This is a genomic window from Pseudomonas sp. OST1909, from assembly GCF_015277575.1.
GTDB lineage: Bacteria > Pseudomonadota > Gammaproteobacteria > Pseudomonadales > Pseudomonadaceae > Aquipseudomonas > Aquipseudomonas synxantha_A.
On sequence record NZ_CP063780.1, the window covers coordinates 3970658 to 4028328 of the forward strand.

Genomic DNA, 57671 nt, shown 5'->3' on the forward strand with positions numbered 1-57671 from the left:
TGGAAAGCCAGCATTCACTGGTGCAGACCACGCACCAGGAAGTACTGCCCTACTATGAAAACATCCTCAGCAACTCCAACTGCCTGATCATGCTGGCTGACAATCAGGGCCAGGTGCTGACGTCGTGGGGCACCCAGCGGTTTATCGAACCCAAGCTGGCCCGTGGCTTCAGCCCCGGCGCCAGCTGGATGGAACGTGCCAGCGGCACCAATGCCATCGGCACCGCGCTGGCCTGCGCCCAGGCCGTGCATATCGAGCACGATGAGCACTTCCTCAAGGCCAACCGTTTCATGACCGGTTCGGCGGCGCCTATCTTCGACGCCCAGCGCGAAATCATCGCGGTGCTGGATGTATCCAGCGACAGCTACCTGCCGCCCTCCCATACCCTGGGCATGGTCAAAATGATGAGTCAGACCGTGGAAAACCGGCTGATCCTCAACCTGTTCCGCGGCGAACATTTCCAACTGACCTTCAACACCGGCTTGAGCAACCTCGACAGCCAGTGGGCCGGCCTGCTGATCTTTGATGAAAGTGGCCAGGTACTATCAGCCAATCGACGTGCGGATAACCTGCTGGGCATCAGCCTGTCTCGGGTGATGATCGACAGTCTGTTCAAGGTGTCTTTACTGGAGTTGCTCAACCAGCCCGAAGGGTTGCCCTTTGCGTTGCAGGCGGCTGGGCGCAACCGCTTCCAGTGCCTGTTGAAGCGCCCCAGGCAAATGCCGGTGCAGGCCCGGGTGTTCAGCCAACCGCCGCCAGCGCCGACCTCGATCAACCTCAAGACCCTGCATTTTGGCGATGTGCGCATGGAGAAAGCGGTGCGCCAGGCCGAACGTCTGCTGGAAAAGGACATTCCATTGCTGATTCACGGCGAGACCGGGGTGGGCAAAGAGGTGTTCGTCAAAGCCCTGCATCAGGCCAGCTCGCGCAGCCGACAGGCATTGATCGCTGTGAACTGTGCGGCGATTCCGGCTGAGCTGGTGGAATCGGAACTGTTCGGCTACGAAAAAGGCGCCTTCACCGGCGCCAATCAGAAAGGCAGCATTGGCCTGATTCGCAAGGCGGACAAGGGCACGCTGTTTCTCGACGAGATCGGTGATATGCCCTTGCCGACCCAGGCCCGCCTGTTGCGGGTGTTGCAGGAGCGCTGTGTGCAACCGGTGGGCAGCAGTGAGGTGTTCCCGGTGGATTTGCGCATCATCTCGGCGACCAACCGCGCACTGCGCGAGTTGGTGCAGGCCGGGCGCTTTCGCGAGGATTTGTACTACCGCATCGGTGGCCTGACCCTGGAGTTGCCGCCATTGCGCGAGCGCACCGACAAGCAAGCGTTGTTCCAGCAACTGTGGCAGCAACATCGCGAGCCGAACCAGTGGGCCGGGCTGAGTGCCGAGGTGCTGGGGTTATTCGAGCAACATCCGTGGCCGGGCAATTTGCGTCAGGTGAGCAGCGTGTTGCAGGTGGCGCTGGCGATGGCCGAGGAGCAGCCGATCCGCGCAGAACATCTGCCCGATGATTTTTTTACCGATTTGAAGCAAACGGCGCCGCTGCCCACTTGCGAGCGCCTGGATGAAAACCTTGACCTCAACCAACGCCTGCAAGCCGTGGGCGGCAATATTTCCCACCTTGCGCGGGAGTTGGGAGTGAGCCGCAACACCCTGTACAAGCGCCTGCGCCAACACGAAGGTTGATTTAACGCCAGCTCCACGACACGCCGGTGTAGATACCACGCCCATCGGCAGGGGTAGAACGTGCTGCGTCCACGCCTTTGTCGTCGTACCCCGGCGTAACGGTATTGGCATAGCGACGGTTGGTCAGGTTGCGCAGATCGACCCAGGCTTGCCAGTCTTGCTTGGGCGCGTCATAGCCGAACGTGGCGCCGAGGGTGGTGTAGGCCGCGGCGTAGTAGGAATTGGCGTAGTCCACCGCTACCCGCGAGGCATGTTCGGTGTTGAGGCTGGTGTAGAAACCCGTCGGGTGGCTGTAGCGCACCTGCGCCTGATAGTAATGCTTGGGGATGCCGGGCAAAGTGTTGTCGCCGAAACGGTCATCGTCACGGTAGTGGAAATCGCTGAAGGTATAGGCCTGGCGCAGGTCGAGCTTGCCGTTGCGGCCGCCGTCCCATAGCGGGCTGAGCAGGCTCAGTTCCACGCCCTGGTGCACGGTGGGGCTGGCGTTGGATTCGGCGATGATCGCGCTGCTGTTGGCAGTCTGGGCCTGGGTTTCCACGGAAAGCAGTTCGTGGCGTACTTCAGAGCGGTAGAGGGCCAGGTCCCACTGGCCGAGCCACGCTTCGCCGCGCCCGCCGATTTCCAGGGTGGTGGCGGTCTGATTGCGTAACTTCACACCTTCGCGCTGTAGCCCCGTGGCCGCGCCGTTGCCCGGACCGAAGTATTTGTTGGAACCCCAGATCATCGACCAGGCGTGCGGCGGCTCTACCGAGCGGCTCAGGTTGGCGTATACCTGCAATTGCGGGGTGAAGTCGTAACGCAGGCCGATGCGCGGTGCGTAGTCCCAGTCATGTTGACTGAGCGGCGCCTGGCCATCGGGGTAAGTCACCTGGGTTTCGCGGCGGGTGTAGATCGCGGCAAGGCCGGTGGTGAGCCACAGATCCTCCAGCAGTTCCAGCTCATTGCCGACATGCAGCACGGTGTCGGAGCCCAGGTAGCTGTAGTCGCGGGTTTTGGTCCCGGGCGCGTAGATTGCGGTGTTGCCTGCGGGGATGCGTACATATTCCGACGCGCCATTATTGGGCATCGCCTGGGTGGTACGCAGGCCGACGGTGGTTTTGCTGGCATGGCCGAACAGGCTGTCCTGACGGATGTAGTTCAGGGTGCCGCTGATATCGGTGTAGGCGACCTTGAGGCGGTTGGTGCCCTCGCGCAGATCCATCGGGTAGTCGTGATAGGCCAGCCCGACTTCCACTCGGGCGTTGTCGTCCAGTTGCAAGGTGGTCTTGTTGGCGATCCAGGTAGAGCCCGGTTGCAGGCGTTTTGAATCGCGGGCGGCGTTGAGGCTGTTGGCGGCACGCGGGTCATGGCTGATCTGGTAGCGCGTGAGCTTGCCGGGGGAATCGTTGGTGGTTTCGCGGTAGCGCAGGTAGAAGCGCGTTTCCAGATCCGGGTTGAAGCGGTAGCCAAAGTTGGCGGCGATGCCCTTGCCGGTTCCGGCGCTCTGGTGCTGGTAGCCGTCGGACTCGGAGTCGGTGAGGCTGATGTAGTAATCGGCATCGCCCAACACCTGGCCGGAACTGACCTCCCGCTGGGCATAGCCGCGGCTACCGACCTCATAGCGCACTTGCAGCTTGGGCGCGTCGTAGCCGGTGTGGGTCACGTAATTGACCGAACCACCCAGGGCCAACGCGCCCTGATCGAAGCCATTGGCGCCCCGCAGCACTTCCACGCGGCTTTGCCACAACGGGTCCTTGAGCTCATAAGGTGTACCGCCCGGGCCCGTGAGCGGCAGACCGTCGAACATTTCATACAGGCCGGACGCGTGGGCACCCGGGCTGCGATTCAGGCCCGAACCGCGAATGGACAGCTTCACGCCTTCGTTATTCGCCGCCTTGGCGTACACCCCGGCCTGGTACTTGAACACATCTTCGTTACTGCTCACCCGCCCCTGTTGCACGCTGCTCATATCGATGTAATTGCTGCCGCCGGGCACGCGTTGTAGCTGTGCCTGGGCGATTTCGCCGGCACTGGCTTCAGTGGTGGTGACTTCAACTGGCGCCAGTTGCAGGCCTTCGGCCTGTACCAGCGAGCTGAGAGTCAGGGCGGCAAAAAGAAAGGGCGGGTGGCGCAGCAGCATTGGGGCGGGTCCTTGGAATTACGGAACGTGGCAGGCCAGGCCCACCACGCGAACAGTGATGGGAAGGCAGGCACGCCCGTCAGGTCACGCCTTATTGACGAACCATGGCACCGGCAAAACAGTACCGGGCAGGTTTCAGCCGTCCGGCTCCGCCAATTCCCGCATCAGATCATCCGCATCGGAACCCGGCGCAAAGCGGAAACCGTACATTTCATCGGTAGCCAGAATCTCGCCCAGGGCATCCAGTAACTGGGCTTGCGAGGGTGAGTTGCGCAGCAGCGTGTGCGCCGGCAACAGCAACTCGGCAGAGACGCCTTGAGCAGTCGCGGCGTCGATCACCGCGAACAGGATAAACCGCAAACGTATTTCGCGATCCGTGGGCCAAACCGTTTTTCGTTTACCCAAGGGAGGGCCTCGTGTTTAAGAAAAATCCGAGGCTATTGCTCGCAGGCAAGGGTTTCAAGCAGCGAGAGGCAAGATAGGCACCTTCCTACAGCAGAAAGGGAAACACCCCACTGATTGTTCGATGGATGCGCCTCACTGCACCGGCAGGAAGTTCATCAGCAATAAACTTTGCGCGTAATTGAGGCCAATGCGTCGGTAACGCTCATCAAGGATTTGGGTAAGCAAGTCCAGGCGCGCAACGATCTTGCCAAACTCAACGGCAAAACTGAGGTTACTGCCCTCCTCCGATATTTCATTGGAGAACAACAGCAATACACCGTTGGCATCCTGGCGCTGGCTGAGCAGCCAGGTGGCCTTTTCGATATTGCGCGCCGCATTGCTGACAAACTGGGGGTTAATCGAGTCGGTCACATAAAACTGCGTACGCCCGCCGTGGGCGGTCACGAGCATGCTGCCAATCGCATAGATGAACGCGCCGACGCGGTCGCCGCGAAAGTCGGGGCTCAGGGAGTAGCTCAGGGCGGCCAGATCACGCCGGTCTCCCAGTGCGGGCAAGGGTTGACGGTTTTCGATGGCCTGGCGAATGACCCGAGCGGCGCTCACCGCATCCGGATAGCCCGACTGACGCCACTGGCTGGGGTTGCGCAGGTAAAGCTTGCTCATCAGCAGGTAGAGGCTTTGCAGGTTGTCGCGCATCCCCAGGGTGGCCATGCGATCGACACTGGTCTGGAAGAACTCATCGGGCTTGCCATCGCTGAATTGCCTGGCGATATCGCGGCCTTGTTGCTGGCTGCAACCCACTGCGCAGAGCGCGAGCAGCGTAGCCAGCAACAGCGGCCATAGAGAGGTAAAAACAGTTGACGTTCGATCCATCGGCACCGGGTCTGATTCTGTGGGCCACGTGCGGGAGTCGAGTGGCCGGGACAGGGGTAGATCAGCAAAATGGAAAAAAGTGCAGCGGTGCGGGTCAGATAAGCATAGGACTACAGGCGCTGATCTGACCCGGCACTTGATGGCCGGATGCGCTAAAGCACTATCGTGGCAAGCATCCCCAAGGCGCCCAGGCAAAACCCGACCAACGCGCCGCGCCCAGGCGCTTCATGAAACAGCGACCAAACCACCACAGGCTCAAGCAGCAACAAGGACGTGACCGAAACCACGGTGACAATCCAGATATCACCCACCGCCCTGTGACGCTGGCAAACAAAAGTTGCGTCAGCGGCAACTACAATCCCCCAGGCGCAGGTGGATACCAACAACCAGCACCAACAGAACGTGAACAAGGCTGCGGATGCGATCAATGCGATTGGCGGCCTGTTCAAATAACCCGAGACAAAGCCCCGGATTTACGGGGCTTTTGGCGCCTTGCTGCAAAGGTCTGCCGCACGCACACGGCCCATGCTAACTAAGCGCCGTGTCCAGAAATATCATCACCGCAAGGCCCAATATCAACCAGCGTACGGGCGGCATTCATATCATCACTGGAAGTTCAACTCTGTGCAAACCACAGGCGTAGTGCGAAGTGTACGCAGCCCCAAAAGCACAACCACAACCATGAGCAAGCCCGCGACAATCGCCACACCAAATCCTGCCTGTGCGCCATAGATGTCAATTACCAACCCCGCCAACACGCCACCGAGCGCGACACCGATACTGATGCCTGTAGTCATCCATGTAAGCCCCTCAGTGATCCGGGATGGTGGAACAATGATCGTACCAAGATTCATGACAACTACCATTGTTGGCGCGAAGGACATTCCGGCCACAAACAGCATTGCACTAAGGATGTAGACGTTCGGTGAAAGAATAGGCAACACGGAAGTGACCGCCGTTATCAACACTCCGATGAAAAATTGCTTTTCAATCGGCAAAGAGATTCTCAGTGCACCGAATGTGAGGCCCGCGATCATTGAACCAAGCGCATAGGCCGCCAGGATGAAGCTGGCGGAGGCAGGCCAGCCCTGCGCGTTGGCGAAGGCAACAACCGCCACGTCGACCGATCCGCCGATTACACCCATTGCCAAAAGTGCCAGCACAATGGTGCGGACGCCGGGGATAAGCAGAGTCGAGCTTGCGTTACGCCTGATGCCCACGACTACTTTCGGTTCAGTCTGGCGCTGCATGAGAAAAGCGGTAACGCCGACGATCAGCAACAGCACCGCGACAAGCGGTCCGGCTTCGGCAAAAAAACTCACGCTCAAACCAATGGCAAGGGGCGGGCCGACGATAAAGGCAAGTTCGGTCAGAACCGTGTCTAGAGAGAAGGCCGTATGTAACTGCGGCTTGCCACGGAAAAGCTGTGTCCAGCGGGCTCTGATCATCGCAGGCATGCTCGGCATCGTGCCTGCCAACGCTGCCAGAACGAATAGCAGTGAGGCTGGGGCACTCATGTAGACGGCGAGTATCAACGCCAATAACATACCAATACTGAAAGCCGTCACGTAGGGTAGAACCCGACGTTGGCCGCGCTGATCCACAAGTTTCGAGATTTGCGGACCAATCAGGGCATTCGCCAGAGTGAATGTACCGGCCACCGAACCCGCCAGCCAGTAAAGCCCTGTCTGCTGCACCAGCATGGTAATGATGCCGATGCCGATCATTGCCTGCGGCAGGCGGGCAATGGAGCTCGCTACGACTAATCCCATGACGCCCGGGGTAGTCAAAAGTTCGCGATAGGGATTCGCCATGATTGCTCCTTTTCATAAGGTAATGCTGATGAACGCGCCGCCGCATGTGACACATGCGGATTCGGCCTTCATCAACACTGATGGGTTATTTGCTCGTGCATGCAAGTGGGCAGCGGCGCGCCCACTCGCGTGTAGAGGGGCGAAAAGCGCTACAACAGCGCTCGATTCAAGGCGGCGGCCAAATGCGTGCGATTATTGAAGTCCTCCATCATCGAGACGTGCCCGCCTGGAATCGCAACCGAACTGATCGCCCAGTCAGGCAACAGCTCGCGCCACCCGCCCACCCTGCCAACCTGCGATAAAGCACCGGCCTCTGGTTCAGTCGCGAAAAAATGATGGAGATTGACCGGTAACGGCGCGGGTTTGTAGGCACGGGCAATCTGCGAAAAATGATAAATGCCGTGCCATTTGGCTGTTTCCAGCGCAACGTCTGCATTGACATCATAGCCACCCAAATCCTGGGCCTTTGTGATCAGCTCGGATATCTCCTGCCCTTCATCCAGCACATCGAACTTGTATCGCTCCGATTCCGAGGCAACCGCTTTCACATGCTCAATAAAGTAGCGTCTGATGCCATGGTTTTTATAGGGCAACTTATGCGGAGCAGGAACATCGATGAAACCTAGAAACTCAATGCTGGCCCCCTTTGCTGTCAGCGCTTGGGCGATGGCATAGGCGAGAATCCCACCAGAAGAATACCCGGCAATGCGATACGGCCCTTCAGGCTGTATCGCCTGCATAAGCGGAATCATCCTTTCGGCCATATTTTCCAATGAGTGCGGCAAAGGATCACCGATAGCAGCCCACGGCAATGCGTAGACCGGACAGCTGGAGCGGATTTGCTGGGCAAGCGAAACAGCATACGAATAATCGGCTAACCCCGAGGGCACGAAAAACACCGGGCACTCAGCCCCGCCCGCGCGCACGGTAATTACCCCGACCTGCGGAACGGGCACAGGAGACTGTGCGATCTGAACGGCAAGGTTGGCCAATCGAGGGTGTTGAAAAATATCGCCAAGCGAGCATTCCAAACCATAATTTCTGATCTTCTGCATCATCTGAACAGCCATGAGCGAATGACCGCCGAGTGCGAAGAAGTTGTCCTGTCGACCGATGCGCTCAAGTCCAAGCAAGCCTGACCAAAGTGCTGCCAGGATAGTCTCCGTCTCACCTCGCGGCGACTCATACGCCGCGTGGGCAAAGGCCTCATCTCCAGGAGCAGGCAAGGCCCGCCGGTCAAGCTTGCCATTGGGGGTCAGCGGCAAACATTCAATCAACACAAAGGCTGACGGCACCATGTAGTCGGGTAGGCGCTCACTTAAATAATCTCTCAGTCGTCCTGCTATCGGCAGATTCGCGTCCGTGGCGGCATCAGGGATGCAGATATCATCTTTGGAGACCGCCGGCTGCGTCACTACATATGCGATCAGGCGTTTGTCCAGGTCCACACCTTGCACGTCCACCACCGCCTCGCGGATGGAAGGGTGCGTGGCCAGCCTGGCAGCGATTTCACCCGGCTCGATCCGCAAGCCGCGAATCTTGACCTGGTCGTCATTACGTCCCAAAAACACCAGATTTCCATTGGCCTGGTAACGAGCCAAGTCACCTGTCCTATACATACGCGCGTCGGGAGTAGCGGAAAAAGGATCAGGCAAGAAACGCTCATTCGTCAGTTCGACCAGGTTCAGATACCCACGCGCAACTCCCCTACCTCCAATGTAAATCTCACCGACCGCTCCCAGTGGAACAGGCGTGCCGTCGCCATCCAGAAGGTAAATGCAGGCGTTAGAAATCGAGCGGCCTATAGGAACCGGATCAACGTCATCCAAGGAACAATGATGGACCGCCGCCCAGACCGTCGCCTCAGTCGGGCCATATTCATTGAACAACTCAACCGCCGGAAAGGCTGAAGCCACCTCCTGGACCAACTGCCCAGGACAGGCTTCACCCGCCACTATCACCTGACGCAATTGTGCATATCCACTTTGGGCGACTTGTGCAAGGACCAGTCTTGCCAGTGACGGCACCAGCAGCAAGGACGTGACTTCATTTTCAATCAAAACGCGGCTGATGATGCGGGGATCTACGACCGCATCGCTACCGGGCACACACAAGGCACCTCCGGTTGTTAACGTTCCGAAAATGCCTGCTACCGAACTGTCGAACGCCATGGATGACAGCAGTAAGAACACATCGCCAATGCCTGACTTATAGAACGTAGTCCTTGCCAGTGTGGATGAGACCAACCCACGATGCTCGATCATGACGCCCTTGGGGTTACCGGTCGAACCCGAGGTATAAATCAGATACGCCAGATGGCGGGATGTGAGGCCGCGGATCTGCAGATTGGCATCCGCTCGTGCCGGTATTTCATTGGGATCAAGCACGGTGTAAGACATTAAAGCCTCACCTAGCGCTTGCCGCCCGGCCGTATCGGCCAGCACCAATAGAGGTGCCGTGTCGTCAAGAATGTATGCCAGACGATCTGCCGGATAAGCCGGATCAAGCGGCACATAGGCGCCGCCCGACTTCAGGATCGCCATGAGCCCCACAATCATGGCCATGGAACGCTCGACACAAATAGCCACTCGCTGGTCTGGCCCCACACCCAGTTCAACCAGCCGCAGTGCAAGCTGATTAGCTCTGGTATTGAGTTGCGCGTAACTGAGCGTCTTGCCTTCACAGATCAGCGCTGTCGCCTGCGGGGTGCGGGCAACCTGCGCCTCGAACACATGATGAATACACAGCTTTTGCAGGGAAGATGCGGGCGTCGGGTTCCACGTCTGGAGCAGCAATGTCTGTTCAGCCGCTGGCAGAATATTCAGCTGTCGAACCGGGCGCTGCGGCGAGTGCTCCAGGCTCTGAGCCAAGCTGTCCAATGCCTGCTCCATATAGGCACATACACGAACGGAATCGAATGGCGCCACCACTTGCGTCGTCAACCCCAACGAGTGACCGAAATCTTCGACAGACAACGTAAACGGGTAATTGGTCCGCTCCTGCTCACTCAAGAACTCAGCGCCCTTGATTTGCCCCATGGTCTGAACAATGTTGTCCGAGCCCGCCAGGTCATTGTGCCGGTAATTGAGCAAGGCGCTGAACAACGGCGTGCCCGTGGCGACCCCACTGCACCGTTGCGCCAGCGCCAGCGAGGCATGTTCGTGGGCGAGCAAAGCTGCCAGGCGGGCATGTGCCTGCTGGACGCTTTGGGCGGTACCCATGCCACCTGAGTCAAATCGGATCGGCAGCGTGTTGATGAACATGCCCATAGCTCGATCTGAGCCATGACCGGCTTGCATGCGCCCAAACAGCACCGTACCAAACACAACCTTTTCCTGGCCGCTGGTGCGCGCCAGTACTTGGGCAAAGGCCACGTGACACAGGCTGGCCAGACTCACGTTCAACCGCTTCGCCTGAGCCCGCAACCGTTCATTGAGATCGGCAGACACCCTGCGATAGGTCTGGCTCACCTGTGCGCCGTCCAGATGCACCTGTGCCAGCCCAAAGGGCAGCGTCGGCGCCTCTATGTCAGTCAGCATGGACCTGAAGAAAGCTTCATGCTCGGCCACGCTTTTACCTGACCGTACCTGACCTATCAGGTTGCGGAACGGTTGAGGCGAAGGTAATTGCTCACTACGTTCAGCGAGGAAAGCCTGTACCTCGTGATAAAAAAACTGCAATGACGAAGCGTCGTCGATTAAGTGATGCTGCAGTTGCACCAGGATGAACCGGTCTGCGCCAGGGTCATGCGCAACGATAAAGCGCAGTACGGGCGCCTGCGTCAGGTTGATCCGATGCCGGCAGGAATCAAAACGTTGCGAAAGCTGATCGGTAACAGAACCATTTGCCGGATCGAGCACCACATCGACGACCGAGAGAGGAGCCTGGCGCCATACAACTTGCGCTGCACGGGACAACCCGTCCCAAACAAAGGCTGTGCGCAGAATGTCGTGACGGTCTACAACCTGCTGAACCGCGCACAGATACCACTCCAGTGTTTCACGATCAGCAAAGGCCATCTGGGCAACCAGCAAGTAGGGGTCACCCTCCTTCGCCAACAGGTGATGAAAGAGGATGCCATCCTGCATGGGTGAGAGCGCATAGATATCCTGGATATTGGCCACACCCCCAGGAACCTGTGAAACGATCAGGTCGATGTCCACTTGGCTGAGATCTATCAGCGGCAACAGGTCGGGCGTGATAATACGTGTTTCAGGCCTGATTAGATTGGGTGGCACCACCTCCTCGCAGTGTTGACCAAGCTTTCCAGCCAGTACTGACAATACCGGCGTCTGAAACAAATCCCGCACAGCCAGGCTCAAGTTCTCACGGCGTAACCGCTCGATCAATCGCACCGCCAAGAGTGAATGCCCGCCAAGGGCAAAGAAATTGTCATGACGACCGACTTTTTCGACCCCAAGCAACTCTGACCAAATCCAGGCAAGTGTGACCTCAATCGCACCCAACGGCGCCTCGTAGCGTGCATGCGCAAAGGCGTCGTCCTCTGGAGCCGGCAACGCTCGCCGGTCCAGCTTGCCGTTGCCCGTCAGCGGCAAACTGTCCATTCGCACGAAGGCGGACGGCACCATGTAATCGGGCAAACGGTCGCTCAGGTAATCACGCAGCGTGCCCGCCAAAGCCAAGCCGGCCTCGCCAGTAACTTGCAGAGGCTGGATGTCTGAATTCGCGACGACGTAGGCGACCAACCTCTTGTCGGCAGCCTCACCTTGCGCGACCACCGCCGCTTCGCGAAGGGCCGGATGCTCAGCCAATCGGGCGGCAATTTCACCCAATTCAATCCGGAAACCGCGAATCTTGACCTGATCATCATTGCGCCCCAGGAACACCAGGTTCCCGTTCGCAAGATAACGAGCCAAATCCCCCGACCTGTACATCCTCGCAGCGGACTCCTCCGTAAAAGGGTCGCGCAGGAAGCGTTCAGCCGTCAGTTCGGGGCGGTTTAGATAACCACGCGCGACGCCGGCACCGCCGATGTACATTTCACCCGTAGCGCCCATCGGAACAGGCTGGCCAAAGGCGTCGAGAAGATAGAGTTTCAAGTCCGGAAGACGCTGGCCGATCACGCTTTCGTCTTGTCGCGCATCGGCTGAGGTCAGAGGGTAGTAAGAGACATGGACCGTGGTTTCCGTAATCCCATACATGTTCACCAGTTGCGGGCCAGAGTCGCCACGTTGGCCATACCATTCGCGCAGAGTCGAGGGCTGCAGCGCTTCGCCGCCAAATATGACATAGCGCAGCCGGTCCGACGATGGCTGTGCATACTTCATCAAAGCAGTAAATGCGCTCGGGGTCTGGTTAAGAACGGTGATGCCCTGCTCGCAAATCAACTGGTAGAACGCTTGCGCGGAGCGGGTTGTCGCATGTGGCACCAACACCAGTATGCCTCCATGACGGAGGGCGCCCCACAGTTCCCACACCGAGAAGTCGAAAGCAAAAGAGTGGAAGAGGCACCAGACATCACTGGCCTCGAAAGCAAAATCGGCGCGTGTCGTGTCAAACAGGCGTACCACCTGAGCATGTTCGATCATCACCCCTTTGGGTTGCCCGGTTGAACCCGACGTGTAGATGATGTAGGCGAGGTTCTCGGGGGTAAGGCCAGCAACCCTTGGGTCAGCATCCGCTTCGACTGCCCCTTGTGCATGAACCTCGTTGGGATCGAGTACGGTTCGGCCCTGCAACGCGTCACCGAGTGCCTGGCACCCGGCCGCATCGGCCAGCACCAGCACCGGAGCGGTATCACCTAGAATGAACGACAGTCTCTCGCCCGAATATTCCGGGTCGAGCGGCACGTAGGCGCCCCCGGCCTTCAGAATCGCCAGCAGGCCGACAACCATTGCCACAGAGCGCTCGACACAGATCGCCACACGCTGGTCAGGCCCTACGCCCAAGGCAATCAGCCGGTGCGCCAACCGATTGGCCCTGACATTGAGGTCACCGTAGCTGACCGACTTGCCCTCAAAGACCAGCGCCGTAGCTTCAAAATTGAGCGCAGCCTGCTCCTCGAACAGCTGGTGAATACACTGATGCGCAGGGTGGACTTCATCCATCGAATTCCATGTCTTGAGCAACAAGGTGCGCTCAGATGGGTCAAGCAGGTCTATTTTTGCGACGGTCTGGCTCGCATCCTGTGTCATCGCCCCAAGGACATTCTTCAGATATCCAACGTGACGTTCAATTGTGGCCGCGTCGAACAATGCCGTCGCATAGCCAAGAGCACCCACGATTTGGTCGCCGATCTCGGCAAGGTTCAACTCCAGATCGAACCGGGCTACTGCGTAGGAAGAACCCACCGGGCTGGCTTCCAGGCCGGGCAAAGCCCATTGGCCTGCATCGTAGTTCTGCCAGGCGAACACCACTTGAAACAATGGCGTATGACTCAATCGTCTAGGCGGCTGGATTATCTCCACCACTTGTTCGAACGGCAGGTCCTGATGGTCCTGGGCCTGGTGTGCTCGCTCGCGCACTCGCGCAGTCAACTCGGCAACGCTCGGGGCGCCGCCAAGATCAACCCGCAGCGCCAATGTGTTGACAAAGAGACCGATCAGCGACTCGATGTCACTATGGCCCCGGTTGGCACTTGGCACACCAATCACAATATCTTCCTGCCCTGACAGACGTGACAGCACGGCCGACCAAGCCACCAGCACTGCCATAAATAGCGTTACGCCTTGCTCCTGGCAGAAATGCTTAAGGGCAATTGTGAGCTCTGCGCTGAACTCGATCGGCACCGAGGCGCCGACAAGGGATTGTTGCTCGGGCCGACCCCGGTCCGTTGGCAGGTCGAGTAGGGTTGGCGCATCGGCCAGCGTCTTTTTCCAGTACGTGGCCTGTTGGTTCAAGCGCTCACCGGTCAGCCATTGCCGCTGCCAGGCGGCATAGTCCGGATACTGGATAGGCAGCGCCAGCAACGGATTGGTCTGATGTTTGCTGAAGGCCGTGTAGAGTGCGCTCAGTTCAGGCAACAGGATACCGAGCGACCAGCCATCCGAAACGATGTGATGTTGCGTAAGCAGCAATACGTGCTCTTCACCGCAGGCGGTGCCAGGCACATGGATCAGGCAAGCCCTGATCAAAGGGCCTGCAGCGAGATCAAAGGGTTCACAAGCCTCTTGGGTACAAAGCTCTGCAAGCTTTGCTTCCTGGTCGGGCCCGACCAGTTCAATCGTGCGTAATGGCAGACCGTCGCCGCTGCCCAGCAGGCGCACCTCGACCTCGCCCGCTTGGGTGACGAAGACCGACCGCAATGCATCATGACGCGACCACAGTGTATTAAGGGCTTGCTGCAGAACCTTCACATCCAACTGGCCGCGCAATCTCAGCGCCAGGGGGATGTGATAGGCGTCGCTGATGTTACTGTCCAGTTGCGCCAGAAACCACAACCGCTGCTGCGCGAAAGACAACGGCAGGGGCTGCGTACGATGCAGGGGCTGAATCGCTGCGCACGCCCCGGCACCTGCGTCTCGTCGGGCGTCGACAGCCGATGCCACAGCCTGGAGCGTTGGCGAGGTAAACAAGGATGCAAGGGGCAGTTCCGCCCCGGCGGCGGCAATACGATTGACCAGCCGCACGGCCATGAGCGAATGGCCTCCGAGGGCAAAAAAGTTGTCCTGACGACCGACTTGCTCAACGCCCAGCAGCTGCGACCAGATTCCGGCAAGGAGGATCTCTGTCGCGCCAAGTGGCGCCTCGTAGGTTTCACGCGCATAAGCGCTCTCCTGCGGGGCAGGCAAGGCCTTACGATCAAGCTTGCCATTGGCCGTCAACGGGAAGCTGTCCATCCGCACAAAGGCAGACGGCACCATATACTCGGGTAAACGGTTGTTCAGGTATTCACGTAGCACGCCCGCCAACGCCAGGCCGGAGTCCGAAACCTCGGACTGCGTCAACACATAAGCGACCAGGCGCTTGTCGACCTCCTCGCCTCGCGCCACCACCACCGCCTCACGGACGCCAGGGTGCTCGGCCAACTTAGCTGCAATTTCACCCAGTTCGATGCGAAAGCCGCGGATCTTCACCTGATCGTCGTTACGTCCCAGGAACGCCAGATTGCCGTCTGGCAGATAACGCGCCAGATCCCCCGACCGGTACATCCGCGCCTTGGGTTCGCCCGAGAAGCGATCATGCAGGAAGCGTTCTGCCGTCAGCTCTGGCCGGTTCAGATAGCCGCGTGCCACACCAGCGCCAGCGACATAGATTTCTCCCACTTCCCCTGCGGGTACGGGCTGGCCGTGCGCATCCAGAAGGTAGAGGCTCAGATCCGGCAGACATTGACCGATCACGCTGTGGGCTTGTTGCGCATCCAAAGGTGTCAGCGGATAAAAAGTGACGTGAACCGTGGTTTCAGTGATTCCATACATGTTTATCAGTTGCGGGCCAGACGCTCCCCGCGCGCCGTACCAGTCGCGCAAGATCCCCGGCTGCAAAGCTTCGCCGCCGAAAATGACATAACGCAATCGGTCCGATGACGGTTGCGTGTATTCCATCAAGGCGCTGAAGGCGCTCGGGGTCTGATTCAGGACGGTGACACCCTGCTCACAAATAAGCTGGTAAAACGCTTTCGGTGTACGAGTGACAGCATGCGAAACCAGCACCAACGTGCCACCATAACGAAGGGCGCCCCACAGTTCCCAGACCGAGAAGTCAAAAGCGAATGAGTGGAAAAGGCACCAGATATCACGGTCGTCAAAACCGAAGGATCGATGTGTGGTGTCGAACAGACGCACCACCTGAGCATGTTCGACCATGACGCCCTTGGGCTGTCCGGTTGAGCCAGAGGTGTAGATGATATAGGCAAGGTTGTGGGGGGTGAGGCCGACCACTTGAGGGTTGGCGTGCGCTTCAACAAAGCTATCGCCAGGATCGAGGACGGTATACGCCTGTAAAGCGTCCCCGAGCGCATGGCAACCGGCCGCGTCAGCGAGCACCAGAACCGGCGCCGTATCACCCAGAATGAACGCTAGCCGCTCCCCCGAACTTTCGGGATCAAGAGGCACATAGGCGCCGCCCGCCTTCAGGATCGCCATCAGGCCTACAACCATCGCCGGGGAACGCTCAACACAGATCGCCACACGCTGGTCAGGCCCGACGCCCGATCCGATCAGTCGATGCGCCAACCGATTAGCCCTGACGTTAAGTTCGTCATAGCTAAGCACTTCGCCCTCAAAGACCAGCGCCCTTGTCTCGGGACAGCGCGCAACGTTTGCCTCAAATAGCGTGTGAATACATACATGAACAGAATCTTCAGACGTAACCAGGTCGTGCATCCTTGCCTCCAGAAGTGAACTAACTCACTTCTAACGATTGATTGCACCTCCATCAGGTAAGTGCAAGTCCATGAAAAAGCTTCGCCCGCCCCTAGCGGCCAATTGCCTCAATCCATTCAAGGCAACGTACTGATCATTTGAACTAACCAGGGTCTTTCGTATAAGTCAGGCTCGGCAGCAGCCCAAGATTTGCAGGCTTCTCATGCAGACCGCAGGTAAAAATCAGATTATTTTACCACCATGACAAAAAGGTCCATGGACTGATAAATCTGGACATTCATGTGTCTGCGTTAGAGATAAAAAGCAATCCTTCAGCAAGATGATTGAGGCAGATTTTAAGCTGCGAAGCCCTGCAAGGCTCAGAGTCTACCCCTGATACTTCGAAGTCAACATCGATCTAAAACCGATCCTTCATACCCCGCCTCAGCGTTTTGGCCTTGCTCGCCAACGAGGTGATGCTGGCCGTTTACCCCCCTGAAAGCCCCAAAAAATCAATGCAAAAAACGCAGACAAAAAAAATCCCGCGGGCGTTAACTCGCGGGATTTTTCTCGTGTTTGGCGGGAAACCAGGGATTCGAACCCTGGGAACGCTATTAACGTTCGCCGGTTTTCAAGACCGGTGCATTCAACCACTCTGCCAATTTCCCTTGTGCATCACAGGATTATAGTAGCTCATCCCGTGTCAGCGGGCGCCATAATACCCGAATGAAACACACTGTCAAACTCTCTGCATCGCTTGTTACAGAGCGTCTGTTATGATCTTTGCGACTGAACGTTTCAAAACTGAAGGAGTGTCGCCATGCGCGAACAGAATTACGCAGTGAATGGCAACGCGCAGGCTGAGCAGCTTGAAGTCAGCCGCGTGTTGCGCAATACGTACGGCTTGCTCGCCTTGACGCTCGCATTCAGCGGCGTGATGGCGTATGTGGCCCAACAGATGCGCGTTGGTTATCCGAATATCTTTGTCGTGCTGATCGGCTTCTATGGTCTGTTCTTCCTGACCAACAAGCTGCGCGATTCGGCCTGGGGCCTGGTGTCGGCGTTTGTCTTGACCGGTTTCATGGGCTTTATCCTCGGCCCGATCCTCAACCGTTACCTCGGCATGGCCGGCGGTGCGGAAGTGGTCAGTTCGGCGTTTGCCATGACGGCGCTGGTATTTGGTGGCCTGTCGGCCTACGTGCTGATCAGCCGTAAGGACATGAGCTTCCTGGGTGGTTTCATCACCGCAGGCTTCTTCGTGTTGCTGGCGGCGGTGGTGGCCAGCATGTTCTTCCAGATCAGCGGTCTGCAACTGGCGATCAGCGCAGGTTTTGTGCTGTTTTCCTCGGTGTGCATCCTGTTCCAGACCAGCGCCATCATCCACGGTGGTGAGCGTAACTACATCATGGCCACCATCAGCCTGTATGTATCGATCTACAACCTGTTCATCAGCCTGTTGCAGATCTTCGGCATCATGAGCCGCGACGACTGATCAGCCAGCGCAATAAAAAATGCCCCGTATCGCAAGATACGGGGCATTTTCATTTCCAGGCCTGAAAGATCAGTACTGGTTGGGTTCCATCTCCAGCTCGACCTTGAAACGCTTGAAGATATCCTGCTGGATACGTAGCGCCAGGTTGGCAATCTCGCGCCCTGTGGCTGCGCCGTAGTTGACCAGCACCAGGGCCTGCAGCTTATGCACGCCCGCATCGCCGTCACGAAAGCCCTTCCAGCCTGCCTTGTCGATCAGCCAGCCGGCGGCGAGTTTCATTTGCCCGTCGGCCTGAGGGTATGCGACCAAGTCCGGGTATTGGCTTTGCAGTTCGGCAGCGAGGGCCTGGGACACCAGTGGGTTCTTGAAGAAGCTGCCGGCATTGCCCAACTCTGCCGGGTCCGGCAGTTTCTCGCGGCGAATGCTGCAAATCGCCCGGCTCACATCGCTTGGTGTAGCGTGGGTGATGCCCTGCGCGGTCAGGCGCTGTTGCACCGGGCCGTAGTCGAGTTTCAGGTGAGTGGTGCGGCTGAGGGCAAAGCGTACCCGCAGGATCAACCACCGCCCGACTTCATGCTTGAACAGGCTGTCACGGTAAGCAAAGTTGCACTCGTCCAGGCTGAAATCCCGCAGTTCGCCTGTCTGGCGATCCAGGGCGGTGAGGCCGGCGAAGACATCCTTGATCTCCACGCCATAGGCCCCGATGTTCTGCATGGGTGCGGCGCCGACGGTGCCGGGGATCAGGCTGAGGTTTTCCAGGCCGCAGAAGCCGTGCTCAAGGGTCCACAGGACGAACGGGTGCCAAGCTTCGCCCGCTTCGGCTTCGACCACCACGTGCACGCCATCGTCGTGCAGCACGCGAATGCCTTCTGTTGCCATGCGCAACACCAGCGCCGGGACATCCTGGGTCAACAGCAAATTGCTGCCGCCACCGATCACCAGCAACGGTACCGCGTGTGCAGCGGCATAGGCGATGGCCTCGCGAACCTCGGCATCGCTGTGGGCCTCGGCAAATAATTGAGCGCGCACATCAATGCCAAAGCTGTTGAATGGCTTGAGCGATACCTGCGCAAGCACTTGCAAGGTCATAACCGCCCCTTCAATTCGATCACCAATAAATCACAGGCGCGCTCGATCAGGTCCAGGACCCGCTCGAAACCTTGTTCACCTTCGTAGTAAGGGTCTGGCACTTCGTCCACTTCGCCGTCAAAGCGGCGCAGGAACAAGTCCAGTTCCGCCTTGCCCTGCCCCGGCTGCATGGCCTTGAGGTTGCGCAGGTTGCTGTGGTCCATGGCCAGGATCAGGTCATAGCGCGCAAAGTCGGCGCGGGAAACCTGCTGGGCACGCTGGAATGACAGGTCGTAACCACGCCCCAGTGCCGCACGCTGGCTGCGCTGGTCCGGCGGGTTGCCGATATGCCATTCACCGGTGCCGGCAGACGCCACCTCGATCTGGCCGGCCAAGCCCGCCTCGCGCAATTTATGGCGCAGGACGCCTTCAGCGGTTGGCGAGCGGCAGATATTGCCCAGGCATACAAACAGAACTTCCATCAGGCGCCCAGCAGGCGACGGACGCGTTCGAGATCTTCCTGAGTGTCGACGCCCGCCGGCGGCGCTTCCAACGCATCGCCCACATGGATGCGCACGCCGTGCCACAGGGCGCGCAGTTGCTCCAGGGATTCGGTGTTTTCCAGCCAGCACGGGCCCCAGCTGACAAAATCATGCAGGAAACCGGCGCGGTAGGCGTAGATGCCGATATGGCGGCGATACGGCACGCCTTCCGGCAACACGTCGCGACTCCTGGCAAAGGCATCCCGCGCCCACGGCAAGGTGGAGCGACTGAAGGTCAGTGCCAGGCCGTTGATGTCGCTGACCACTTTCACCACGTTCGGGTTGAACAGCGTCTCGATATCTTCGATCGGTTCGGCCAAGGTCGCCATACGCGCCTCGCCATGGGCCGCGAGGTTGGCGGCGACCTGGTCGATGACACCCGGCGGTATCAATGGCTCGTCACCTTGCACGTTGACCACGATGGCGTCGGGCGCCAGGCCAAGCTTGGTCGCCACCTCGGCCAGACGATCAGTGCCGGAGTTATGGTCTTCGCGGGTCAGGACCGCTTCGGCACCGAACCCTTTGCACGCCTCGATGATACGCGGGTCATCGGTGGCCACCACTACCCGCTCGGCGCTGCTCTTGCACGCTTGTTCCCACACCAGCTGGATCATCGGCTTGGCGCCGATCAGTTGCAGCGGTTTGCCCGGCAGGCGCGTCGAGGCATAGCGCGAGGGGATGACGACGGTAAAGGCGGTGGTCATTTATCCAGGCGCTCATCGGTGGTCAGGGTACGGGCTTCGCTTTCAAGCATCACCGGGATGCCGTCACGGATCGGGTAAGCCAGGCCGGCACCTTTGCTGATCAGCTCGGTTTTGTCGGCGCTGAGCTTGAGCGGGCCTTTGCAGATCGGGCAAGCGAGGATGTCGAGCAGTTTGGTGTCCATGAGTGATTCCTGGAAAGAAGCGTTAAGGCAATAGACGGTTGGGCAGCAGACGCATCAACTGCGTGTCGAACCAGGCGACGAACGCTGGCGACGGCACCGCATCCACCGCAAGGTACCACCAGTCGGGCTGGGCAAAGGCGCGGCACTTCACCGCGTCCTTTTCGGTCATGACCAGCGGCAATGACGGGGTAAAATTCAAGACCTCGGCGCTGTAGGGCGCATGGTCGGCAAAAGCATGGGGCAGCGGCTGCCAGTGTAGCGTTTCAAGGGTATTGAAGAAACGTTGCGGATTGCCGATACCGGCGACCGCATGCACCTGTTGGCCCGGCGCAAAGTGCGTGACGGGCTGGCGCTCGCCGCTGCGCAGGTTGACCAGCGCGGTGGGCTGCAGTCGGAACGCAAAACCATCCTCACGGTCCGAACCGGCACCGTTATAGAGCAACGCATCTACACTTTGCAGGCGCTCCACCGGCTCGCGCAACGGCCCGGCCGGCAGGCAGCGACGATTGCCGAGGCCACGGGCAGCGTCGATCAGCACCAGTTCGAGATCGCGGGCCAGGCGGTAATGCTGCAGGCCGTCGTCGGAGAGGATCAGGTCCAGCGGTTCACTGGCCAAGAGGGCCTTTACCGCGCGGCTGCGGTCGGGGTCGATCATCAGCGCTACGCCGCTGCGCTGCACGATCAGCAAGGGCTCGTCGCCGGCCACCTCGGCACTGTGGCTGGCCTCGACCCGCCACGGCAACTGCGGCGGCTGGGCACCGTAGCCACGGCTGACCACGCCCACGCGCAAACCGCTACGACGGCAATGCTCGATCAACCACAGGATCAGCGGCGTCTTGCCGGTGCCTCCCACGGTGATATTGCCGACCACCACCACCGGCACCGGCGATTGATAAATCTCGCCCTCGCCTGCCACGAAGCGCGCACGCTTGCGTTGCACCACGCGGCGATACAGTGACTCCAGCGGCCGCAACAGCACCAATGCCGGATGGCCCTCGTACCAGGCCTTGAGCAAACGATCGGACATGGCCATCAGGGCGGGCTCGCCGCCTCGACGGTGGTCATGCGCAAATGGCTGAAGCCGAGCTTGCCGGCCGCGTCCATGGCGGTGATCACCGCTTGGTGCTGGGTCTTGCCATCAGCACTGATCGACAGCGGTAGCTGGGTGTCGCCACCGGACTCCTTCTGCAAGGCCTCCATCAGGCCGGCGAGGTCGTTTTTCTGCAGCAATTGGTTATTCACTGAAAATACGCCTTCTGCGCTGATGGCGATATCCAGTTGCTTGACCTGCTGGTCTTCGGCAGGTGAACCGCTCACCGCCTCCGGCAAGTCGACACGCAGCTGGGTTTCCCGGGTGAAGGTGGTGGTCACGACAAAGAACAGCAGCAGGATGAACACCACGTCGATCAATGACGCTAGGTTGATATCGACATTTTCCCGTTGCTTGCGGCGAAATTTCACGCTTTGCCCTCGACCAGGTCTACGTCACGATCGCCCTGCACCACTTCCACCAGCTTGATGGCCTCCTGTTCCATGCCAACCACCAGTTCGTCGATGCGACGCTGCAGGAAGCGGTGGAAGAACACCGAAGGAATCCCCACCATCAGGCCGGCGGCGGTGGTGATCAATGCCTTGGAAATCCCCCCGGCCAATACTGCCGCGTTGGTGGTCATGCCCGAGCCCATGAACGAGCTGAAGATATCGATCATGCCCAGCACCGTGCCGAGCAAACCGAGCAGCGGCGCCATGGCGGCAATGGTGCCGAGGGCATTGATGTAGCGCTCCAGTTCATGGATAACCCGGGCAGCCGCTTCTTCGATGCACTCTTTCATGATCTCGCGACCATGCTTGGAGTTGGCCAGGCCGGCGGCGAGGATTTCACCCAGCGGCGAATTGGCGCGCAGCTCCTTGAGTTTTTGCTTGTCGAGCTGTTTGTTCTTGATCCAGCCCCAGACCTGCCCCAGCAGGTGTTCAGGGGTCACGCGACTGGCGCGCAGGGTCCACAGGCGTTCGGCGACGATGCCGAGTGCGGCGATGGAGCTCAGAATGATCGGCAACATCATCCAGCCGCCGGATTTGACCAATTCCCACACAGTGAATGTCCCCTCGAAAAAGTGCGCCACTTTACCATATAGGTTCGGCAGCGGGGTTCGTCGGCAACAGGCCCGCCTGTCGCGACCCTGAGTCTTTGGTAACGCTGGGTTACGGTAACGGTTCGCGCCAGAAACGACGTTGACTGCGCGCAACCGTTGGTGGCGTGTATGCCCCCAGGCGCAGCCGTACAGCGCCTTGCTCGGCACTGTCATATACCCGGCTACCCAGCGCCTGATAGCGCTTCAGCACCTGCGGATGCGGATGGCCGAACGCGTTGCCGCGCCCCCGGGAAATCAGCACCGCGGTTGGCGCCAGCCGCTGCAGGAAAGCCCAGGACGAAGAACTACGGCTGCCATGGTGCGGGGCTTGCAGCCAGTCGGTCGGAACCGCCAGCGGCGAGGCCAGAAATGCTTGCTCGGCGGCGCGATCGATATCACCGGTGAGCAGCAGGCGTTCGCCGTTGGCCTGGACCTGCAATACACAGGATTTCGGATTGCCCTCGATAGCACCAGGCCATTGCCACAGTTCGAATGCCACGCCGTCCCACTTCCAATGTTCACCACTCCTGCAGGGTTGCGTAGCGAGAAACGCTGGCAGCCCTTCGGTTTCACCGCCCACCACACGCTTGACGGGCAGGCCACGGGCCACCGCCGCGGCACCGCCGGCATGATCGGCATCGGCATGACTGAGCAGCATCATGTCCAACTGCCCTACCCCGAGCTTCTGCAACGACGGCAAGACCACGCGCGCGCCCAGATCGACAGGCCCCGAGCGCGGCCCGGCATCGTAGAGCAAGGTGTGATGGCGGGTACGCAGGATCAGTGCCTGGCCCTGGCCGACATCCAGTTGCAACACCTCCATCTGGCCATGGGGCACCCCATCTCTGGGTGGAAACACTGCCACCAATAGCATGGGCCAACCCAGAACTCGGAATGGCAGCCCCTTGGGCAACAACACAATCACTGCGCCCGCCAGGCTCACCAGCCAATACCTCAAAGGCACCTCAGCCGGTACCCAGGCCGGCAGTTGTGCAGCGAGCAGCGCCAGGCCCTTGAACAATCCGTCCAGTGCGCCACCGGCCAGCCACAACACGCCCTCGCCGACCAACGGCACCCACAGCAGCGCCGTGCCCAGCAGCGCCAAAGGCAGTACTACCAGGCTGATCCAGGGCACGGCGAACAGATTGGCCGCTGGGGCACTAAGGCTGATGGGCAACCCCAACACCAGCAGGACCGGAAACAAGCCAATTGCGATCAACCACTGGGGACGGGTCCAGATTTGCCAGACGCTCCACGGCCCCAGGCGCCCGCTGAATGCCAGCACCAACACCGCGACCGCCGCAAACGACAACCAGAACCCCGGCTGTAGACTGGCCAGGGGTTCGATGAGCAACACGCCATTCAACGCCAGCAACAACGGCCACCACACCCCCAAATGGCGAAAACGCAAACGCCACAGCAGCACCAGGCCCACCATCACACAAGCCCGCTGCACCGGCACGCCGAACCCTGCCAGCAGGCCATAGCCCAACGCCCCGGCAAACGCCAATCCGCACGCCCATGGCAGCCATGGCCAGCCTCGCGGCCAGCAACCATAGCGCGCCAACATCGCGATCAAGCCGTAGATCAACCCCGCCAACAAGCCAATGTGCTGTCCGGAAATCACCAGCAGATGCACCGTGCCGGTGTTCTGCAACACCTGCCAATCCTCAGGTGCAAGCCCGGAACCGTCGCCCAGCACCAACGCCGCCAGGCCCGCCTCGCGGCCGTGCGCTTCCACGGCCATCAGGCGCTGGCGAACCGCATCACGCCAGGCATTGCGCGCCGGCGCCAGGCGCTCACCATCCTTCACCGTCGCGCTGGCGCCGATACGCTGGGCCAGCAGCCAGGCTTCGTGGTCAAAGCCATGAAAATTGAGCAGGCCGGCGGGCCGCTTGAGCGTCAGTGCCAGACGCCAGTACTCGCCGCTGTTTACGGTCGGCCCGCCGTGCCAGGACACCCGGATACGTTTGGGCAGCCGTGCATTGCGCGACCGACTGTCGGCCAACTCGAAACGCACGCCCGTGCCGGTCTGCTGCGGCAAGCCGATGACACGCCCTTGTACCCAGCGCGTCTGCCCGTCCAGCGCCGGTTGCAATCGATCATCCAGCGCCCACTGTGCGCTGATGCAGGCCCAACTCAGGCCGACCAGAAAAAACGCCACGGGATAGGTGCGAAAAGGCAGCAGCATCAAGGCCAGTATCAGCATGGCCAGCAACCCGGCGCCAGACGGCAATGCGGGTAACCAGCGCAATACCAGCAACCCCAGCGCCAGCGCGAACATCCCTGTTTTCATGAATCATCCTTTTCCAGTGATCCATTCAGTCTTAGCCGGCTGACCGATAGCGCCTATGATGTTTTGTCACAAAGTCTGAATTTTCTGTTTATAGAATCCGGGCATACTTGCCCTTCAAATTGACCTGGACCCCTTATGCCCCGGCGCTTATTCAAACGGTACATGCCCGATCCCAGCAGCATCAGGGAACACAAGTCATTACAGTTTCTTGGCACCCTGCTGCATGATCCGAACCTCTGGCACCTGAACCGGCATTCGGTGGCTCGCGCCATGGCGGTGGGTTTATTCGCGGCGTTTATACCGATTCCTTTGCAGATGCTGCTTGCGGCGATCCTTGCGATCACTGTGCGCGGCAATATGCCGATAGCAGTCAGCCTGGTGTGGCTGACCAATCCGGTCACCATGCCGGTGGTATTCGTCTGTACCTACCTGACCGGCGCCTGGCTGATGAATGTGCCGCCACGCAGCCTGCCCGACGACCTGACCTGGGAATGGATCAGCGGCCAGTTGAGCACGCTCTGGCAACCGTTTCTGCTGGGTTCGGTGGTACTGGGGCTGGTGCTGGGGGCGCTGGCTTATTGCTTGACCATGGCCTACTGGCGCTGGTGGGTCGCGCACCAGTGGAAGAAACGCAAGCTGCGTCGCCGTTGACGGTTAACGGGCCGGCAAGCGTATATGTACGCGCAAACCCGGCCCGCAGTTCTGCGCCCATAAGCGCCCGCCCTGACGCTGCACGGCGTTGCGGGCAATGCTCAAGCCCAGGCCGAACCCGCCGTCGCCGGGCCGCGAGCCGTCCAACCGGGTAAAGGGCGCGAAGATAGTTTCCAAATCCTGCTCATCAATACCGCCGCCCTGGTCCTGTAGCCAGATATGCCAATAGTCCCCTTCGCGGCAGCCATCAAGTAGCACGGTGCCCTCGGCTGGCGAGTGGCGTATGGCGTTGCGCAGGATATTTTCCAGGGCCTGGGCCAGTGCATTCAGGTTGCCGCGCACCCAACTGTCGGCCGGCAACAGACATGGCAGGCGCGATGCCGGCCAGTGGCTTTCGAAACAGGCATTTTCGCGCAACATGTCCCACAACGCCTGGAGCTGAATGTCTTCCTGGGGCAGCGGCGCTGTTTCGCTGTCGAGCCAGGCCAGTTGCAGACTGTCTTCCACCAGGCGCTGCATGGCGTCGATTTCCCGACCCAGGCGCTCACGCAGCCTGGCCGGGTCTTGCTCGCTGTCGCAGGCCACCCGCAGGCGGCTCAAAGGCGTGCGCAATTCATGGGACATGTCGCGCAGCAACTGCTGTTGCAAGCGCACCGTGCCCTGCAAGCGTTCAGACATATGGTCAAAGGCGCGCCCCAGCTCCCCGAGCTCATCCTGGCGACTGGTCGCATCCCGGGACATACGCGTATTCAACTGATCTGCACGCCAGGCATTGGCCTGCTCGCGCAATTGATTGAGCGGCATGATCAGCAGCCGATAAAGGCCGATGCACAGCAACAAGGTAAACAGGCCCGGGATGACGCCATTGGTCACCACCCGCCAGAACAGTTGATAACGCCCCGGCATAAAGCGCTGCGGCAACTCGATCACCAGCGACCCCATCCCCGGATCAACCGGAAACGGTACCTTCATCCACGGCAAACCGATGACATGCCGGCTGACCGGCCAATCCAGCCCGCGTAAAAAGGTCAGGCGCTGGCTTTCCTTGTCGCTGAGCGGCGTGCTGCCCAGGGATTGCAAATCGTTGCCGATCACACCCACCCAGGTGGTTTCACGCTTGGCCATCAATTGCAACCAGGCATCCACGCCGGCGCGGCCTTGTGTACTCCACGCCAGTTCGGCACCTGCAGCGTAACCGCTGAGGATCTCCCGCGACTTGTCGGACAGGTAAGCACTCTGCCGCTCCATGTAGCGGCCCCACGACCAACTGAGCCAAATCATCAGCAAACAGAAGGCGATCAACAGGCAGGCCAGCTTCCAGAACAATGAGTGTTTGCCAGGCAGCCGCTCAAAGCCCTTCATCATGACCGCTCAGCACATAGCCCTTGCCCCACACTGTACGCACTTCACGCTCGGCGTAGCCGATGGCCTTGAGTTTGCGGCGAATCTGACTGACGTGCATGTCGAGGCTGCGGTCATGGGGTGCATAACCGCGCTGCAGCACGTGTTGATACAGGAAGGCTTTGCTGAGCACTTCTTCAACATTGCGCTGCAGGGTTTCCAGCAGCCGGTATTCGCTGCGCGTCAACCCGGCCCAGTGTTGCTGGCAGGCCACATCACAGCGCTCATCGTCAAACTGCAACACCCGGGCATCCTCACGCATCACCGGGCGCGGCGGCTCGGGGCGGCGATCCAGGGCCACGCGGCGCAGGATGGCTTCAATGCGCACACGCAGCTCTACCATGCTGAACGGTTTGGGCAGGTAGTCGTCCGCCCCCAGGCGAAAACCGCTGATGCGATCGGCTTCAGCGCCCAGGGCCGACATCAGGATCACCGGCATGGCATGGCTCTTGCGCAAATGGGTGAGGATCGACAAGCCGTCGAGCCCCGGCAGCAGGATGTCCATCAACACCAGGTCGAACGCCTGCTCGCAAGCCATTTGCAGGCCCTGCTGGCCGTTGCGGCACCACGTCACCTGAAAACCACTGCGGCCAAGTTGCTCATGCACGTAGGCACCCAGCACGGGGTCATCTTCGATGGTCAGGATTGTGGGTAGGCCAACTGCTGCGGGAGTCATTAGCGTCTGCAAGTCATTCTCAATCACTGATTATTCAAGATTAAACGTTCACAGGCAATCGCCACCCGGCGCCGAATGGCCCGAAGATTGCCGCATGTCATTAATTTGCAAGATTCCAGGTCGTGCAAATGGCTACACTGCGCAGGTGGCGCGGGCCGGATGCCTGTGTGGATAATGGATAACAACGTGGTAGCAGGAGAGTGGCGTGCTTAGAAGAATGGGGATAAAAGGCCGCGTACTGTTGCTGACCTTATTACCGACCAGCCTGATGGCTCTGTTGTTGGGAGGCTATTTCACCTGGATGCAACTCTCGGAGTTGCAGAGCCAGTTGTTGCAGCGCGGCGAAATGATTGCCGAGCAATTGGCGCCATTGGTAGCGCCGGCCCTGGGCCACAAGAACGCCGAGCTGCTGGAGCGCATCGCCACCCAGTCCCTGGAGCAACCGGACGTGCGCGCCGTGTCGTTCCTGGCGCCAGACCGTTCGTCCCTGGCCCACGCCGGCCCGACCATGCTCAACCCACCACCCACCGGCAACAGTTCGCGCCTGTTGCAGCGCACCGGCAACGATGCCACCCGCTATCTGCTGCCGGTATTCGGCCGCCATCGCAACCTCGCCGGCGACGTGATCCCGGATGAGGCAGACCGCCTGCTGGGCTGGGTCGAAGTGGAGCTGTCCCACAATGGCATGTTGCTGCGCGGCTACCGCAGCCTGTTCGCCAGCCTGTTGTTGATCGCCATCGGCCTGATGTTCACCGCAGCGCTCGCCCTGCGGATCAGCCGTACCATCAATTCGCCGATTGGCCAGATCAAGCAAGCCGTGGCCCAGCTCAAAGACGGCAACCTGGAAACACGCCTGCCGCCCCTGGGCAGCCAGGAACTGGACCAGCTCGCATCGGGTATCAACCGCATGGCCGAAACCCTGCAGAACGCCCAGGAAGAACTGCAACACAGCATCGACCAAGCCACCGAGGACGTACGCCAGAACCTGGAGACCATCGAGATCCAGAACATCGAGCTGGACCTGGCGCGCAAGGAGGCCCTGGAGGCCAGCCGTATCAAGTCCGAGTTCCTGGCCAATATGAGCCATGAGATCCGCACGCCGCTCAACGGCATCCTCGGTTTTACTCATCTGCTGCAAAAAAGCGAGCTGTCGCCGCGCCAGCTGGATTACCTGGGCACTATTGAAAAATCCGCCGATAACCTGCTGGGCATCATCAACGAAATCCTCGATTTCTCGAAGATCGAGGCCGGCAAGCTGGTGCTCGACAGCGTGCCGTTCAACCTGCGGGACTTGCTGCAAGACACCCTGACCATCCTCGCCCCCGCCGCCCATGCCAAGCAGCTTGAATTGGTGAGCCTGGTGTACCGCGATACGCCGCTGGCGTTGGTGGGCGACCCGCTGCGCCTCAAGCAGATCCTGACCAACCTGATCAGCAACGCGATCAAGTTCACCCGCGAAGGCACCATCGTCGCCCGGGCGATGGTCGAGGACGAACAGGAGGACAGCGTGCAATTGCGCATCAGCGTGCAAGACACCGGCATAGGCCTGTCCAACCAGGATGTGCGCGCGCTGTTCCAGGCGTTCAGCCAGGCCGACAACTCGCTGTCGCGCCAGCCTGGCGGCACCGGTCTGGGCCTGGTGATTTCCAAGCGTTTGATCGAGCAGATGGGCGGTGAAATCGGCGTCGACAGCACGCCGGGTGAAGGCTCGGAATTCTGGATCAGCCTGAACCTGCCCAAGACCCGCGACGACGTCGAAGACCTGCCCGCCCCGCCGCTGCTGGGTCGCCGCGTGGCCGTACTGGAAAACCACGAGCTGGCGCGCCAGGCCCTGCAACACCAACTGGAAGACTGCGGCCTGGAAGTCACACCCTTCAATACCTTGGAAAGCCTGACCAACGGCATCACCAGTGCGCACCAGACCGAACAGGCCATCAGCCTGGCGGTGCTCGGCGTGACGGCCAATGACATTCCGCCCGAGCGTCTCAACCAGCACTTGTGGGACCTTGAACACCTGGGTTGCAAGGTGCTGGTGCTGTGCCCGACCACCGAGCAGATGCTGTTCAACCAATCGGTACCCAACCCCAACAGCCAATTGCAGGCCAAGCCAGCCTGCACACGCAAGCTGCGCCGCTCCCTGGCCGACCTGATCAGCCCCCGCCCTTCACGCAGCGAGCCGGGTGAGCCGCTGTCCAGCCGTGCGCCGCGTGTGCTGTGCGTGGACGACAACCCGGCGAACCTGTTGCTGGTACAAACCCTGCTGGAAGACATGGGCGCCAAGGTGCAGGCGGTCGAGAGCGGTTACGCGGCCATTGATGCGGTGAAGCAGGAAACCTTCGATCTGGTATTGATGGATGTACAAATGCCCGGCATGGACGGCCGCCAAAGCACCGAGGCGATCCGCCAGTGGGAAAGCGAGCGCCACGGCACGCCGCTGCCGGTGGTGGCCCTCACGGCTCACGCCATGGCCAATGAAAAACGCGCCCTGTTGCAGAGCGGCATGGACGACTACCTGACCAAGCCCATCAGCGAGCGGCAACTGGCCCAGGTGGTGTTGAAGTGGACCGGCCTGGCCCTGCGTAACCAGGGCCCGGAACGCGTCAACGACGGCCTGGCTCAGGGTGTGCAACTGCTGGTGCTCGACCACGAGGAGGGCCTGCGCCTGGCCGCCAACAAGGCCGACCTGGCCGCCGACATGCTCGCCATGCTGCTGGCCTCCCTGGAAGCCGACCGCCTGGCAATTACCGTCGCCCGCGAAGCCAATGACAATCACGCCTTGATCGAGCGCGTGCACCGACTGCACGGCGCCACGCGCTACTGTGGCGTGCCGCAATTGCGCGCGGCATGCCAACGCGCTGAAACCCTGCTCAAGCAGGACGATGCCAAGGCCATGGCCGCGCTGGATGAACTGGACATGGCGATTGCGCGGCTGGCCAGTGAAGCCAGAGTCAGCGCCTGACGCAATTTTATGGACAACACCAATCAAAATGTGGGGGCAAGCCCCCTCCCACATTTAGTCAGCATTTCCATCGTGTAAATTGCAGGGAGCCTTCTTGATGCGCGTCATTCTGTTCAGCAGCCAGACCTACGACCGTGACAGTTTTCTCGGTGAACCGCTCCCCTCGGCCCTGGAGCTGCAATTCCAACCCGCCCGCCTCAACCTCGACACCGTAGCCCTGGCCGAACACCATGAGGTGGTCTGCGCCTTTATCAACGACGACCTCAGCGCCCCGGTGCTGGAGCAACTGGCCAAGGGCGGTACACGCCTGATTGCCCTGCGTTCGGCCGGCTACAACCATGTGGACTTGGTCGCCGCCAAACGCCTGGGCCTGAGCATCGTGCGCGTGCCCGCCTATTCGCCCCACGCCGTGGCCGAACACGCCGTGGCGCTGATCCTGGCTCTCAACCGCCGCCTGCACCGCGCCTACAACCGTACCCGTGATGGCGACTTCAGCCTTCATGGGCTCACCGGTTTCGATCTGGTCGGCAAAACCGTCGGCGTGGTCGGCACCGGGCAGATCGGCGCGACCTTCGCCAGGATCATGGCCGGCTTCGGCTGCCAATTGCTGGCTTATGACCCCTTCCCCAACCCACACGTCCAGGCCCTGGGCGCTCGCTACGTCAGCCTGCCCGACTTGCTGGCCGAGGCGCAGATCATCAGCCTGCACTGCCCGTTGACTGCCGACAGCAAACACCTGATCAACGCCCGTTCCCTGGCGCACATGCAGCCCGGTGCAATGCTGATCAACACCGGCCGCGGTGGCTTGGTCGATACGCCCGCGCTGATCGAAGCTCTCAAGGAGGGCCAATTGGGCTACCTGGGGCTGGACGTTTATGAAGAAGAAGCCCAGCTGTTTTTCGAGGACCGCTCGGACCTGCCCCTGCAAGACGACGTACTCGCGCGTCTGCTGACCTTCCCCAACGTGATCATCACTGCGCACCAGGCATTTCTCACCCGTGAAGCCCTGGCGGCGATTGCCGGCACGACGCTGGCCAACATTGTGGCGTGGGCCGATGGTCGGGCGCAGAACATAGTTACCCACCGATAACGATAAGCTTCTGACCTTCATGATAGCCTCCTTGAATAAAAGCGATAAAAGCTTACCTTGCACAGAGAGCCCAACAGTTTTATATTTTCATGAGCATTACTCTAAAACGATCACAAAAGAAAAAAAGTTGAGATCTTAAACAAAAATAGACACATAACAACCGGAGCCACGGATGAGCAACCCCTTCAACCCACTCGACTGGTTAAATAGTACCCAAGAGTGGTTTACGAAAGCCGAACGTTCTAGCGGCTTCAGACCTTATCTAATATTTGTAATGATGAGTTTCGTTGCAGGCATCTCATTACTAGTTGCATTCCCTGAACGGCAAACCATTGAAATTGCCGGCCTGACATTAATGCTTGGATCAGCAGCATCGTTCATACCTTTATACTACTTCAAAGCGGTAAAAGACCCTGACTTTTGCCGCTCCGAAACACATGTACAAGAAGTGAAAAAAATAGAACTTGAAATGATGGGCTCAGAATCAAAACCAATCAAAGGTGAAATTTTAGAACACAAAGCTTTAACCGAATCAATAAGCGAGCCACTCCAAATTGATTCCGTTGCTCGCGAGGTACAGCAGTGAATTTTTATATCGTCTCATTCGACCGGCCACTTGGCACCTCATACAAAAACTTTCACGACGCCTTCACAAAATCTACCGGGCTTACCATTTGGTGGCACTATATTAAATCGAGCTACATCATAGGAACCAATAAGCTTTCCGCTTCAGAGATATCATCACTCTTCGTCAGTTGTGCAAAGGAAACAAAAGTTCCGACCACCCACATCGTTGTGAAAATCGACCCTAACGAGAGGCAAGGAATGTTACCTAAGGAAGCATGGAGTTGGTTTAAAGAAAACTCGAAAAAATAGCGCCCCACTTAAGCGCCGGACAAGAAAGGTGCCCTGAAAGCTCAGGGCATCACATCCCCTTCACACTTCTTAAACTCACATTGAGTACAACCAGAGCTGAAACCTCACTTAAAGACAACATTATGACCACGACAAAACAATCTCTCTAAGAAAGTCGATGAAATATCTTCATACTTATAAAGCACCTAAACGTTAATCACCCAGTTAGTCGCCCGGGTACCAGATTATCTAATTTAATAAAAAGTGCGTAAGCCATGATAGAATGCCGCGCCTATTTGGAGGATCCATGGCCGAACACGATTTCCGCTTCAGCTTGCTGAGCCCGCAACACACCCTGATCGAATGCCGCGCCCTCGTGCCGGGCCGTTACCAGGTCACCGGCAACGGTGGTTCGATCAAGCACGGTGACGTGCTGATCGTCACCCTGCGCGGCAGTAAAACCCTGTCGATGCGCCTGACCGTCGAAGGTGACGCGCGCTACTCCATCCGCCCGGCGGGCCAATGGGTCGCCATGGCCCAGGGGCCGAAATTCGGCGAACTGGAAATTCACACCTGGAAGGTCAACTGCGACAGCTGCGACGCCGTGCTGGAGTTTGAATTTTCGGTGGAAACCAAGCTGACCAAAGAGCCGCTGCAACCGGCCGCCAATGCGCGCATCAAAGAACTCGGCTGGGCCAGTGAAGGCGACAAGCACCGCTGCCCGAAATGCCAGCAGGCCGCACAATGAAGGGCCCGCTGCTGCTCGCCGCAATCGGCGCGGCTCTGACGGGTTGTGCTACCGACGGCCCGAAGCTCGAACGCGACCACAGCTACGTGGTGGAGTGGATCGGTGAGCGCCCGCTGATGGACTACGCGCACCTGACCGTCACCCTTGGCGCTGATGGCCGCGCCTACGGCAACGGCGGCTGCAATCACTGGTTTGCACCGTATACCGTCGAGGGTGACAAGCTCAGCTTCGGACCTATCGGCAGCACCCGCAAAATGTGCGCCGAGGCGTTGATGGAGCAGGAGCACCGCTTCTTCCAGGCCCTGCAAGGCGTGCAGCGCTGGGACATCTCGCCGATCGAACAGACGCGGTTCTGGCCAGCCGAGGGCAAGCCGATTCGTTTATGGCTTGAAGAGGGCTGATATCCCCAATCTTTGGATTGATGGGATCTCAATGTGGGAGGGGGCTTGCTCCCTCCCACACTTTCTCTGAGGTGTTGCTTTAACCGCGCAGGGCCTTGAGCTTGGCCAGCACCCCTTCTGCGGTCTGCTCACCCATCAACTGCTCACGCACCTTGCCCTTGTCGTCGATGATGTAGGTCACCGGCAATGCCTCACTGCGTGGAATCTCGAAGATCCCGTCCGGGTTCTGGGCCAGGACCGTGAACTTGATCCCCAGCTTGTCGCTGGCGGCCTTCAGTTCCTCACCCTGCACGTTGTCGAAGTTAACCCCGAATACCTCCACACCTTGCCCTTTCAGTTGCTCGGCCAAGGCATTGAGCTCGGGGATTTCCGTGCGGCACGGGCCACACCATTCGGCCCAGTAGTTAACCACCAGCCACTGTTTGTCCAGGCGTTCGGCCGCCACTTTCTGGCCATATTGGTCAACGCCGTAATCGTTACCGCAGCCGCTGAGCAGCAGGGTTGTGATGATCGCCAATGCACCGATCAGTCGCCTTGTCATGGGGTATTCCTTCGCAAAAATGAACGTTGGCTGCGACCTATCGCCTCTTACGGTTTAAGGACAGGCGCCAGCGCAGGTAGAATACCCGCCACCTTACGCAAGATGCGACCCGCACATGACCGATCTGACGCTTTATCACAACCCGCGCTGCTCGAAATCCCGCGGTGCGCTCGAACTGCTTGAAGCTCGCGGCCTCAACCCGACCGTGGTGCGCTACCTGGAAACCCCGCTGGACGCCGCGCAAATCCAGGCCCTGCTCAAAAAACTCGGGATCAGCGCGCGCCAACTGCTGCGCACCGGCGAAGAGGAATACAAAACCCTCAACCTGGCCGATGCCAACTTGAGCGAAGCGCAATTGATCGCCGCTATTGCCGGGCACCCCAAGCTGATGGAACGCCCGATCCTGGCAACTGCCGACAAAGCCATCATTGGCCGCCCACCCGAGAACGTATTGGAGATTCTGCCGTGACCACGCCCTATGTGCTGGTGCTGTATTACAGCCGCAACGGCTCGGTAAGCGAAATGGCCCGGCAGATTGCCCGGGGGATCGAACAAGGCGGCATGGAAGCACGTCTGCGCACGGTGCCGGCGATTTCCACCGAGTGCGAAGCGGTTGCGCCGAGCATTCCCGAGGAAGGCGCGCTGTATGCCAGCCTGGATGATCTGAAGCACTGCTCAGGCCTGGCCCTGGGCAGCCCGACACGCTTTGGCAACATGGCTGCACCGCTCAAGTACTTCCTCGACGGCACCAGCAACCTGTGGCTCACCGGTGCCCTGGTCGGCAAGCCCGCCGGCGTGTTCACCTCTACCGCCAGCCTGCATGGCGGCCAGGAAACCACGCTGATGTCGATGTTACTGCCGCTGCTGCACCACGGCATGTTGATCACCGGTCTGCCTTACAGCGAACAGGCACTGCTTGATACCCAGGGCGGCGGCACGCCATACGGCGCCAGCCACCATTCCGGGCCTGACGGCAAGCGGCTGCTCGATCAACATGAAATCACCCTGTGCCGGGCCCTGGGCCTGCGCCTGGCCAAGACCGCCACGCTGCTGGAGCACGGCCGTGGCCAGGAAGCCTAAAGTCCTGCCGCCCCAGGCGTGGCTGGAACCGCGGGTCAAGGTTGCACGCGCACTGAGCCTGCTGGCGTTTTTTGCCCTGGTGGGCCTGTTGTGCGTGTATTACCTGTTGATTGCCGACCTTCACGGGGCGCGCCCATGGGTGATCCTGCTGATCGAACTGGTGCCGCTGCTGGTACTGGCGCCAGGGATGATGATCGGCAGTGCGCGCGGGCATTCGTGGATGTGCTTTGTGGTGAATCTGTATTTCATCAAGGGCGCGCTGGCGGCGTACGACCCGAACCGCCAGTGGTTCGGGGTGTTGGAGATGCTGGCGAGCCTGGCGGTGTTTTGCACGGCGCTGTTGTATGTGCGTTGGCGGCATCAGTTGAATCGGCAGTTGGCTGCAGAACCTGTATCGGCCTGAAGTCCGCTATCGCAGGCAAGCCAGCTCCCACATTTTGATAGGCGGCGCGGTCAAAATGTGGGCTTGCTCGCGAAGGCATCACCTGGGTCTCAATGGTTGACGGTGTACGCCAACATCATCGACAACTGGCACATCGGCCGCCCACTCTCGGCATGCCACTGGTTGAAGGCGCCCTGTACTGTGGCCAAATCCCGCAGGCTGGTCGGCGCCTTGTCGACGATCTTCTGCGCATTCAACGCCGCCACCACGTCATAGCTCGGCACAAACGTATCCTTGCCCACCATGCGCAGGAAACGCGGTGCCGACAGCCCGCCCAGTTGGTGGCCATGCTTGCTCAGGTATTTCCATAGCCCGACGATATCGGTTACCGGCCAATCGGCGACAAACGCACCGAAGCTGCCCTTTTCCTGCTCGATGTCCAGGATCATCTGCGCATTGCGCGGCACACTCTTGAGCTTGCCCAGGTGGCGGATGATGCGGGTGTCCTGCATCAGGCGTTCCAAGTGCTCGGCGCCCATCAGCACGACTTTTTCCGGATCGAAGCCGAAAAACACCTGTTCAAACGCCGGCCATTTCGCGTCGACCACACTGTGCTTCAAGCCCGCACGGAAGACCCGCAGCGCCAGGGTCGACAAGTAGCGGTCATCACTGATCTTGCGCAATTGCGCCGGGGTCTTGGGCACAGGCAGATGGGCTTCCAGCTCGGCCGCCGAACCGAAGCGGTTCAGACAATATTCGTGCAGCCACTTGTAATCGCGCATGCCCTCTCCTGGCAGTTGAATTGAAAACGGCGCCCGCAAGCGCCGTTTACTAGAGCCTCGACGAGGCTTAGAGGTTCACTACATTGACGAAACGCGAAGCAGCCGTCTCATCGATTTTCAAGCTGGTGAAATCGAACAGGTTGCGATCAGCCAGTTGAGACGGGATCACATTTTGCAGGCTGCGGAAGATGCTCTCGGTACGCCCGGGGGTCTTGCGCTCCCAGTCCAGCAGCATGTCCTTGACCACCTGGCGCTGCAGGTTTTCCTGGGAGCCGCACAGGTTGCAGGGGATGATCGGGAATTGCTTGAAGTCGGAGTACGCTTGGATGTCCTTCTCGTTGCAATACGCCAGCGGGCGGATTACCACATTGCGCCCGTCATCGGCGCGCAGCTTGGGCGGCATGGCCTTGAGCGAGCCATTGAAGAACATATTCAGGAAGAAGGTCTCGACGATGTCATCGCGGTGATGCCCCAGGGCCATCTTGGTCGCGCCGATCTCGTCGGCAAAGGTGTAGAGCGTGCCACGGCGCAGGCGCGAGCACAGCGAGCAGGTGGTCTTGCCTTCCGGGATCAGCTCCTTGACCACCGAGTAGGTGTCTTTCTCGACGATGTGGTACTCGATGCCCAGTTCTTTCAGGTAGGCCGGCAGCACGTGCTCGGGAAAGCCTGGCTGTTTCTGGTCCATGTTGACGGCGACGATCTCGAACTGGATCGGCGCGACCTTTTGCAGGTGCAGCAGTACGTCGAGCATGGTGTAGCTGTCTTTGCCACCAGAGAGGCAGACCATGACCTTGTCACCGTCCTCGATCATGTTGAAATCGGCGACCGCTTCACCGGCCAGGCGACGCAGGCGTTTTTGCAGTTTGTTCTGGTTGACCGTAAGAGTGCCCATGGCGCTTGGATCCGCTGAAGGTGTGTGACGAAAAGCGCAGCATTTTACCGATATGAGCGGCCGAGTTCCAATGTGGGAAGGGGCTTGCTCCCACATTTGACAGACCCCACCGCGATTAAGCGCCCTGTTTACAGCGCAATTTGCTCTAAAGGCCCTACAGTTATTCCGGTCATCACTTCCTATACTGCGACTTGAGGTCGCACACATATCCAGACCTTTCAGGCCATCTGGCCGGTGGGCGCTCCGATGGGGGGCGATGGTAATAACGACAGGAGTGACTGGCATGATCCATCACGTCGTGGGGCTTTTTACCCATCCCGACCAGGAATGGCGGGAAATCCGTGGCGATAAAGAAGAAAGTATCGGCCACATGTACCTCACTCACACCCTGATTCTCGCGGCGATCCCCGCCGTGTCCGCCTTTATCGGCACCACCCAGGTCGGCTGGGTCATCGGCAACCGGGCGCCGGTGATGTTGACCCAGGAAAGCGCGCTGTGGATGACGCTCATGTCTTACGCGGCCATGCTTGGCGGCGTTGCGGTGATGGGCGCGTTCATTCACTGGATGGCCCGCACCTACGACGCCAGCCCCAGCATGGCACGCTGCGTGGCCTTCGCCACCTATACCGCAACGCCACTGTTTGTCGGCGGGCTGGCGGCACTCTACCCGCATATGTGGCTGGGCATGGTGGTCGGCACGGCGGCCATTTGCTACACGGTGTACCTGCTCTACGTGGGGCTGCCGACCTTCATGAGTATCGACCCGGACGAAGGCTTCCTGTTTTCCAGTTCGGTGTTGGCCGTGGGCCTGGTGGTACTGGTGGCGATCATGGCGTTTACCGTGATCGTCTGGGGCCTGGGCGTAGGGCCCATCTACACCAACTAGGCAACTCAACCCGCAGGCAAGGCCACCGCAAGGTGGCTTTGTGCGTTATGCATGACCATTCGGCGCCTGACAGATTCGGAAACACCCTGCTTTGCGGCATACTGGGCGTCTCTGGAGATTTGTACAGCATGCCCGAGCAACTCAATACCCGCGTCGAAGATTGTTTCCTGCAAGCCGAATCCTTTTTCAAACGAAGCTTCAAACGCCCCCAGGTCAGCCTCAAGCTGCGGGGCCAGAAAGCCGGTGTCGCGCATTTGCACGAGAACCTGCTGCGCTTCAACCCGCAGTTGTACCGTGAAAACAGCCAGCATTTTCTCAAGCAAACCGTGGCCCACGAAGTGGCGCACCTGATTGCCCACCAGTTGTTTGGCGAGCGTATCCAGCCCCACGGCGAGGAATGGCAGTTGATCATGCGCGGGGTCTACGAACTGCCGCCGGACCGCTGCCATACCTATGAGGTCAAGCGCCGCCAGGTGACCCGTTATATCTACCGCTGCCCGTGCGCGGACAGTGACTTCCCGTTCTCGGCGCAGCGCCATGGCCTGGTGAACCAGGGGCGGCGGTATTTGTGTCGGCGGTGTCGGCAGACTCTGGTGTTCACTGGGGAAACTCGAGTGGAATGAGGGCCTCTTCGCAGGCAAGCCAGATCCCACATCAGGATCTGTGAACGCAATCAAAATGTGGGAGCTGGCTTGCCTGCGAAAGCGTCCGCTCAGTCAACCTACAACCTTGGCCTGACGCAATTCATCTATCCGCTGAGCACCGAACCCCAGCTCCACCAACACCTCGTCACTATGCGCCCCCACTGCCACCCCAATATGCCTGGGCGCCGGCAACCCTTCTGAGAACTTCAGCGGGCAGGCCAATTGCGCTTGTGTCGAGCCATCCCCCCGGGGCACATGGCTGACCAATGCCCGAGCCTTCAACTGCGGATGTTCAACAGCCTCCGCCAGGCTCAACACCGGCTCCACACACGCATCCACACCGGCAAACAACTCACACAATTCTTCAAAACTGCGCTTCTCGAATTCCACCTGCAGGGCCTGCTTGAGCACTGCCTGCTGCTCTGGCTTCACGCTGTGGGCCGCCAGCTCCGGCCTTCCGAGCGCCTCACACAATTGCTGCATAAAGGCCGGCTCCAAACTCCCCACCGACATCCAGCGCCCATCGCGAGTGCGATAGTAATCGTAAAAACTGCCACCATTGAGTACATGATTCTCCCACTCCGGCTCCAGCCCGCAGGCCAGATAGCCAGCCCCGGCCATGGCGTTCAGGCTGAACGAACAATCGGTCATGCTCACATCCAGGTATTGCCCCACTCCGCTCTGCTGCCTGGCAATCACCGCCGCCAGCAAGCCCACCACCGCATGCAGCGAACCACCTGCCACGTCCGCCAGTTGCACGCCCAGCGGCAACGGCCCGCTGTCCCGCCGCCCGGTGTGACTGGCCACACCGGCCAACGCCAGGTAATTGATATCGTGCCCGGCGCGGTCCTTGTAAGGGCCGGTCTGGCCGTAGCCGGTAATCGACACATAAATCAACCCGGGATTGATCGCCTTCAGCGCCTCATAACCCAGCCCCAGGCGCTCCATGACCCCAGGGCGAAACTGTTCGAGCAGGATGTCATGGCCCTTGACCAGCTCACGCACGATCTCCACCGCCTCGGCCTGCTTGAGATCCAGGGCCAGGCTGCGCTTGTTGCGGTTCAGATACGCGTGACTGGCCGACGTACCCTGATCATGGGGCGGCAGCACCCGCAACAAGTCCATGCGCGTGGGCGATTCGATACGCAGCACCTCGGCGCCCATATCCGCCAGCATCAACGAGGCAAACGGGCCGGGCAGCAAGGTGGAAAAATCCAGCACTTTAAGGGACGCCAAGGGACCAGACATAGAGACTCCATTCGGGTTGCGATCACCCACAGACTAGGCAGCCTGACGGCTACCGGCAATCGTCAGAACGATCAGTGACAGTGACCGTTTTGATCACGGCGGGCTTTTTCGCGGCGGCGGCTTTATCATTGGCCGACGTTTGTTGGCAGAGTCTCCCATGAAGTTCGCGATTGCACTGTATAGCGCCGCCCACGCGCCCTCCTCGCGCCGCGCCCTGCTGTTCGCCCAGGCAGCGCTGGCGGGCGGGCATGAGATTGTGCGGCTGTTTTTTTATCAGGATGGCGTGTACAGCGCGTCCAATATCATCGTAGCGCCCCAGGACGAGCCGGACATTGCGCGCCAATGGCGCGAGTTTGTCAGCCAGCATCAGCTCGACGGCGTGGTATGTATCGCCGCCGCCTTGCGCCGTGGTGTGCTGAACGCCGAGGAGGCCGCACGCTATCAACGCAGCGCGGTCAATCTGCAGGCGCCATGGGCGTTATCGGGCCTTGGGCAGTTGCATGACGCGATCCAGGATGCCGACCGTCTGATCTGTTTTGGAGGGCCGTGAGATGTCCAAATCCTTATTGGTGATCAGCCGACAGCCGCCGTGGTCCGGGCCAAGTGCGCGGGAAGCACTGGATATCGTGCTGGCTGGTGGCGCGTTTGATCTGCCCATTGGTCTGCTGTTTCTGGATGACGGTGTGTTCCAGCTGGCGCCGCATCAGGCCGCCAAGGCCGTGCAACAAAAAGACCTGAGCGCCAACTTGCAGGCATTGGGCCTGTTCGGCATTGATGACGTGTTCGCCTGCGGCCACAGCCTGTCCGCACGCGGGTTGCTGCCGCCCGCCAATGCGCAGACGCTGCACAGCCAAGCCATTTGCGAGCTGATTGATCGTTACGACCAGGTGATTACCCTCTGATGTCGACTCTACATGTGGTGTCTCACTCTCCCTTTACCGATAGCCGCCTCGACAGCTGCCTGCGCATCTGCGGCGCTCAGGACGCAATCCTGCTGTGTGGCGACGGTGCCTACGCGCTGCACACACCCGCCCTGCAAAGCAAAGGCGTGAAGGTCTTTGTACTGGCCGAAGACATGCAGGCGCGCAACCTGCCGCTTCCCGACTGGGCTGACAGCGTGGATTATCCAGGTTTCGTGCAACTGTCGATCGACTACGACAAGGTCAACACCTGGCTATGAACACCCTGACCGTCGGCACACGCAGCCTCGAACTGGACAAGGACGGTTACCTCGTCGACCTCAATGACTGGTCCGATGAGGTGGCGCACGCCCTGGCCGCTGCCGAAGCCCTGGAGCTGACCGCGGATCACTGGGAAATCCTCAAGCTGCTGCGCCAGTTCTATACCGAATTCCAGCTGTCCCCCGCCACACGCCCGCTGATCAAGTACACCGCCTTGAAACTGGGTCCGGAAAAGGGCAACAGCCTGCGTCTAAACAAACTGTTCAACGGCACTCCCGCCAAACTCGCCGCCAAGCTGGCGGGCCTGCCCAGGCCGACGAATTGCTTATGACCGACTTCACCCCATTGACCCTCAACACGCCCGAAGAGCACCCTTTTGCCCAGTTCGTGCGCATCCTCGGCAAAGGCAAGCGCGGCGCGCGCAACCTCACCCGCGAAGAAGCGCGGCAAGCCATGGGCATGTTGCTCGACGAAAAGGTCGAGGACACCCAGCTCGGCGCCTTTTTGATGCTGCTGCGTCACAAGGAAGAGAGCCCGGAAGAACTGGCCGGTTTCACCGAAGCGGTACGTGAACGCCTGGATGCACCGGCGTTGAACGTGGATATCGACTGGCCGACCTACGCCGGCAAAAAGCGCCATCTGCCGTGGTTTCTGCTGGCGGCCAAATGCCTGGCGCAAAACGGTGTGCGCATTCTGATGCACGGCGGCGGTGCCCACACGGCGGGCCGCCTGTACACCGAGCAACTGCTGGAGACGTTGCAGATCCCGCTGTGCCGCAATTGGCAGCAGGTGGGAAGCGCCTTCGAGCAGGGCAACCTGGCCTTTATCCCGCTGGGCGACTGGGCGCCGCAATTGCAACGCATGATCGACCTGCGCAACACCCTCGGCCTGCGCTCGCCCATTCATTCCCTGGCGCGGCTGCTTAACCCGCTGAATGCGCGCTGCGGCCTGCAAAGCATTTTCCACCCGGGCTACCAGGGCGTGCACCGCGATGCCAGCGGCCTGCTCGGGGACAATGTGATCGTGGTCAAGGGCGACGGCGGCGAGATCGAAATCAACCCCGACACCCTCAGTCACCTGTATGGCACCACCGGCGGCCAGAGTTGGGACGAAGAGTGGCCCGCCCTCTCCGCCCAGCGTCACGTCAAACCGGCGACGCTTGAGCCTGAACAGTTGAACGCGTTGTGGCGCGGCGAAGTCGAGGACAGCTACCCGCAACTGGCGCTGATCGCCACCATGGCCCTGGCGTTGCGCGGTCTCGGCCACCCGCGGCAACAGGCCTTCGAATTGGCCCAGCAATACTGGGATGCACGGGATAAATCGATTTAGTCGATCATTCACCCCCGGTCTTTGCGCTTTTAGTTCGAACTCATCCCTTTAGACTGGACTCCAACGTTTAACAGCCAAGGAGCCAGTCATGGGTTTGCTGATTGAAGGACAGTGGAAAGACCAGTGGTATGAAAGCAGCGCAGATGGCGCTTTCCAACGGGAACAGGCACAACGTCGCAACTGGGTGACCGCCGATGGCGCGCCCGGCCCGAGTGGCGAAGGTGGCTTCAAGGCTGAGGCCGGCCGCTATCACCTCTACGTGTCCCTGGCCTGCCCCTGGGCGCACCGCACCCTGATCCTGCGCAAGCTCAAAGGTCTGGAAAGCCTGATCGACGTGTCAGTGGTCAGCTGGTTGATGCTGGAAAACGGCTGGACCTTCGACAAGGCCCACGGCTCCAGCGGTGACAAACTGGACGATCTGGCCTTCATGCACCAGCGCTACACCGCCGATACGGCCGACTACACCGGGCGCGTCACCGTGCCGGTGCTGTGGGACAAAAAACTCAAGCGCATCGTCAGCAATGAATCGGCGGAAATCATCCGCATGTTCAACAGCGCGTTCAACGGGCTGACCGGCAATACCCTGGATTTTTATCCCGACACGCTGCGGCCGACCATCGACGCCCTGAACGAACGTATCTACCCGGCCGTGAACAACGGCGTATACCGCGCAGGTTTTGCCACGTCACAACAGGCGTATGAACGTGCGTTTGATGATGTGTTTGCCGAGCTGGATCATTTGGAACAACACCTGGGCCAGCATCGTTATCTGGCCGGAGAGTACCTGACCGAGGCGGATGTGCGGCTGTTCACCACGTTGATTCGCTTTGACGCGGTGTATTACAGCCACTTCAAGTGCAACCTGCGGCGGATTGCCGATTATGCGAATTTGTCGAATTGGCTAAGGGAGATGTATCAGTGGCCGGGCGTGGCCGAGACGGTGGACTTTGCCCATATCAAGGGGCATTACTATGCCAGCCATCGCACGATCAACCCGACCGGTATTGTGCCGAAGGGGCCGTTGCAAGAGTTTGACAACAGCCATGATCGGGCGCGACTTTCAGGTAAAGGTGTCTTTAGCTGATCTGGATTATCGGTTGTATTTGATGGCCTCATCGGGAGCAAGCCCCCTCCCACATTTTGACTGTGTTCACAAACCAAAATGTGGGAGGGGGCTTGCTCCCGATGCTTTTAAGGCTCAGACCTGAGACTGAGCCCCTTCAAACCATTTGAGCTTCTCGCGCAACACCACCACCTCACCCACGATCACCAGCGTCGGTGCATGTACTTCATGCTCCGCCACCATGCGCGGCAAGTCCGCCAGGGTGCCGGTAAACACGCGCTGGTTGGAAGTGGTGCCCTGCTGGATCAAAGCCGCCGGTGTGTCCGCCGAGCGCCCGTGCTTGATCAACTGCTCACAAATGATCGGCAAGCCAATCAGGCCCATGTAGAACACCAGGGTCTGCGACGGCCCGACCAGGTCCTGCCAGGGCAGATCCGACGTATTGTTCTTCAGGTGCCCGGTGATGAAGCGCACCGATTGCGCATAGTCACGGTGCGTCAGCGGAATCCCGGCATACGCGGCACAACCACTGGCCGCCGTGATCCCTGGCACCACCTGGAACGGGATGCCATGGGCCGCCAATTCCTCGATTTCTTCGCCACCGCGCCCAAAAATGAACGGATCGCCGCCCTTGAGGCGCAGCACGCGCTTGCCTTGCTTGGCCAGGTCGACCAGTTGCTGGTTGATCTGATCCTGGGGCACAGCGTGGTCGGCACGCCGCTTGCCGACGTAAACCCGCTCGGCATCACGACGGCACAGTTCCAGGATCGCCGGCGCAACCAGACGGTCGTACAGCACCACGTCGGCCTGCTGCATCAGGCGCAAGGCACGAAAGGTGAGCAAGTCCGGGTCACCCGGGCCTGCACCCACCAGGTACACCTCGCCGGGTGCATAAGGTGGCGCGCCATTGACCTTTTCGATCAACAGGCGCTCAGCTTCATCGCCCTGCCCGGCCAGTTGACGGTCGGCAATCGGCCCCTGGAACACCTCTTCCCAGAACGCCCGGCGCTGCTGCACATCCGGGTACAAACCTTTGACCTGGGCGCGAAAACGCGCGGCCAAACCGGCTAATTGGCCGTAGGTGGACGGAATCCAGGTTTCCAGCTTGGCGCGGATCAAGCGCGCCAGCACTGGCGCGTCGCCGCCGCTGGACACCGCAATCACCAACGGCGAACGGTCGACAATCGCCGGGAAGATCACGCTGCACAAGGCCGGCGCATCCACAACATTGACCGGCACGCAACGGCGCTTGGCCTCACTGGACACTTGCGCGTTCAGCGGCTCGTCGTCCGTTGCCGCGATGATCAGGGTGCAACCCTCCAGGTCAGCCTCCTGATAACCGCGCAAAATCAGTTCCCCGCCACTGCCCAGTACCAGTTCACGCAACTGGTCTTCGATCTGGGGAGCAACCACCCGCAGCAACGCACCGGCGTCGGCCAGCAGCCGGGATTTGCGCAAGGCAATCTCCCCGCCACCGACGACCAACACTCGACTGCCGCGCAGGTTATGAAACAGCGGCAGAAATTCCATTTAGGCGATGACCTCAACGCCGCCCATGTACGGCTTGAGCACCTCAGGTACACGGATCGAACCGTCAGCCTGCTGGTAGTTTTCCAGCACGGCCACCAGGGTACGGCCTACGGCCAGGCCCGAACCGTTAAGGGTGTGCACCAACTCCGGCTTGCCGGTTTCCGGGTTACGGAAACGCGCCTGCATACGACGGGCCTGGAAATCACCGCAGTTGGAGCACGACGATATTTCGCGGTATTTGTCCTGGCTCGGTACCCACACTTCCAAATCGTAGGTCTTCACGGCGCTGAAGCCCATGTCGCCAGTGCACAGCGCCAGTACGCGGTACGGCAGCTCCAGCAGTTGCAGCACGCGTTCGGCGTTGGCGGTCAGGCCTTCCAGGGCTTCCATGGAGGTCGACGGCTCGACCACCTGCACCATCTCGACCTTGTCGAACTGGTGTTGGCGGATCATGCCGCGCGTATCGCGACCCGATGCGCCGGCTTCACTGCGAAAGCACGGGCTGTGGGCAACCAGCTTCAACGGCAGTTGCTTGGCATCGAGGATTTCGCCGGCGACGATATTGGTCAGCGACACCTCGGCGGTCGGGATCAGGTACAGATCGGCTTCGCCGTCGCGAGTGATCTTGAACAGGTCTTCCTCGAATTTCGGCAACTGGCTGGTACCCATCAGCGCCGGCGCCTGGACCAGGTACGGGGTGTAGGCTTCTTCGTAGCCATGCTCACCGGTGTGCAGGTTGATCATGAACTGCGCCAGCGCACGGTGCATACGGGCGATCGGGCCGCGCAGCAAAGCGAAACGGGCACCGGACATTTTTGCCGCGGTCTCGAAATCCAGGCCACCGGTCAATTCGCCCAGGGCCACATGGTCCTTGATCTCGAAATCGAAGGCTTTGGGCGTACCCCAGCGGCGTACTTCAACGTTGCCGTCTTCGTCTTCGCCTACCGGCACGGATTCGTGGGGCAGGTTCGGAATGCCCAGCAGGATCGAGTCCAGCTCGGTCTGGATGCCTTCCAGCTCGGTTTTGCCGTTGGACAGCTCAGTGCCCATACGCTCGACATCCGCCATCAACGGTGCGATGTCTTCGCCGCGCTGTTTGGCCTGGCCAATGGATTTGGAACGCGCATTACGCTCAGCCTGCAGTGCTTCGGTGCGGGTCTGGACGGTCTTGCGCTGTTCTTCCAGCGCTTCGATGCGCGCAACATCCAAGGCAAAGCCACGGGATGCCAGGCGGTCCGCTACGTCCTGAAGGTTGCTACGTAACAGTTTGGAATCGAGCATGTCGGTCTCTCGTTATCAAAGTTTGGTCAAGGACAGGCCGGCCCAGGTGGCGAGCAGCCCGCCGAACACGCTGATGCCCAGGTACCCGAAGGCGACCAGGGCCTGCCCGCTTTCCAGCAGGCGCAGCGTATCCAGTGAAAAGGATGAAAAGGTCGTCAGACCGCCTACAAAACCGACAATCAAGCCGGCGCGAATTTCAATCGGCACTTCCGGGCGCAACAGGAACCAGCCGTACAACAGCCCGATAATCAAACAGCCCACCAGGTTGACTGCCAGGGTCGCCGCATAAAAATGCTTCGGCCACTGGACGCTGACCCAGGTGCTGGTGGCGAAACGCAATAATGTACCAGCGATGCCAGCTGCGGACACGGCAAGAATCGTCTTGAGCACTACTTTCTCCGCTGACGGGGGCTGAGACGGTCGAGTTGGGCCAGATGGTTGAGCTTTTCGCCGATCTTCAGCTCTAGCCCACGGGGCACTGGCTGGTAGAGCGGCAACGGTTCCAGCGCATCGGGGAAGTAGTCTTCGCCGGCTGCATAGGCATCCGGTTCGTCATGAGCGTAGCGATATTCGTCACCGTAACCCAGCTGCTTCATCAGTTTGGTCGGCGCGTTGCGCAAGTGCATCGGCACTTCCAGCGATCCATGTTCAGCCGCCGCTCGCAGCGCCGACTTGAAGCCCATGTACACCGCGTTGCTTTTCGGTGCGCAGGCCAGGTAGGTGATGGCCTGGGCCACCGCCAACTCGCCTTCCGGGCTGCCGAGGCGCTCCTGCACCTCCCAGGCCGCCAGGCACAGGCTCAGGGCGCGCGGGTCGGCATTGCCGATGTCTTCGCTGGCCATGCGCACCACGCGACGGGCCAGGTACAACGGATCGCAACCGCCGTCGATCATGCGTGCGAACCAGTACAGCGCACCGTCAGGGTTGGAGCCGCGCACTGACTTGTGCAGCGCGGAAATCTGGTCGTAGAAAGCTTCACCGCCCTTGTCGAAGCGCCGGCGCGTATCACCCAGCAGGCTTTGCAGCAGGTCGACGCCAATTTCGCCGCCGTCTTCAGCCAGGTCCGAGGCGTTTTCCAGCAGGTTGAGAAAACGCCTGCCATCGCCGTCTGCGGCGGTGAGCAGGATCCTGAAGCCTTCGTCACTGACGCTCAGATGGCGCTTGCCCAGGCCCTTGTCTTCATTCAGGGCCCGCTGCAGCAATTTCTGCATCGCCGCCTCGTCCAGGCTTTTGAGCACGTAGACACGCGCTCGCGACAACAAAGCGTTGTTGAGTTCAAACGAAGGGTTTTCAGTGGTGGCGCCGATGAAGATCAAGGTGCCGTCTTCAACATACGGCAGGAACGCATCCTGCTGCGACTTGTTGAAGCGATGCACTTCGTCGACAAACAGGATGGTGCGCTTGCCGTACTGCCCGGCCTGCTGCTTGGCGACTTCCACCGCCTGGCGGATTTCCTTGACCCCGGCGAGTACCGCCGAGACCGTTTCAAAGTGCGCATCCGAGACTTTCGCCAGCAGCCGCGCCAGGGTGGTCTTGCCCACGCCCGGCGGCCCCCAGAAAATCATCGAGTGCAGCGCGCCCTGCTCCAGGGCTTCGCGCAAGGGCTTGCCGCGAGCGAGCAGGTGTTCCTGACCGACGTACTCATCCAGGTTGGTCGAACGCAAGCGTGCGGCCAGGGGCTGGGCAATCGGGTCACTTCGAAACAGATCCATGGGCAGCGCTTGAAACCTCTCGGCAGATTATTCCTGGATCACGTCGGCACCCTTGGGGATGTCGAACTTGAACTTGGATGCGGGCACCGGCTGGTTGGCCTTGACCCCGGAAAACAGGATATCGGTGCGCTGGCCAACGCTGTCGACCAGGCGCATGTTATTGATCACGCCGTTGCCGAACGACAGGGACAGCGTGTCAAACAGCGTGTCCTTGGATTTTGGCTTGAGGGTGAACTCGATCACGTTGCTGGTCTGTTTGGAAGTGATGTCGAAGCTGTCGTTGATTTTCGACACGTCACCCGACAGCAGCAGTGCGGGTGTCTGGTTCAGGCGTGGATCGAGCTTCTTGATGGTCGCCTGTTCCAGGTCCGGGTCCCACAGGGTGACCTTCTGACCATCGGAAACGATGGTCTGCTCAGCCTTGCCTTCGGTATGCCAGTAGAACAACCCAGGGCGCTGCACGGCCATCTCACCGGCGGTTTCCTGCAACTGGGTGCCACCGGCATCCAGGGTCAGTTGGGAGAAGCGCGCGGTCAGGGTCTGGGATTTGTCCAACAGGTTCTTCAGGCTGGCGACGGAAGCCGGGTCAGCGTGAGCCGAAACAGCGGTCAGGGCCAGTGCCGGCAACAACAGCATGCGGATAAAGCGCATGGGAGTCCTCATTGAGTAGTCAGGGCGGTGCCGCGTGTTACCACGCGGCACCGGGGTCAGTCGCGCATCTGCCCGGGGGCGATGATTTCACGCGAGCCGTTGGTGTTCATTGCAGTGACGACGCCGGCGTGTTCCATGGCTTCGATCATGCGGGCAGCGCGGTTGTAGCCGATTTTCAATTTGCGTTGCACTGCGGAGATAGAGGCGCGACGGCTTTCCAGCACGAAGGCCACGGCCTCATCGTAAAGCGCGTCGGTTTCGGCATCATCGTCGCCACCGCCGCTGCCACCGTCAAAACCGCTGCCGGCCTCTTCGACGCCTGCGAGGATGTCGTCGTTGTATTCCGGGGCGCCGCGCAGTTTCCAGGCTTCGACCACGCGGTGTACTTCGTCATCGGACACAAAGGCACCGTGAACGCGAATCGGCAGGCTGGTGCCCGGCGGCATGTAGAGCATGTCACCGTGGCCCAGCAGTTGCTCGGCGCCACCCTGGTCGATGATGGTCCGTGAGTCGATCTTGCTCGATACCTGGAACGCCATGCGTGTGGGGATGTTGGCCTTGATCAGGCCGGTGATCACATCCACCGACGGGCGCTGAGTCGCGAGGATCAAGTGAATCCCGGCGGCACGTGCCTTCTGGGCAATACGCGCGATCAGTTCTTCGACCTTCTTGCCGACGATCATCATCATGTCAGCGAATTCGTCGACCACCACCACGATGGTCGGCAGCTTGGTCAGCAGCGGTGCCTCATCGTGAATGTTTTCGCGCTTGTACAGCGGGTCGGTCAGCGGTTCGCCGGCGTCCTGGGCTTCCTTGACCTTGGCGTTGAAGCCCGACAGGTTACGTACGCCCATCTTGGCCATCAGCTTGTAGCGGCGCTCCATCTCGGCAACGCTCCAACGCAGGGCGTTGGCGGCGTCCTTCATGTCGGTAACCACCGGGCAGAGCAGGTGCGGAATGCCCTCGTAGATCGACAGCTCCAACATCTTCGGGTCGATCATGATCAGCTTGGCGTCATCCGGCCCGGACTTGAACAGGATCGACAGGATCATTGCGTTCACACCCACCGACTTACCGGAACCGGTGGTACCGGCTACCAGCAGGTGAGGCATTTTCGCCAGGTCGGTGATCACCGGCTTGCCGCCAATGTCATGGCCGAGGGCCAGGGTGACCGGCGATTTGAAATTGTCGTATTCGGGGGTCGACAGCACTTCGGAGAAACGCACGATCTGGCGGTCTTCGTTGGGAATCTCGATACCCACGGTGGTCTTGCCCGGGATCACTTCCACCACGCGCACGCTGGTCACGGCCAGGGAACGGGCCAAGTCTTTGGCCAGGTTGGAAATGCGGCTGACTTTTACACCGGCGGCCGGCTGGATTTCGTAACGGGTAATCACAGGGCCGGGATGGATCGAATCCACCGACACTTCGACGCCGAACTCCTTGAGCTTGATTTCCAGCAGATGGCCGACGGCCGCCAGGGATTCGGGGGAATAATTGAGCTGTTTCTTTTCTGCCGGGTCAAGAATCGAGATCGGCGGCAAGGTGCCTTCGACGGCGCTGTCGATAAACAGCGGGGCCTGTTTCTCTTTCTGTACGCGATGGCTGGGTTCTGGCGCCTTGGGCGGTGCCGGAGCGATCACTGGCGGTACCTGCTTCTCGCGATCCGACATGTGCTTGCTCAGGGCCTGCTCGCGCTCGATCAAGCGTTCCTTGACCTTGGCCTGCTCGCGCCGATCCGGCGTGCTCGGGGCCACCACCTCATTGACGCGGGTGTCCACCTCACGCAGTTGGGCAACCATTTGCTTGCGCTCGACACGGGCGGCCCACCAGCGGTTGGCAGCGCCCTGGAACAATTCGAACAGGTCGAGGGTGATCTTGCCGGTCACGTCCATCACCTTGAACCATGACAGGTCGGTGAACACCGTGAGGCCGAACAGGAACAGCGCGATGAACATCAAGGTGCTGCCCTGGATATTCAGCGTGCGCCGCGCCAGGTCACCGAGGCTTTCGCCCAGCGCCCCGCCCGCACCCGCCGGCAGACCGGTGGGTGCATGGAAGTGAATATGCGCCAGCGCCGCGCCGGACAGCACCAGGAACACCAGGCCGATCAGGCGCCAGGAGAACAGCCAGCCGCTCCACTGCCACGGCTCGTGACGCTGGCGGAAGATCTGCCAGGTCTTGATCGCCAGCAGCAGCGGGAAAATGTACGCGAAATAACCCAGGATCATGAACAGGATATCGGCGCTGTAGGACCCGACCGGCCCACCGAAATTCTGCACATCGTCGATCTTGCTGTTATGGCTCCAGCCCGGATCGTCCTTGCCATAGGTGAGCAAGGCCATCATCAGGAACAGGCACAGCGCACCGATGGCAATCAGTGCGCCTTCCTTGAGTCGGTAATGCAGGTGCTGGCGCCAGGCCGGTACGACTGCTGCTTTAGGTGCTGCGGCGGATTTCTTCAAAACGGGTCTTTTCCTGCGCCTTTAGCGCGTCCATCTGTTGAATGACTACACATGACTGCCCTATCCCGAGCAGCTGAAAAATGAACGTATGTTGCTGAATCTACTTTTAACACCAGGTCACGGATAGGTGAAATGGCGATAACGCCACAATGGGCGCATTGTACGGGTTTGCGTGCGCGATGCCACACACTTGCCCTCCACCTGGCAGCCTTGGCAATCGAAGTGTCAAAGCCTGTTCAATTTGAGCATGCATTGCCTTTGCTGACAAAGGCTTATGAGCTGTATCTGGCAATCCAGGCAAACTTGGCAAATGGCTGGCATGTGCCAGCCCCGATTACGACCGCGCCTTATGCGCAGAGTTGCAGAAACACCCGCTCATGCTAATCCGGCCTCACGGCTTAATCGGGCTGGCCCCTTGGCGCCGGGTCGACAATAATCAACGCTTATGCGGCAGATGCCTTGTCTGCCACTCCCCTCCCCTTCCGTAAGCCTGGATGCCATGCTGACCTGGTTACAACGCGACAACCTGACTTTCCCGCCCCTGGCCAAGGCCATGCGCGAACCCAATGGCCTGCTCGCCGCTGGTGGCGACCTGTCGGCCGAACGCCTGATCCAGGCCTATCGCCATGGCTGCTTTCCGTGGTTTTCAGAAGGCCAACCCATCCTCTGGTGGTCACCCGACCCACGCACGGTGATCTTCCCCGACGAACTGCATGTGTCCCGCAGCCTCGGCAAACTGCTGCGCCAACAGCGTTATACCGTGACGTTCGACCAGGATTTCGCCGCCGTCATCCAGGCCTGCGCTGCACCGCGCGCCTACGCGGACGGCACCTGGATCACCGAGGGCATCCAGAACGCCTACCTGGCGCTGCACAAGCGCGGCTACGCCCACTCCGTGGAAGTGTGGGACCAGGGCGAACTGGTAGGTGGCCTGTATGGCCTGGCGATGGGCCAGCTGTTTTTTGGCGAATCCATGTTCAGCCGCGCCGACAACGCCTCGAAATTCGGTTTCGCCACATTGACCCGTCAATTGCAGGCGTGGGGCTTCGTGCTGATCGACTGCCAGATGCCCAATGACCACCTGCACAGCCTGGGCGCCCGCGCCATACCGCGCAGCGACTTCGCTGACTTGCTGCGCAAGCATTTGGACCAACCCAGCTCTGGACCGTGGGTTTCGTAGGCGACTTTCGCCTACCTGGCTTACACTTATTCCAAAGCTTATCCCGAGGGTTGATCATGACCGAGCTGGCGCGCTTGAAGTTCTATGCCACTCAAGCCCACTCTTGCAGCTATCTGCCCGACGAGCAGGCCACCACGCTGTTCCTCGATCCCAGCCAGCCGATGGACGTGCACGTGTACGCCGACCTCTCGGAGATGGGGTTTCGGCGCAGCGGCGATCATCTGTATCGACCTCACTGCCAGAATTGCAACGCGTGTGTGCCGGCGCGCATCCCTGCCGCGCAATTTTTGCCCGATCGCAATCAGAAACGCATCCTTAAACGCAATGCCGACCTGACGGTAAACGCGGTCAAGCCGCAGTACAGCGAAGAGTATTTCGATCTTTACCAGCGCTACATCGAGCAACGCCATGCCGATGGCGACATGTTCCCGCCCAGCCGTGATCAGTTTTCCACCTTCCTGGTACGTGACCTGCCGTTCTCGCGTTTCTACGAGTTCCGCCTCGATGGACGGCTGCTGGCCGTGGCGGTGACCGACCTGCTGCCCAACGGCCTGTCGGCGGTGTACACCTTCTATGAACCCGAAGAGGAACGCCGCAGCCTCGGGCGCTTTGCGATCCTCTGGCAAATAGGTGAAGCACTGCGCCTGGAACTGGAAGCGGTGTACCTCGGATACTGGATCAAGAACTGCAAAAAGATGAACTACAAGACCCAATATCGGCCCATTGAGCTGCTGATTAATCAAAGATGGGTCACACTTAACTAGAACCCCTTGGCTTGAACCCTCTTTTTCGGGCACAATGCACGCCGCTTTTGCCTGGCGCAGTTGCACCGGGCCATTCACTGGATACCGAGGGCTTTACTGCATGTCGAAAGAAGACAGCTTCGAAATGGAAGGCACTGTCGTCGACACCCTGCCCAACACCATGTTTCGTGTGGAGTTGGAAAATGGGCACGTCGTAACCGCGCATATCTCCGGCAAGATGCGCAAGAACTACATTCGTATTCTTACCGGTGACAAAGTGCGCGTCGAGCTGACGCCCTATGACTTGAGCAAAGGGCGCATCACTTACCGCGCTCGCTAAGCAAGTCAATACAAAACGCCCGGTTATGCCGGGCGTTTTTGTGTGGGTGGCATACACATAAATTGTGGGAGGGGGCTTGCCCCCGATAGCAGTGTGTCAGGCAACTAATTTGTTGCTGAACCACCGCTATCGGGGGCAAGCCCCCTCCCACATTGGATCTCCATTGTTCTGAGAATTGCATTTCAAGTCAGCAAAAAGGCGCCTTTCGGCGCCTTTTGTGTTGTTGCAGAACGATCAGGCCATTTCTGCCGTGGTCTCGAAATCGAAGGTCAGCTCGCCGTCCTTCAGGTCGATATGCACCACGCCACCATGATCGGAGAGTTCGCCGAACAGGATCTCTTCGGCCAGCGGCCGCTTGATCTTGTCCTGGATCAGACGCGCCATTGGGCGTGCGCCCATTGCCGCATCGTAGCCGCCCTCTGCGATCCAACTGCGAGCCGCTTCCGTCACATCCAGCTGCACGCGCTTGTCTTCCAACTGCGCCTGAAGCTCGGTGAGGAACTTGTCCACCACGCTCTTGATAACCTCATGGCTGAGGCGACCAAATTGGATAATGGTGTCCAGACGGTTGCGGAACTCCGGCGTGAAGCTCTTCTTGATCACTTCCATTGCATCGGAAGAGTGATCCTGATGCGTGAAGCCGATAGACGCTCGCGCAGCAGTTTCAGCACCGGCGTTGGTGGTCATGATCACGATCACATTACGGAAGTCCGCCTTGCGCCCGTTGTTATCGGTCAGCGTCCCGTGGTCCATGACCTGCAACAGCAGGTTGAAGACTTCCGGGTGAGCCTTCTCGATCTCATCGAGCAGCAGTACGCAATGCGGCTGCTTGGTGATCGCCTCGGTCAACAAGCCGCCCTGGTCGAAACCGACATAGCCGGGCGGCGCACCGATCAGGCGCGACACGGTGTGACGCTCCATGTACTCGGACATGTCGAAACGGACCAGCTCGATACCCATGGCCTTGGCCAACTGCCGCGCCGCCTCGGTCTTGCCGACACCGGTAGGCCCTGCGAACAGGAACGAACCGACCGGCTTGTCCGGCGACTTGAGGCCCGCACGGGACAACTTGATCGCAGTGGACAGCGAGTCGATCGCCGCATCCTGACCGAACACAGTGAGCTTGAGGTCGCGCTCCAGGTTACGCAGCAGCTCCTTGTCGGAACTGGTGACGTGTTTTGGCGGAATCCGCGCGATTTTCGCCACGATGTCCTCGACCTGAGGCACATCGATACGTTTCACACGCTTCTCGACCGGCTGTAGCCGCTGGTAAGCGCCCGCCTCGTCGATCACGTCGATGGCCTTGTCCGGCATGTGCCGGTCATTGATGTAGCGCGACGCCAGCTCGGCCGCCGCACGCAGGGCCTCATCGGTGTACTCGATGCCGTGGTGCGCTTCAAAACGCCCCTTGAGCCCGCGCAGGATGCCAATGGTGTCTTCAACCGAAGGCTCGGACACGTCGACTTTCTGGAAGCGACGCGCCAGGGCACGGTCTTTTTCGAAAATGCCGCGAAACTCCTGGAAGGTGGTGGAGCCGATGCAGCGGATATCACCCGAAGACAGCAATGGCTTGAGCAGGTTGGAGGCGTCCATCACCCCACCGGAGGCCGCACCGGCACCAATGATGGTGTGGATCTCGTCGATGAACAGGATCGCCTGCGGGCGTTTTTTCAGCTCGCCGAGCAGCGCCTTGAAGCGCTTCTCGAAATCGCCACGGTACTTGGTCCCGGCGAGCAATGCGCCCAGGTCAAGGGAGTAGACGACGCTGTTGGCCAGCAGGTCCGGCACCTGGTTGTCGACAATGCGCTTGGCCAGGCCTTCGGCAATCGCGGTTTTACCCACGCCCGCCTCACCCACCAGCAACGGGTTGTTCTTGCGACGCCGCGCGAGGATCTGCGCTACACGCTCGACCTCGCTCTCACGCCCGACCAGCGGATCGATCCGCCCCTGTCGCGCCATCTCATTGAGATTGCTGGCATAGGCATCCAGCGGGTTGCTTGAAGAAGAAGACTCACCGCCCTCGTCGTCCTGCATATCCTGCTCACCCTCGGAATGATCGCCGTGCCCAGGCACCTTGGAGATACCGTGGGCGATGTAATTGACGACATCAATACGGGCAACGCTCTGCTGCTTGAGCAGAAACACGGCCTGGCTTTCCTGTTCGCTGAAAATTGCCACCAGCACGTTTGCGCCTGTGACCTCACGCTTACCGGAGCTCTGTACGTGGAAGACAGCACGCTGCAATACCCGCTGGAAGCCCAGGGTTGGCTGGGTCTCGCGGTCCTCGTCATGCACGGGGATCAGTGGCGTGGTGGAGTCGATAAACTCCTGCAGATCATGCTTGAGTTTGTCGAGGTTGGCGCCGCACGCACGCAGAACGGTGGCGGCAGCTTCATTATCCAAAAGTGCCAGCAAAAGGTGCTCGACGGTCATGAACTCATGACGCTTCGAACGAGCCTCCTTGAAGGCAAGATTGAGGGTGACTTCGAGCTCGCGGTTTAACATAGCTTCACCTCATACCCAAGTGGTCGGCGTTAACCGTCCTTCTCGATTTCACAGAGTAGCGGATGCTGGCTTTCCCTGGCGTACTGGTTGACCTGCATGGCCTTTGTCTCGGCGATGTCGCGGGTAAACACTCCACATACTGCCCGTCCTTCTGTGTGAACGGCCAGCATTACCTTGGTCGCCAACTCGCGGTTCAGGTTAAAAAACACCTCGAGCACTTCGACGACGAAATCCATCGGTGTGTAGTCATCATTGAACAAAACCACCTTGTACATCGGCGGTGCCTGTAAAGCAGGCTTGGCCTCCTGAACAGCAATGCCTGCAGAACCGTCGTCGTCATGTTCCTGATCCGGGCGATCCTGATTGAATGTTAGTCGAATCTGGCTATTTGCATGCATGGAAAGAAAGGTTCGTCAGTGGTTCAATTACAGTGGTGGGGGCGAGCTGTCAGAATTTCAACTCTGACCGACTGGTCGCCTTGACTATCGGCAAATCGGTGTTACAACCAATAGAGCCCACAGTGGGTAAAAAAGGTCCGCGCAGTCAACCTTATTTATTCGGGTTAGGACGGATAAACTGGATGATACTCCAGTGATGGAGTCTGGTGCAGAGGGATATGGGAATGGCTAGTGGTAAGGTCAAGTGGTTCAACAATGCCAAGGGGTACGGCTTCATTAATGAAGACGGCAAGACTGAAGACCTTTTTGCGCATTATTCAGCAATAATGATGGAAGGCTACAAGACACTGAAAGCGGGTCAGCCTGTCTGTTTCGAGTTAATTCAGGGCCCCAAGGGCATGCATGCCGTGAATATCCATGCGCACGTCACCCCTACACCCCCCGCAAAAACGGAAGCGCCTGCCCGAAAACCAAAAAAGCAACTGGCCTGATCAGCCACTGAGCAAGGTCTTGAAAGCCAAACCGGCCATTCTGAGCCATCAGAATGGCCGGTTTTTTTCTGCCTGTTTACATATGTTTGATCAGCGCATCACCAAAGCCCGACGACGACACCAACGTAGCGCCATCCATCAGGCGCTCAAAGTCATAGGTCACGGTCTTGGCCGAAATCGCACCGTTGGTGCCCTTGATGATCAAGTCAGCCGCCTCGACCCAGCCCATATGACGCAGCATCATTTCCGCCGACAGAATCAATGAGCCCGGGTTGACCTGGTCCTTGCCCGCATACTTGGGCGCAGTACCGTGAGTGGCTTCGAACATCGCCACGGTGTCCGACAGGTTGGCTCCCGGCGCGATACCAATACCACCAACCTCCGCCGCCAAGGCATCGGACAAGTAGTCGCCATTGAGGTTGAGCGTGGCGATCACGTCATATTCAGCCGGACGCAGCAGGATCTGCTGGAGCATGGCATCGGCAATCGCATCCTTGACCACTACATTCTTGCCGGTCTTGGGGTTCTTGAACTGCATCCACGGGCCGCCGTCGAGCAGCGTCGCGCCGAATTCTTCAGCCGCCACTTCGTAGGCCCATTCCTTGAAGGCACCTTCGGTGAACTTCATGATGTTGCCTTTGTGCACAATGGTCAGCGAGTCGCGGTCGTTATCGACTACATACTGCAGGGCCTTGCGCGCCAGGCGCTTGGTACCCTCTTTCGACACCGGCTTGACGCCAATCCCGCAATCCTGGTCGAAACGGATCTTGGTAACGCCCATTTCCTCCTTGAGGAACTTGATCACCTTGATCGCCTCAGGCGAACCGGCTTTCCACTCGATACCCGCGTAAATATCCTCGGAGTTCTCACGGAAGATGGTCATGTCCACATCGCCTGGCTTCTTGACCGGGCTGGGCACGCCTTCAAACCAGCGCACCGGGCGCAGGCACACATACAGGTCGAGTTGCTGACGCAGGGCCACGTTCAG

Annotated in this window: 51 protein-coding genes and 1 tRNA gene (2 of these 52 running past the window's edge); 23 read left to right on the plus strand and 29 right to left on the minus strand. The window is 59.7% G+C overall.

Annotated elements, in window-relative coordinates:
- A protein-coding gene (locus IH404_RS17110; RefSeq protein WP_005789029.1) for a sigma-54-dependent Fis family transcriptional regulator crosses the window boundary here: on the plus strand, window positions 1-1688 show its 3' portion. Its footprint begins 127 nt before the window's first position; the window shows 1688 of its 1815 coding nt (coding positions 128-1815); the start codon falls outside the window, past its left edge; the stop codon is at window positions 1686-1688.
- Window position 1689: 1 nt separating this feature from the next.
- Here IH404_RS17110 and IH404_RS17115 read toward each other — a convergent pair whose 3' ends face one another.
- From IH404_RS17115 to IH404_RS17140, 6 genes are all read right to left on the minus strand, one after another.
- Window positions 1690-3807 carry a TonB-dependent receptor gene (locus tag IH404_RS17115; protein ID WP_194438558.1) on the minus strand — a complete coding sequence of 706 codons (2118 nt, stop codon included), beginning with the start codon at window positions 3805-3807 and terminating at the stop codon, window positions 1690-1692.
- A gap of 135 nt (window positions 3808-3942) precedes the next feature.
- Window positions 3943-4212 carry a hypothetical protein gene (locus IH404_RS17120; RefSeq protein ID WP_050989042.1) on the minus strand — a complete coding sequence of 90 codons (270 nt, stop codon included), beginning with the start codon at window positions 4210-4212 and terminating at the stop codon, window positions 3943-3945.
- 132 nt (window positions 4213-4344) lie between these two features.
- A complete protein-coding gene (locus IH404_RS17125; protein ID WP_194438560.1) occupies window positions 4345-5085 on the minus strand; it encodes a hypothetical protein in 741 nt (246 codons plus the stop codon).
- Window positions 5086-5690: 605 nt separating this feature from the next.
- The gene (locus tag IH404_RS17130) at window positions 5691-6899 is read right to left on the minus strand and encodes an MFS transporter (protein ID WP_005789037.1); all 1209 of its coding nucleotides are present in this window, start codon (window positions 6897-6899) and stop codon (window positions 5691-5693) included.
- 149 nt (window positions 6900-7048) lie between these two features.
- Window positions 7049-16183, minus strand: coding sequence for a non-ribosomal peptide synthetase (locus IH404_RS17135; protein ID WP_194438562.1), 9135 nt, complete (start codon window positions 16181-16183; stop codon window positions 7049-7051).
- A 556-nt stretch (window positions 16184-16739) separates the two neighbouring features.
- Window positions 16740-16830, minus strand: a tRNA-Ser gene (locus IH404_RS17140).
- 152 nt (window positions 16831-16982) lie between these two features.
- Here IH404_RS17140 and IH404_RS17145 point away from each other — a divergent pair.
- Window positions 16983-17654, plus strand: coding sequence for a Bax inhibitor-1/YccA family protein (locus tag IH404_RS17145; protein ID WP_194438563.1), 672 nt, complete (start codon window positions 16983-16985; stop codon window positions 17652-17654).
- A gap of 69 nt (window positions 17655-17723) precedes the next feature.
- Here IH404_RS17145 and murB read toward each other — a convergent pair whose 3' ends face one another.
- The 8 genes from murB to IH404_RS17185 all read right to left on the minus strand — a co-directional run bounded on the left by murB (window position 17724) and on the right by IH404_RS17185 (window position 24578).
- The gene (gene murB / locus IH404_RS17150) at window positions 17724-18743 is read right to left on the minus strand and encodes a UDP-N-acetylmuramate dehydrogenase (RefSeq protein WP_005789043.1); all 1020 of its coding nucleotides are present in this window, start codon (window positions 18741-18743) and stop codon (window positions 17724-17726) included.
- A complete protein-coding gene (locus IH404_RS17155) occupies window positions 18740-19204 on the minus strand; it encodes a low molecular weight protein-tyrosine-phosphatase (RefSeq protein WP_005789044.1) in 465 nt (154 codons plus the stop codon). Before IH404_RS17155 ends, murB begins: the two co-directional genes overlap by 4 nt.
- Entirely contained in the window at window positions 19204-19968 is a 765-nt protein-coding gene (gene kdsB / locus IH404_RS17160; protein WP_005789046.1) for a 3-deoxy-manno-octulosonate cytidylyltransferase, read from the minus strand. Before kdsB ends, IH404_RS17155 begins: the two co-directional genes overlap by 1 nt.
- Window positions 19965-20150: a Trm112 family protein gene (locus tag IH404_RS17165; protein ID WP_003174668.1), complete on the minus strand. Its 186-nt coding sequence runs from the start codon at window positions 20148-20150 to the stop codon at window positions 19965-19967. The genes kdsB and IH404_RS17165 overlap by 4 nt, the downstream gene beginning before the upstream one ends.
- Window positions 20151-20172: 22 nt before the next feature.
- Window positions 20173-21183 carry a tetraacyldisaccharide 4'-kinase gene (gene lpxK, locus IH404_RS17170; RefSeq protein ID WP_194438565.1) on the minus strand — a complete coding sequence of 337 codons (1011 nt, stop codon included), beginning with the start codon at window positions 21181-21183 and terminating at the stop codon, window positions 20173-20175.
- The gene (locus IH404_RS17175; protein WP_005789054.1) at window positions 21183-21611 is read right to left on the minus strand and encodes a biopolymer transporter ExbD; all 429 of its coding nucleotides are present in this window, start codon (window positions 21609-21611) and stop codon (window positions 21183-21185) included. The genes lpxK and IH404_RS17175 overlap by 1 nt, the downstream gene beginning before the upstream one ends.
- Window positions 21608-22243 carry a MotA/TolQ/ExbB proton channel family protein gene (locus IH404_RS17180; protein WP_005789055.1) on the minus strand — a complete coding sequence of 212 codons (636 nt, stop codon included), beginning with the start codon at window positions 22241-22243 and terminating at the stop codon, window positions 21608-21610. The genes IH404_RS17175 and IH404_RS17180 overlap by 4 nt, the downstream gene beginning before the upstream one ends.
- A gap of 109 nt (window positions 22244-22352) precedes the next feature.
- The gene (locus tag IH404_RS17185) at window positions 22353-24578 is read right to left on the minus strand and encodes a DNA internalization-related competence protein ComEC/Rec2 (protein ID WP_194438567.1); all 2226 of its coding nucleotides are present in this window, start codon (window positions 24576-24578) and stop codon (window positions 22353-22355) included.
- Window positions 24579-24713: 135 nt separating this feature from the next.
- On the opposite strand from IH404_RS17185, the gene IH404_RS17190 reads away from it, so the two are divergent.
- Window positions 24714-25229: a DUF2062 domain-containing protein gene (locus IH404_RS17190; protein ID WP_005789057.1), complete on the plus strand. Its 516-nt coding sequence runs from the start codon at window positions 24714-24716 to the stop codon at window positions 25227-25229.
- 3 nt (window positions 25230-25232) lie between these two features.
- Here the strand turns inward: IH404_RS17190 and IH404_RS17195 are convergent, their stop codons facing one another.
- Both IH404_RS17195 and IH404_RS17200 read right to left on the minus strand, forming a co-directional pair.
- A complete protein-coding gene (locus IH404_RS17195) occupies window positions 25233-26591 on the minus strand; it encodes a sensor histidine kinase (protein WP_194440687.1) in 1359 nt (452 codons plus the stop codon).
- Complete coding sequence (locus IH404_RS17200) at window positions 26578-27306, minus strand: response regulator transcription factor (protein WP_005789059.1); 729 nt, start codon at window positions 27304-27306, stop codon at window positions 26578-26580. The genes IH404_RS17195 and IH404_RS17200 overlap by 14 nt, the downstream gene beginning before the upstream one ends.
- A 205-nt stretch (window positions 27307-27511) precedes the next feature.
- On the opposite strand from IH404_RS17200, the gene IH404_RS17205 reads away from it, so the two are divergent.
- The 5 genes from IH404_RS17205 to IH404_RS17225 all read left to right on the plus strand — a co-directional run bounded on the left by IH404_RS17205 (window position 27512) and on the right by IH404_RS17225 (window position 33359).
- The gene (locus IH404_RS17205; protein ID WP_005789060.1) at window positions 27512-30265 is read left to right on the plus strand and encodes a response regulator; all 2754 of its coding nucleotides are present in this window, start codon (window positions 27512-27514) and stop codon (window positions 30263-30265) included.
- Between the two features lie 97 nt (window positions 30266-30362).
- The gene (locus IH404_RS17210; protein ID WP_194438570.1) at window positions 30363-31355 is read left to right on the plus strand and encodes a 2-hydroxyacid dehydrogenase; all 993 of its coding nucleotides are present in this window, start codon (window positions 30363-30365) and stop codon (window positions 31353-31355) included.
- Between the two features lie 172 nt (window positions 31356-31527).
- Window positions 31528-31941, plus strand: coding sequence for a hypothetical protein (locus IH404_RS17215; RefSeq protein ID WP_194438572.1), 414 nt, complete (start codon window positions 31528-31530; stop codon window positions 31939-31941).
- A gap of 576 nt (window positions 31942-32517) precedes the next feature.
- Entirely contained in the window at window positions 32518-32958 is a 441-nt protein-coding gene (locus tag IH404_RS17220) for a hypothetical protein (RefSeq protein ID WP_005789062.1), read from the plus strand.
- Window positions 32955-33359, plus strand: coding sequence for an META domain-containing protein (locus tag IH404_RS17225; protein ID WP_005789063.1), 405 nt, complete (start codon window positions 32955-32957; stop codon window positions 33357-33359). Before IH404_RS17220 ends, IH404_RS17225 begins: the two co-directional genes overlap by 4 nt.
- Before the next feature lie 79 nt (window positions 33360-33438).
- On the opposite strand, the gene IH404_RS17230 is transcribed toward IH404_RS17225, so the two are convergent.
- Window positions 33439-33900, minus strand: a complete 462-nt coding sequence (locus IH404_RS17230) for a TlpA disulfide reductase family protein (RefSeq protein ID WP_005789064.1) — start codon at window positions 33898-33900, stop codon at window positions 33439-33441.
- 115 nt (window positions 33901-34015) lie between these two features.
- Between IH404_RS17230 and arsC the strand changes: the two genes are divergently transcribed.
- The 3 genes from arsC to IH404_RS17245 are packed head-to-tail and all read left to right on the plus strand — an operon-like array spanning window position 34016 to window position 35383.
- On the plus strand, window positions 34016-34369 hold the full coding sequence (gene arsC / locus IH404_RS17235; RefSeq protein ID WP_078821654.1) for an arsenate reductase (glutaredoxin): 354 nt from the start codon (window positions 34016-34018) through the stop codon (window positions 34367-34369).
- Window positions 34366-34980 (plus strand): NAD(P)H:quinone oxidoreductase, encoded by a 615-nt coding sequence (gene wrbA / locus IH404_RS17240; RefSeq protein ID WP_005789066.1) that lies wholly within the window; start codon window positions 34366-34368, stop codon window positions 34978-34980. The genes arsC and wrbA overlap by 4 nt, the downstream gene beginning before the upstream one ends.
- Window positions 34964-35383: a DUF2069 domain-containing protein gene (locus tag IH404_RS17245; protein ID WP_194438573.1), complete on the plus strand. Its 420-nt coding sequence runs from the start codon at window positions 34964-34966 to the stop codon at window positions 35381-35383. The genes wrbA and IH404_RS17245 overlap by 17 nt, the downstream gene beginning before the upstream one ends.
- An 89-nt stretch (window positions 35384-35472) precedes the next feature.
- On the opposite strand, the gene IH404_RS17250 is transcribed toward IH404_RS17245, so the two are convergent.
- Complete coding sequence (locus IH404_RS17250) at window positions 35473-36144, minus strand: DNA-3-methyladenine glycosylase I (protein WP_010209632.1); 672 nt, start codon at window positions 36142-36144, stop codon at window positions 35473-35475.
- A 67-nt stretch (window positions 36145-36211) separates the two neighbouring features.
- Window positions 36212-37036 carry a tRNA 2-thiocytidine(32) synthetase TtcA gene (gene ttcA / locus IH404_RS17255; protein WP_005789069.1) on the minus strand — a complete coding sequence of 275 codons (825 nt, stop codon included), beginning with the start codon at window positions 37034-37036 and terminating at the stop codon, window positions 36212-36214.
- Between the two features lie 283 nt (window positions 37037-37319).
- Between ttcA and IH404_RS17260 the strand changes: the two genes are divergently transcribed.
- Complete coding sequence (locus IH404_RS17260) at window positions 37320-37922, plus strand: Yip1 family protein (RefSeq protein ID WP_005789070.1); 603 nt, start codon at window positions 37320-37322, stop codon at window positions 37920-37922.
- 128 nt (window positions 37923-38050) lie between these two features.
- Window positions 38051-38545, plus strand: coding sequence for a SprT family zinc-dependent metalloprotease (locus IH404_RS17265; RefSeq protein ID WP_057703126.1), 495 nt, complete (start codon window positions 38051-38053; stop codon window positions 38543-38545).
- 93 nt (window positions 38546-38638) lie between these two features.
- Here IH404_RS17265 and IH404_RS17270 read toward each other — a convergent pair whose 3' ends face one another.
- Complete coding sequence (locus IH404_RS17270; protein WP_194438575.1) at window positions 38639-39814, minus strand: CaiB/BaiF CoA-transferase family protein; 1176 nt, start codon at window positions 39812-39814, stop codon at window positions 38639-38641.
- 157 nt (window positions 39815-39971) lie between these two features.
- Here IH404_RS17270 and tusD point away from each other — a divergent pair, with 157 nt between their 5' ends.
- The 6 genes from tusD (at window position 39972) to IH404_RS17300 (ending at window position 43408) form a co-directional block, all read left to right on the plus strand.
- Window positions 39972-40364 carry a sulfurtransferase complex subunit TusD gene (gene tusD / locus IH404_RS17275; RefSeq protein ID WP_194438577.1) on the plus strand — a complete coding sequence of 131 codons (393 nt, stop codon included), beginning with the start codon at window positions 39972-39974 and terminating at the stop codon, window positions 40362-40364.
- Between the two features lies 1 nt (window position 40365).
- Window positions 40366-40716, plus strand: coding sequence for a sulfurtransferase complex subunit TusC (gene tusC, locus IH404_RS17280; RefSeq protein ID WP_005789073.1), 351 nt, complete (start codon window positions 40366-40368; stop codon window positions 40714-40716).
- A complete protein-coding gene (gene tusB / locus IH404_RS17285; protein WP_005789074.1) occupies window positions 40716-40994 on the plus strand; it encodes a sulfurtransferase complex subunit TusB in 279 nt (92 codons plus the stop codon). The genes tusC and tusB overlap by 1 nt, the downstream gene beginning before the upstream one ends.
- Window positions 40991-41326 (plus strand): TusE/DsrC/DsvC family sulfur relay protein, encoded by a 336-nt coding sequence (locus tag IH404_RS17290; RefSeq protein WP_005789076.1) that lies wholly within the window; start codon window positions 40991-40993, stop codon window positions 41324-41326. The genes tusB and IH404_RS17290 overlap by 4 nt, the downstream gene beginning before the upstream one ends.
- Window positions 41323-42324 carry a glycosyl transferase family protein gene (locus tag IH404_RS17295; protein WP_194438579.1) on the plus strand — a complete coding sequence of 334 codons (1002 nt, stop codon included), beginning with the start codon at window positions 41323-41325 and terminating at the stop codon, window positions 42322-42324. Before IH404_RS17290 ends, IH404_RS17295 begins: the two co-directional genes overlap by 4 nt.
- Window positions 42325-42412: 88 nt before the next feature.
- Entirely contained in the window at window positions 42413-43408 is a 996-nt protein-coding gene (locus IH404_RS17300; RefSeq protein ID WP_194438581.1) for a glutathione S-transferase family protein, read from the plus strand.
- Between the two features lie 114 nt (window positions 43409-43522).
- Here the strand turns inward: IH404_RS17300 and cysG are convergent, their stop codons facing one another.
- From cysG to IH404_RS17330, 6 genes are read right to left on the minus strand one after another with little or no spacing between them, the layout of a single operon-like run.
- On the minus strand, window positions 43523-44917 hold the full coding sequence (gene cysG, locus IH404_RS17305) for a siroheme synthase CysG (RefSeq protein ID WP_005789079.1): 1395 nt from the start codon (window positions 44915-44917) through the stop codon (window positions 43523-43525).
- On the minus strand, window positions 44918-46198 hold the full coding sequence (gene serS / locus IH404_RS17310; protein WP_005789081.1) for a serine--tRNA ligase: 1281 nt from the start codon (window positions 46196-46198) through the stop codon (window positions 44918-44920).
- A gap of 15 nt (window positions 46199-46213) precedes the next feature.
- Window positions 46214-46588: a fluoride efflux transporter CrcB gene (gene crcB, locus IH404_RS17315; RefSeq protein WP_194438583.1), complete on the minus strand. Its 375-nt coding sequence runs from the start codon at window positions 46586-46588 to the stop codon at window positions 46214-46216.
- The gene (locus tag IH404_RS17320; RefSeq protein WP_194438585.1) at window positions 46588-47910 is read right to left on the minus strand and encodes a replication-associated recombination protein A; all 1323 of its coding nucleotides are present in this window, start codon (window positions 47908-47910) and stop codon (window positions 46588-46590) included. Before IH404_RS17320 ends, crcB begins: the two co-directional genes overlap by 1 nt.
- Window positions 47911-47937: 27 nt before the next feature.
- Window positions 47938-48561, minus strand: coding sequence for an outer membrane lipoprotein chaperone LolA (gene lolA, locus IH404_RS17325; RefSeq protein WP_003174700.1), 624 nt, complete (start codon window positions 48559-48561; stop codon window positions 47938-47940).
- Between the two features lie 56 nt (window positions 48562-48617).
- The gene (locus tag IH404_RS17330; RefSeq protein ID WP_005789085.1) at window positions 48618-51026 is read right to left on the minus strand and encodes a DNA translocase FtsK; all 2409 of its coding nucleotides are present in this window, start codon (window positions 51024-51026) and stop codon (window positions 48618-48620) included.
- A 499-nt stretch (window positions 51027-51525) separates the two neighbouring features.
- On the opposite strand from IH404_RS17330, the gene aat reads away from it, so the two are divergent.
- The 3 genes from aat to infA all read left to right on the plus strand — a co-directional run bounded on the left by aat (window position 51526) and on the right by infA (window position 53289).
- Complete coding sequence (gene aat / locus IH404_RS17335) at window positions 51526-52206, plus strand: leucyl/phenylalanyl-tRNA--protein transferase (protein WP_005789086.1); 681 nt, start codon at window positions 51526-51528, stop codon at window positions 52204-52206.
- A gap of 56 nt (window positions 52207-52262) precedes the next feature.
- Window positions 52263-52970 carry an arginyltransferase gene (locus tag IH404_RS17340; RefSeq protein ID WP_005789087.1) on the plus strand — a complete coding sequence of 236 codons (708 nt, stop codon included), beginning with the start codon at window positions 52263-52265 and terminating at the stop codon, window positions 52968-52970.
- A 100-nt stretch (window positions 52971-53070) separates the two neighbouring features.
- Window positions 53071-53289 (plus strand): translation initiation factor IF-1, encoded by a 219-nt coding sequence (gene infA, locus IH404_RS17345; RefSeq protein ID WP_002553999.1) that lies wholly within the window; start codon window positions 53071-53073, stop codon window positions 53287-53289.
- 234 nt (window positions 53290-53523) lie between these two features.
- On the opposite strand, the gene clpA is transcribed toward infA, so the two are convergent.
- Window positions 53524-55794, minus strand: a complete 2271-nt coding sequence (clpA, locus tag IH404_RS17350) for an ATP-dependent Clp protease ATP-binding subunit ClpA (protein ID WP_005789088.1) — start codon at window positions 55792-55794, stop codon at window positions 53524-53526.
- A gap of 29 nt (window positions 55795-55823) precedes the next feature.
- Window positions 55824-56192, minus strand: a complete 369-nt coding sequence (clpS, locus tag IH404_RS17355) for an ATP-dependent Clp protease adapter ClpS (RefSeq protein WP_005789091.1) — start codon at window positions 56190-56192, stop codon at window positions 55824-55826.
- A gap of 218 nt (window positions 56193-56410) precedes the next feature.
- Between clpS and cspD the strand changes: the two genes are divergently transcribed.
- Window positions 56411-56683 carry a cold shock domain-containing protein CspD gene (gene cspD, locus IH404_RS17360; RefSeq protein WP_277953054.1) on the plus strand — a complete coding sequence of 91 codons (273 nt, stop codon included), beginning with the start codon at window positions 56411-56413 and terminating at the stop codon, window positions 56681-56683.
- Between the two features lie 76 nt (window positions 56684-56759).
- On the opposite strand, the gene icd is transcribed toward cspD, so the two are convergent.
- Window positions 56760-57671, minus strand: the 3' portion of a protein-coding gene (gene icd / locus IH404_RS17365) for an NADP-dependent isocitrate dehydrogenase (RefSeq protein WP_005789095.1). 345 nt of this gene lie beyond the right edge of the window; the window shows 912 of its 1257 coding nt (coding positions 346-1257); the start codon falls outside the window, past its right edge; the stop codon is at window positions 56760-56762.

Excerpts from the sequence above, each read along its gene's own strand:
- IH404_RS17115 (WP_194438558.1), bottom strand. The coding sequence starts at position 3,807 with ATGCTGCTGCGCCACCCGCCCTTTCTTTTTGCCGCCCTGACTCTCAGC.
- IH404_RS17125 (WP_194438560.1), bottom strand. The coding sequence starts at position 5,085 with ATGGATCGAACGTCAACTGTTTTTACCTCTCTATGGCCGCTGTTGCTG.
- IH404_RS17130 (WP_005789037.1), bottom strand. The coding sequence starts at position 6,899 with ATGGCGAATCCCTATCGCGAACTTTTGACTACCCCGGGCGTCATGGGA.
- IH404_RS17135 (WP_194438562.1), bottom strand. The coding sequence starts at position 16,183 with ATGCACGACCTGGTTACGTCTGAAGATTCTGTTCATGTATGTATTCAC.
- IH404_RS17145 (WP_194438563.1), top strand. The coding sequence starts at position 16,983 with ATGCGCGAACAGAATTACGCAGTGAATGGCAACGCGCAGGCTGAGCAG.
- murB (WP_005789043.1), bottom strand. The coding sequence starts at position 18,743 with ATGACCTTGCAAGTGCTTGCGCAGGTATCGCTCAAGCCATTCAACAGC.
- IH404_RS17155 (WP_005789044.1), bottom strand. The coding sequence starts at position 19,204 with ATGGAAGTTCTGTTTGTATGCCTGGGCAATATCTGCCGCTCGCCAACC.
- kdsB (WP_005789046.1), bottom strand. The coding sequence starts at position 19,968 with ATGACCACCGCCTTTACCGTCGTCATCCCCTCGCGCTATGCCTCGACG.
- IH404_RS17165 (WP_003174668.1), bottom strand. The coding sequence starts at position 20,150 with ATGGACACCAAACTGCTCGACATCCTCGCTTGCCCGATCTGCAAAGGC.
- lpxK (WP_194438565.1), bottom strand. The coding sequence starts at position 21,183 with ATGGCCATGTCCGATCGTTTGCTCAAGGCCTGGTACGAGGGCCATCCG.
- IH404_RS17185 (WP_194438567.1), bottom strand. The coding sequence starts at position 24,578 with ATGAAAACAGGGATGTTCGCGCTGGCGCTGGGGTTGCTGGTATTGCGC.
- IH404_RS17190 (WP_005789057.1), top strand. The coding sequence starts at position 24,714 with ATGCCCCGGCGCTTATTCAAACGGTACATGCCCGATCCCAGCAGCATC.
- IH404_RS17195 (WP_194440687.1), bottom strand. The coding sequence starts at position 26,591 with ATGAAGGGCTTTGAGCGGCTGCCTGGCAAACACTCATTGTTCTGGAAG.
- IH404_RS17200 (WP_005789059.1), bottom strand. The coding sequence starts at position 27,306 with ATGACTCCCGCAGCAGTTGGCCTACCCACAATCCTGACCATCGAAGAT.
- IH404_RS17210 (WP_194438570.1), top strand. The coding sequence starts at position 30,363 with ATGCGCGTCATTCTGTTCAGCAGCCAGACCTACGACCGTGACAGTTTT.
- IH404_RS17215 (WP_194438572.1), top strand. The coding sequence starts at position 31,528 with ATGAGCAACCCCTTCAACCCACTCGACTGGTTAAATAGTACCCAAGAG.
- IH404_RS17220 (WP_005789062.1), top strand. The coding sequence starts at position 32,518 with ATGGCCGAACACGATTTCCGCTTCAGCTTGCTGAGCCCGCAACACACC.
- IH404_RS17225 (WP_005789063.1), top strand. The coding sequence starts at position 32,955 with ATGAAGGGCCCGCTGCTGCTCGCCGCAATCGGCGCGGCTCTGACGGGT.
- IH404_RS17230 (WP_005789064.1), bottom strand. The coding sequence starts at position 33,900 with ATGACAAGGCGACTGATCGGTGCATTGGCGATCATCACAACCCTGCTG.
- arsC (WP_078821654.1), top strand. The coding sequence starts at position 34,016 with ATGACCGATCTGACGCTTTATCACAACCCGCGCTGCTCGAAATCCCGC.
- IH404_RS17250 (WP_010209632.1), bottom strand. The coding sequence starts at position 36,144 with ATGCGCGATTACAAGTGGCTGCACGAATATTGTCTGAACCGCTTCGGT.
- ttcA (WP_005789069.1), bottom strand. The coding sequence starts at position 37,036 with ATGGGCACTCTTACGGTCAACCAGAACAAACTGCAAAAACGCCTGCGT.
- IH404_RS17260 (WP_005789070.1), top strand. The coding sequence starts at position 37,320 with ATGATCCATCACGTCGTGGGGCTTTTTACCCATCCCGACCAGGAATGG.
- IH404_RS17265 (WP_057703126.1), top strand. The coding sequence starts at position 38,051 with ATGCCCGAGCAACTCAATACCCGCGTCGAAGATTGTTTCCTGCAAGCC.
- IH404_RS17270 (WP_194438575.1), bottom strand. The coding sequence starts at position 39,814 with ATGTCTGGTCCCTTGGCGTCCCTTAAAGTGCTGGATTTTTCCACCTTG.
- tusD (WP_194438577.1), top strand. The coding sequence starts at position 39,972 with ATGAAGTTCGCGATTGCACTGTATAGCGCCGCCCACGCGCCCTCCTCG.
- tusC (WP_005789073.1), top strand. The coding sequence starts at position 40,366 with ATGTCCAAATCCTTATTGGTGATCAGCCGACAGCCGCCGTGGTCCGGG.
- tusB (WP_005789074.1), top strand. The coding sequence starts at position 40,716 with ATGTCGACTCTACATGTGGTGTCTCACTCTCCCTTTACCGATAGCCGC.
- IH404_RS17290 (WP_005789076.1), top strand. The coding sequence starts at position 40,991 with ATGAACACCCTGACCGTCGGCACACGCAGCCTCGAACTGGACAAGGAC.
- IH404_RS17295 (WP_194438579.1), top strand. The coding sequence starts at position 41,323 with ATGACCGACTTCACCCCATTGACCCTCAACACGCCCGAAGAGCACCCT.
- IH404_RS17300 (WP_194438581.1), top strand. The coding sequence starts at position 42,413 with ATGGGTTTGCTGATTGAAGGACAGTGGAAAGACCAGTGGTATGAAAGC.
- cysG (WP_005789079.1), bottom strand. The coding sequence starts at position 44,917 with ATGGAATTTCTGCCGCTGTTTCATAACCTGCGCGGCAGTCGAGTGTTG.
- serS (WP_005789081.1), bottom strand. The coding sequence starts at position 46,198 with ATGCTCGATTCCAAACTGTTACGTAGCAACCTTCAGGACGTAGCGGAC.
- IH404_RS17320 (WP_194438585.1), bottom strand. The coding sequence starts at position 47,910 with ATGGATCTGTTTCGAAGTGACCCGATTGCCCAGCCCCTGGCCGCACGC.
- lolA (WP_003174700.1), bottom strand. The coding sequence starts at position 48,561 with ATGCGCTTTATCCGCATGCTGTTGTTGCCGGCACTGGCCCTGACCGCT.
- aat (WP_005789086.1), top strand. The coding sequence starts at position 51,526 with ATGCTGACCTGGTTACAACGCGACAACCTGACTTTCCCGCCCCTGGCC.
- IH404_RS17340 (WP_005789087.1), top strand. The coding sequence starts at position 52,263 with ATGACCGAGCTGGCGCGCTTGAAGTTCTATGCCACTCAAGCCCACTCT.
- infA (WP_002553999.1), top strand. The coding sequence starts at position 53,071 with ATGTCGAAAGAAGACAGCTTCGAAATGGAAGGCACTGTCGTCGACACC.
- clpA (WP_005789088.1), bottom strand. The coding sequence starts at position 55,794 with ATGTTAAACCGCGAGCTCGAAGTCACCCTCAATCTTGCCTTCAAGGAG.
- clpS (WP_005789091.1), bottom strand. The coding sequence starts at position 56,192 with ATGCATGCAAATAGCCAGATTCGACTAACATTCAATCAGGATCGCCCG.
- cspD (WP_277953054.1), top strand. The coding sequence starts at position 56,411 with ATGGGAATGGCTAGTGGTAAGGTCAAGTGGTTCAACAATGCCAAGGGG.